Source organism: Pseudomonas sp. MOIL14HWK12:I1, assembly GCF_000510705.1.
In the GTDB taxonomy this organism is placed as follows: Bacteria; Pseudomonadota; Gammaproteobacteria; order Pseudomonadales; family Pseudomonadaceae; genus Chryseomonas; species Chryseomonas oryzihabitans.
Genome location: NZ_KI783309.1, coordinates 1 through 48440 on the forward strand (window position 1 = coordinate 1; position 48440 = coordinate 48440).

Genomic DNA, 48440 nt, shown 5'->3' on the forward strand with positions numbered 1-48440 from the left:
AACGGGCGCGTGGGTTCGCAAGACCCCAAAGACGATACGTCTACTTCGATCACAGACCCAATTGGGCCAGCCAGGCAGCTCCATCACCTGGCCAGCCAACCGAATTGCTTGACGAACATAGAGCATTGGAACCACCTGATCCCTTCCCGAACTCAGAAGTGAAACGATGCATCGCCGATGGTAGTGTGGGGCTTCCCCATGTGAGAGTAGGTCATCGTCAAGCGCCTAACACCCAGCACCCCCGCTCAGTTCATTCTGGCGGGGGTGTTGTCTTTGGGGCGGGAAAAGTTTGGCCGGACGTCAGCATGCCTAGGCGCTGGGGGCAGATGATCGGCCAGCGAAAGCCTGGGGCTAGGTCGCTGAGGTGGCCCTCACCCTAGCCCTCTCCCGGGGGGAGAGGGGACTAGAAGCGGTGCGGCGAGGGCTTGAGGATGCTTCCCGGATTTCAGGGACTGCTTTGTGTCTGCAAGAGCACAAGAGCTACAACCGCCCGGCTGCGCCGGGCTGTTGTGGCCATGGTGGTCCGTCGATGCGGCCGCTCCTACAAGGAGGCATGCTGTAGGAGCGGCCCATGGCCGCGATCAGCTGGATGTTGGGCTTCGCTGCGCTCAACTAACCTATCGCAGCGTTACAAGAGCAAGAAAAAGCCCGGCAGATGCCGGGCTTTTTGCGTTCTGGCAGGGGCTCACGCAGGTTCGGGCAGGGCCAGGTCGCGTTTGGCGATGTATTTCCAGTCGGCTTCGTCGATGTAGATGCCGCCGGGGCCGCTGCCGCCTTCGAGGTCGATGGCGACCTGGGCGCTGACCTGGGGTTTGACGCTTGCCAGGATGGGCACGAAGCCCAGTTGCTGGCTGGTCTCGATCAGCGCCTGCTGGTTGCGTTCGTCGATGTCGGCGGCTTCGTCCAGGTAGTAGGGCAGGCGGATCTTGGCGGCCTGCTCCCGGTCCATCAGGTGCAGCAACAGGTACATGTTGGTGAGCGCCTTGATGGTCATGGTGGTGCCGTTGGAGGCGGCGCCGTCGATGTCGGTGTGCAGGATCGGCTGGCCGCCCTGCTTGGTGATCTCGAAGGCCAGTTCGAAGAGGTCCTTGAGGCCGAGCTGGTTGCCGTTGGCGGCCACCAGGCGTGCCAGGTATTCCTTGGCGTCCTCGTTCTTCTGGTCCTGGCTGCTGTCCTGGGTGAGATCGAAGACCGACAGGGTTTCGCCTTCCTCGTACTGACCGGCGCTGTGGATGATCTGGTCGATGTGCTTGAGCGCCTCCTTGTTCGGCGCCAGGACGATGCGGAAGCTCTCCAGGTTGGAGACCTGCTTGCGATTGATCTCGCGGTTGAACAGCTGCAGCTGGTGTTCGAGGTTGTCGTAGTCGCTACGGATGTTTCTCAGGGTCCGGGCGATGTCGGTGACGGCGGCGCGGCGGGCCTTGGCCAGGGTCAGGGCTTCGTCCTGGCGATGGGCATAGGCGTTGACCAGCAGCTGCAGGCGGCGCTCGGGATCTTCCTCGTTGTCGAACTTGGCGACGCCCTTGAGGCGGACCTGGGCATAGAGCGCCTCGATCTGGGTGTCGGCGCGCTGCAGGGCCTGCCAGGTGTCCTGGTAGTCGTTGAGCAGCGGCAGCAGGTTTTCCAGGGAATCGTCGACCGCCTCCATGAAGGGCGTGCCCTGGGGCAGGTCGGTGGGCAGCAGCTGGCGGCGGCGCAGGGCGTCGGCCAGGGTGCGGTCCTTGGCTTCCAGGTCGGCCAGCTGGCGACCGATCAGCTGCAGCTTGGCGGAGAGTTGCTGGACGCGTTCGGTGAAGGCGTCGCCGGCGCGTCTCAGTTCGTCCTGGGCGGCTTCCAGCTGGGCCAGCTGTTCGAGCTTTTCGTTTTCCTCGGCACCGAGGGTCTGGCAGCGACGGAAGTCTTCCAGGGCCTTCTGGGCATCCAGGACCTGTTGGTAGAGGGCTTCGGCCTGGGCCTTGCTGGCCTGGCGGTCGAGACTGACACCCTGCTGCGCCTTGAGCTGCTTGAGTTCGCGCTCCAGGCGGTCCTTCTGGTCACGCAGGGCGGCGCGATCGGCGAGGGCCTGCAGGGTGGGTGGCTCAATGCCCGACAGGTCGAGGGACAGGCCCGGCAATTCGAGGCGATCGCCCTGGAAGCGCGCCAGGATGCTTTCGAAGGTCTTTACCCAGTTGCCGTCCTCGCTCAGTTCGACGCCCTTGGGGCCGAGTGGCAGGCTGAACAGCTGGCCATTGAACAGCCGCATTAGGCGGTCGACGTCGGCCTGGCTGAATTCCTCGCGCAGGCGGGCGTAGCTGTTGTTGTCGGCGTGGTCGAGTTGCTGGCGAATAGCCTTGAGGCGCTGCTCCAGTTCGCGGACGCGCTGGTCGAGGTCTTCGCTGCTGAACTGGCGGGCCTGGGACAGGGCGCCGGCCAGTTCGTCGTGGGCGTCCTTGGCGGCCAGCAACTGGGCTTCCAGGGGCGCGGTGGAGTCCACCAGGGCAAAGCGGTGCTTGAGCTGGGCCAGCTCGGCGAGCCAGCGCTGCAGGCTGCTGATCTCGCGCTCGCGGCGCATCAGTTCGCTGGTGCCGTCGCGCTGGCTCTGCTGCAGACCGTCCTGTTCCTGGCGGTAGTGTTCGGTCTGGGCCAGGAGTTCGTCACGGCGGTCCAGGGCGTAGTGCTGCCAGGTGCCGAGCAGACTGTCGAGCAGCGGCGAGAGGCGATGCAGCTTGCCCCTCAGGCGGTCGCGTTGCTCGACGCCATTGGCCAGGGCTTCGACCAGCGGGCCGGCGGCGACCAGCGACTGGTAGTCCTGCTCCATGCGACGCACGTCGCGGAAGGCTTCCTCGCAGGCGGCGATGTAGTCGACGCTGCCGGATCTCAGGCTGTGCTCGAAGGCATCGAGAAACAGCTGCTTGAGCTTGGCCGCGGTGATCTCGCGCATGTGCAGCAGGTTGATGAACAGGGCGCGGAAGGTCTTGAGACTCTGTTCGCTGGTGGATCGCAGCGGGATCAGGGTCAGGTCCAGCGGGATGCTGGTATGGCCGCCAACCAGCAGGCGACGCAATTCCTCGGGTTTGACTTCATAGGCCTTGAGGCCGGCGCGCTCCAGACTGGCGAAGAGTTCGCGCTGGCGCAGGCAGGCGCCGTCGCGCTGGTAGTGGGCCAGGTCCAGTTCGCCGGCATAGGCGAAGAACTGGTGGCCGAAGCCACCGCCCGGGCCACGACCGGCCACACCGATGACGTGGGGGCCGTGGGCCAGGCGCAATTCGATGAGGATGTAGCTGGTGTCGGTGGCGAAGTAGAACTTGCGCGACTGCTCGTTGCTGTACTTGCCGAAGCTCATGTCGGAGAGCCGCGCCAGGATGGGGAATTGCAGGGCGTTGATGGAGGCGCTCTTGCCCAGGTTGTTGGCGCCGTAGACCGACAGCGGCTGTTCCAGCGGGAAGAGGCCGAGGCTGTAGCCGGCGGTGTTGAGCAGGGCGAAGCGGCTGATGCCGTAGCGGATCATAGGTCGAACTCCCGTTCTGCGGCGATGGCGCGGGCCAGGGCAGCCTCTTCGTCATCCTCGTCGGCGCCTTCCTGCTCGCTGCCGTCTTCGTCGCTGGCGAGGGTCGGGGCCGGCAGCGGTAGGTCGCTGGCATGCAGACCGGCGGCCAGGTCGCGATCCTGCTGCACGGTCAGGCAGACATCGAGAAAGCGGTGCATGGGCGGCAGGAAGCGGTAGGTGCCGTTGCTGTCCAGGGCGAAGCCGAGCTGGGTCAGGCGGCGCAGGATCTTTTCCTCCAGCTCTTCCTGGGTGGTGACCTCGGCCTGCAGGAAGAGGTCGCGGTACTTGTCCAGCAGCGCCGGCAATTCGTGCCGGCCCAGGGTGCCGCCGTCGAGCACGGCCAGGGGGTCGCGGCCCTGGTCGGCCAGGTGCTCGACCAGTATGAAGGTGAACAGCGCCAGGCGCTGGGCGGTCTTGTTGACCTGGGCGCCCATCTGCTCGGGCACGAAGTAGTAGAAGCCGCGCGGATCGCAGACCAGTTCGAAGCCGAGGGCGCGGAACAGGGCGCGGTACTGGTCCTGCTGCTGGCTGAGCTGGGCGTAGCTCTCGGGCTCGCTGCGGGACAGGTGATAGCCCTTGAACAGCTCGCGAAAGATGGGCGCGAGCTGGGTCATTTCGTTGAGATCAAGTTGCATGGGCGTCGCTCGCGAGGGATCGGGCGGTCAGGGCGTAGGAGCACAGGCTGACGCGGTGTTCGAGGGTGTCGTAGTGGCGGCGATCCAGGCGCTGGCGCTGGAAGCGCGTATCGCGGGACAGGCGCGAGAACCAGTAGAGCAGCTCGTCGGTGTCGCCGGCCGGCTCCTGCTCCAGCAGCCAGGCCATGAGATCCGGCAGCGGCAGGGCGTCCTGGCAGAGATCGAGCATCTCGCGGGCGGTACGGGGCGCGGCCGGGCGTTCGCTGTCCCGCGGGCGACCGCTCTGGCTGGGAAAGCGCGCCGGTTTGGGCTCGAAGCGCGCCAGGGCGTAGACATAGCTTTCCACCTGGGCGGTGGTGCCGAGAAAGACGCTCTGCGGCCGGCTGAACAGGGGCAGGGCGGCCTGGGGCACGGCGTCGAGGCCCTTGCGGCGGATGGTGGCCAGGGCCAGGGCGGCGCCGCGGGTCACGGCATTGTGCCGACGCGCTTCCTCGCGCAGCGGCAGCAGCAATTCGCGGGCACGTCTGAGCGCCAGCTGGGCGGCGTTGTGCATCTCCAGGATGCGCGCCTGGGTGCGCAGCAGCAGGTCATCGTCGACCAGCTGGCCGAGGCGCTGCTGTTCGCCCAGCAGGTGCAGGAGCACCTGCTCGACGCGGTGGACGCCGCGCTCGAAAGCGCCGTTGGCGGCCACCAGCTGGATCATCGGCTCGACGTATTCGTCCCAGGTGGCCAGTACCTCGGCATAGCGCTGGCGCAGGGGGATCTGGCGATCGCTGGTCTTGGCCCGCTCGGCGACGCCCTCCAGGGCATGGCCGTCGTTGGCCAGCTTCTTGAGGACATCGCGCACGCGCATGTCCAGCAGGCGCAGCTGGCGGACGAGGTCGGGGCCGTCGCGGTTGTCGAAGGCTTCGCGGATGTGGCCGGCGAGGCGCTCCAGGTGGCGCAGGTAGGCTTCGATCTCCAGGCACAGGCCCAGGCGGTGTTCGCGCCTGAGATAGCCGAGGAAGTCGTGGATCTGGCCATTGAGTTCGAAGCGATTGGGGCTCTTGGCCACCGGCACCAGGATGTCCAGACGGATCCAGGTGTCGAGCAGGGCGGTGAGGTCGGCCGGCGTGCGCTCGGGCAGCTGTTCGGCCAGGCGGGCACGCAACTCGGCCAGGCCCAGGGTGCCGCTGTCGAAGTGGGCGCACAGCGGGTCGATGAGGTGCCAGTGTTCGGCGAGGGTACGCAGGACGCGTTTGGGGTCGATCATGGCGGGGACCGCACCAGACAAAAGCGCCATTGTACTCCAGACGCCAGAGCCTTCGATGTGACCGCGGTGGGACCGATGGGCAGGGCGGCCTTTCGATCCGCGGCGATCCGCGCGACAATGCCGCCCCGCATAATCCTGCCGCGTGTCCGAAGGATCCGCCCATGTCCGACCCCGCCCCCTCCATCAGCCCCTCGCTTACCGCCGAGGCGCGTCGTCGCGCCTATCTGCAGGCGTTGCAGCTGGATGTCTGGGTGCCGCGCACGGTGTTGCCCTTCGCCGCGCCTTCGCGGCCGGAAGCCCTGTGGGTCGAGGAGCCGGAAGAGGCGCCCGTCGCCGCCCGGGTGGTCCGCCCGGAGCCGGTGGCCAAGGCCGTGCCGGTCGCTGCGGCAGCCGAGGCACCGGCGGCGCATCGGCCGCGTATCGAGATCCCGCGACCCGCGGCGCTGAAGCCCGTTGCTACTCCGATGGCCGAGCCGGAACCGGAGCGGGCGCCGCTGCCACCGCGGGAGCCGGCGCCGCGCTTTGCCCTGCAGCTGCTCCAGGCCGGGCGTTGCCTGCTGCTGCTGGAGTTGCCCACCGGCGACACCCTGGGTTCGCGCGATCCCGCCTATCTGCTGCTGCGGGATCTGCTGCGCGCTGCCGGCCTGCCGGATACGCCGCGGATCGTCAGTGAAGAACCCATTCGCTGGCCGCTGCTCAACAGCGGCCAACTCGACCAGGGCCCGGCGGCGGCGGCCGAATTCGTGCAGAGCTTCGTCTCGGGGCACCAGGAGCGCCTGGGCGAAGGCCTGGGCCTCTGGCTGATCGGCGGCGCCGCGCGGCGCTGCAGTGGCGTCGCGGACGCGCAGCTCACGGGGGTGGAGCAGGACACCGCCCTGGGACCGGCCTGGCTGGTGCCGGGACTGGATATCTTGATGGAAGAGCCGGCCGCCAAGGCCGCGCTCTGGCAAGCCATGCGCCCGTTGCGGCGCCGCTGGATGGAACAGCAATGAACGATGCGGTGAGCTTTCGGCGGATGACCGAAGCCGATCTGAACACGGTATTGAAGATCGAATATCAGGCCTTCAGCCATCCCTGGACCCGCGGCATCTTCAGCGATGCGCTGAAGTCCTACGACTGCTGGGTGATGACGGCCGGCGAGCAGCAGGTGGGGCACGGGGTGATCAACGTCATCCTCGACGAGGCCCATCTGCTCAACATCACCATCAAGCCGGAAAGCCAGGGGCGTGGTCTCGGCCTGCGGCTGCTGGAACACCTGCTGCAGGAAGCACGCAAGGCCAAGGCCAACGAGTGCTTTCTGGAGGTGCGCGCCAGCAACCAGGCGGCCTACCGGTTGTATGAACGCTATGGCTTCAACGAGATCGGCCGCCGGCGGGACTATTATCCCGCGGTCGGCGGCCGGGAAGATGCGCTGGTGATGGCCTGTACGCTGCTCGACTAGGCCTTCAGCGGCCTCAGTGATCGGCGCGCTTTTCGTCCAGGTCCAGACCGGTGTCCCCGGCGAGGTCTTCGTCGTTCGCATCCAGATCGGCGTAGCGGGCGTCTCTCTGGGTCTCGGCTTCGTTGGGTTCGTCGGCTTCGCCGTCCCAGGCCTGGCCGTCCAGGGGATGACTGCGACCGAGTTCGGCTTCGTCCTGGCCGGAGCCGCCGCCGATGTCGCTGTCCTCGACCACGCTCAGCTCCTTGTCGTTGGGCCAGGCATCGCCGTAGTCGGTTGGCGAGCGGGCACCCGTCTCGTCCAGCAAGGTCTCCGGACTGGCGTCGTCCATGGTCGGTTGATGATCCAGGGTCTCGCCACCGGTCATGCCGGCCTGGCGCACGCGCTCTTCGGGAAACTGGCCTTCGTAGTCGCGTTCATCCATCTCGTCGCCGGCACGGCCCTGACGCTCGTCCTTGCGATCGCTGAAGTCGAGTTCGCGCATGTCGCCCATGCGGTCCTGGATGTCGTCGATCTCTTCGGGGGTCTTGGTGATATCGGGCTTGTTCATGGTGGTCTCCAAAGGCAGGGCTGCTAGAGCATCTCCCTGAATCCGACTACGAGCCGGCAAGGGGAATTCCTCGGCACTGCCGGAAGGTGTGAACGAACCATACGGTGACCCGGCAGTCGTACCTTCCATGATCGACCTCGACAGCCTCACCTCATCGGGCCAGCCGCTGGCCTTCTTCTTCGATCTGGATGGCACCCTGGCAGAACTGCAGCCACGTCCGGAACAGGTTTTCATTCCCGCCGAAACTCTCGCTGCGCTCGAGCAGCTGGCGCGCCACCATGGCGTCGCCGTGGTCTCCGGGCGACCGCTGGCGGAGATCGACGGATTCACCAGGCCGCTGCAACTGCCGGCGGCTGGCGTACATGGTGCCGAATGGCGCGATCCCCAAGGCGAGATCCATCGGGTGACCCTGGACGCCGCGGTGCTGGCGCAGGTCGGCGCCCGCCTGGAAGCGGCCCTGGCCGACCATCCGGACCTGCTGCTGGAGCGCAAGAGCGTGGCCTTCGCCCTGCACTATCGCCAGGCGCCGGACAAGGAAGCCCTGGTGCGCGAACTGGCCGAAGGCATCGCCGCCGACCATCCCGAATTCAAGTTGCAACCGGGCAAGTGCGTCTTCGAACTCAAGCCCGCTGCGGCGAGCAAGGGCGAGGCCATCGCCCGTTTTCTCGAACTGGAACCCTTTGCCGGCTGCCTGCCGGTGTTTCTCGGCGACGATCGTACCGATGAAGAGGGGTTCACTGTCGTCAATGCGCGAGGCGGTCTGACCGTCAAGGTAGGAGAGGGGGAGACGGTCGCCAAGACCCGCCTACCTTCGGTGGAAGCGGTAGCCCTCTGGCTGCAGCAGCTGAGCCGTGACCTCGCGCCACATTATAAGCAAGGAGATTAGGATGAGCCGTTTAGTGGTGGTATCGAATCGGGTGGCCCCGATCGAAGAAGGCAAGGCGACCGCGGGTGGTCTGGCAGTGGGCGTACTGGATGCGCTGCGCAAGTCGGGCGGCATCTGGTTCGGCTGGAACGGCGAGACGGTCAAGGAAAACGGGCCGGCCAAGACCCAGACCAAGGACAACATCGACTACGTGACCTTTGGCCTGACCAAGCGCGACTACGACCACTACTACCGCGGTTTCTCCAACGCCACCCTCTGGCCGATCTTCCACTACCGGATCGATCTGGCGCGCTATAACCGGGAAGAGTACGACGGCTATCGGCGTGTCAACATGGCCATGGCCGAGCGCCTGAAGCCCCTGCTCAAGCCCGATGACATCATCTGGGTGCACGACTATCACCTGATTCCCTTCGCCGAAGCCTGCCGCATGCTGGGTATCCGCAATCGCATCGGCTTCTTCCTGCACATTCCCTTTCCGGCGCCGGAGATCCTCACCGCGATCCCGCCACACAACGAATTGCTCAAGACCCTGTGCTTCTATGACCTGATCGGCTTCCAGACCGACACCGACCAGCTGGCCTTCCAGGACTACATCACCCGCGAGGTACGCGGCGTGCTGGAGAAGGACGGCAGCCTGACCGCCTACGGGCATAACTTCCGGGTGGGCGTCTATCCCATCGGCGTGATGCCGGACGTCATCCAGAAGCAGGCCGAGTCCTATCGCACGCGGCGCCAGTTCATCTCGCGCAGCATCGAGGGCGTGCCCTACAAGACCATCGTCAGCGTCGACCGACTCGACTACTCGAAAGGGCTGGTGGAGCGCTTCCAGGCGTTCGAGAAGCTGCTGGAGCATTTCCCCGAGCATCACCGGGCGGTGCAGTTCGTGCAGATCGCGCCTTCGTCGCGGGCAGACGTGGTCTCCTATCAGAACATCCGCCGTCAGCTGGAGAGCCATGCCGGCCATATCAACGGGCATTTCTCCGAGCTGGACTGGACGCCGATCCGCTACCTGAACAAGAGCTATGACCGGCGCACGGTGATGGGGCTGTTCCGCTCCTCCGACGTGGGTCTGGTGACGCCGCTGCGCGATGGCATGAACCTGGTGGCCAAGGAGTACGTGGCGGCCCAGGACCCGGAAAATCCGGGCGTGCTGGTGCTGTCGCGCTTCGCCGGAGCGGCGCGCGAACTCAACTCCGCGCTGATCGTGAATCCCTATGACCATGTCGGCATGGCCGAGGCGCTGGACCGGGCGCTGCGCATGCCGCTGGAAGAGCGCAAGTCGCGCTATGAGGACATGATGCGGGTGATCCGCCAGGCCGACCTGGCCTCCTGGCGCGACAACTTCCTGCGCGACCTGCGGGCCTTCAGCTCCAAGGCGCTGGTGCAGTCCATCGACACCCAGGACGCAGCGGCTGTGGAAGAGGTGGAGAGCAAGCAGAAGGTCGCGCTGTAAGCTGCTTGCGCGGTGATCGAGCCCGGCCTAGGCCGGGCTTTTTCATGGGCGGGGCTGAGGTCTGGCGTGAAGAGGGCCCTCACCCTAGCCCTCTCCCGGGGGGAGAGGGGACGAAGAGCGGCGCTACCTGCGGCTTGGGTCTGCTTCTGCAGGACTTATCCGTGGGGCGGGCAGGCTGTTCAGGAGAGGGAGCGGCGGTGCCCTCACCCTGGCCCTCTCCCGGAGGGAGAGGGGACTAAGAGCGGTGCCACGGTGGACTTTTTCGTGGGCAATAAAAAAGGGCCAGCTTACGCTGACCCTTGAAAATAGGTGGTGGCTACGCAGGGACTTGAACCCCGGACCCCAGCATTATGAATGCTATGCTCTAACCAGCTGAGCTACGTAGCCATCCGAGGCGCGCATTATTGGCAAGGCGCCGGTGGCTGTCAAGCCTTCTGCTCAAGAAATTTCTGTTTGTCGATCAAGCGTTTGCGCAGCCCTGCCGGGGCCTGGCCGGCTGCTGCGTCCGGCCGCTCCCGGCTAGTCGTCCTCGTCCAGCGGCAACTGGATCTCGTCCATCTTCAGCTCCAGGCGATAGCCCAGGGCCAGGAACAGCGCCTGGCACAGGCAGAGGGTGGCGCTCAGGGAGCGGAAGGCGAAGGCGCTGCCCTCGTTGACCAGCAGCAGCGAATCGGCACGCTTGGCCAGGGGCGAGAGGTTGCTGTCGGTGATGATCAGCGTCTTGGCCTTGTGGTGCTGGGCGATGCGCACGCACTGCTGACTTTCCTTGCCATAGGGGCTGAAGCTGATGGCGATCAGCAGGTCGCCCTGGGCTATGCTGCGCATCTGCTCGCGATAGCCGCCGCCCAGGCCGGTGATGAGGTGGATGCGCTTGTTGGTGTGCTGCAGGTTGTAGACCAGGTAGTCGGCCACGGCGAAGGAGCGGCGCACCCCCACCACATAGATGTTCTCGGCGTTCACCAGCAGGTCGACGGCCTTGTCGAAGGCGGCGTCGTCCAGTTCCTCGGCCAGTCGATCCAGACCCGAGCGGGTGGCGTTGATGCATTCGCGGGCCAGATCGCCGCTGCTGGCGCGCTGGCTCTTGTTGGCGATCATGCTGCGGATGCGCTGCTGGTAGTTCTGCACCGGCGTGGTCTTGTGGGTGTAGGCCTCGCGAAACAGCGCCTGCATCTCGCTGAAGCCCTTGAAGCCGAAGCGCTGGGAGAAGCGCACGATGGCCGAGGGGTGCACCTCGCACTGCCCGGCGATATCGCTGATGCGATCCACCATGACCCTGTCGCTCTGCTGGCTGACATAGGCGGCCACCCGTTTCAGCTGGCGCGGCAGGGCCTCGTAGTCACGGGCGATGCAGGCCAGCAACTGCTCGACGTTGCCGGGCGGATCGGCCAGCGGCGCGCTGCTGAGGGGGTCGTCGGCCGGGGAGTCGGAGGACATGGGCTATCTCACGGTAGGGATTCTTGTGCCGGCAACTTAACCCATTCGCCGGGCGGCGTCGAAGTGGGGCGGCAGGAGCAGTGTACGCCAGTTATGGAAATTAAATTCCATAAAATCTCATGTGGAAAATTTGTTGATTTGTCCGCGGCGTCGTTCTAGCCTGAGCTCACTCACACGTTCGGCCCCTCGGGTCCGCGCGGTTGGCCGATAACAATAAGCAGGAGCCACCCATGGGTGATCATTTCTTCGCCAGCGGGCGCCAGTTGGATGTCATCTGCCTGGGGCGACTGGGCGTCGACCTCTATGCGCAGCAGATCGGGGCGCCGCTGGAAGACGTCAGCAGCTTCGCCAAGTACCTGGGGGGATCCTCCGCCAACATCGCCTTCGGCACCGCGCGCCTGGGATTGAACTCGGCGATGCTGACCCGGGTCGGCGACGACCACATGGGGCGCTTCCTGACCCGGACGCTGGCGCAGGAAGGCTGCGACATCCGCGGCATCCAGGTGGATCGCGAGCGCCTTACTGCCCTGGTGCTGTTGGGCATCAAGGACCGCGAGACCTTTCCCCTGGTGTTCTATCGCGAGAGTTGCGCCGACATGGCGCTGGGCGCGGACGACATCGACGAGGCCTTCATCGCCAGCGCCAAGGCGCTGTTGATCACCGGTACCCACTTCTCCACCGAGGGGGTGTTCCAGGCCAGCAGCCGGGCCCTGGACTATGCCGAGCGCAATGGCGTGAAGCGGGTGCTGGACATCGATTACCGCCCGGTGCTCTGGGGGCTGACCGGCAAGGCCGATGGCGAGACCCGTTTCATCGCCAGTGCCGAGGTCAGCGCCCATGTGCAGCGCATCCTGCCGCGCTTCGACCTGGTGGTGGGCACCGAGGAGGAATTCCAGATCGCCGGGGGCAGCGAAGACCTGCTCACCGCCCTGCGCCGGGTGCGCGAGGTGACCGCGGCGACTCTGGTGGTCAAGCTCGGCGCCCAGGGCTGCACGGTGCTCCACGGTGCCATTCCGGCGCGTCTCGAGGAAGGCGAGATCCATCGCGGCATCCGCGTCGAGGTACTCAATGTGCTGGGCGCGGGCGATGCCTTCATGTCCGGCTTCCTGCGCGGCTGGCTGACCGGTGGCGACGATGCCGAATGCTGCCGGCTGGCCAATGCCTGCGGCGGGCTGGTGGTGTCGCGCCATGGCTGCGCCCCGGCCATGCCGACCCTGGCCGAACTGGACTACCTCCACCACAGCCCGGTGCCCATTACCCGGCCCGACCTCGATCCCGTGCTCACCCGGCTGCACCGGGTCAGCGTCCGTCGCCGCGCCTGGCAACAGCTGTTCATCTTCGCCTTCGATCACCGCTACCAGCTGGTGGAAAGCGCCCAGCAGGTGGGCGCCGATCCGGCGCGGATTCCGGCGCTCAAGCAATTGTTCGTCCAGGCCATCGCCGAGGTCGAGCAGGCGCTGGCGGGTCAGGGCGTGGCGGCGGACGTCGGGCTGCTGGCCGACGAGCGCTTCGGCCAGGACGCCCTGAATGCCGCCAGCGGCCGTGGCTGGTGGATCGCCCGGCCGGTGGAGCTGCAGAATTCGCGACCCCTGGCCTTCGAGCATGGTCGCTCGGTGGGCAGCACCCTGCTGAGCTGGCCGAACGAGCAGATCATCAAGTGCCTGGTGCAATTCCACCCCGATGACGAGCCGCTGCTGCGCCTGGAGCAGGAGGCCCAGCTCAAGGGGCTGTACCAGGCGGCCCAGGCCAGCGGTCATGAACTCCTGCTGGAGGTCATCCCGCCGAAGAACCATGCGTCCAGCCGGCCGGACGTGCTCTATCGCGCCATCAAGCGGCTGTACAACCTGGGCATCTATCCCGAGTGGTGGAAGATCGAGGCGCAGCCGGCCGCCGTCTGGAGGCAACTCGACCAGTTGATCGCCGAGCGCGATCCCCATTGCCAGGGCGTGGTGCTGCTGGGCCTCAACGCCCCGGCCGAGGAGCTGGCCGAAGGCTTTCGGCAGGCCAGTGCCAGCCAGCGCTGCCAGGGCTTCGCCGTGGGCCGGACCATCTTCGCCCAGCCGAGTCGGGCCTGGCTGGCCGGCGAGATCGACGACCGCGCGCTGATCGCGCAGATCCGCAGCAACTTCGAATTCCTGATCCAGGCCTGGCGCGACGCCCGCGCCTGATCGCCTCCTGACGAGCAAGGCTGACATGACCGCACAACAACAACTCAAGATCGGCATCAACCCCATCTCCTGGGCCAACGACGACCTGCCGGCCCTGGGCGGCGACACCCCGCTGGAAACCATCCTGCGCGAGGGCAAGGAAATCGGCTTCCAGGGCTTCGAGCTGGGCGGCAAGTTTCCCAGCGAGCCGAAGGCGCTGGGCGAGGTGCTCGGCGAGCATGACCTGGAGCTGGTGTCCGGCTGGTATTCCAGCGGTCTGGCGCACCGTGACGTCGAGGCCGAGATCGAGGCGATCCGTCCCCATTGCCGGCTGCTGGCCGAGAACGGCGCCAGGGTGCTGGTCTATGGCGAGGTGGCCGGCTCCATCCAGGGCCAGCGGATTCCCCTGATCGAGCGGCCGCGCTTCCACAGCGACGCCGCGTGGCAGGCCTATGCCGAGAAGCTCGATCGGCTGGCCGCCTTCACCCTGAGCCAGGGCTTGCGCCTGGCCTATCACCACCACATGGGCGCCTATGTGGAAGCGCCCGAGGACATCGCCCGGCTGATGGCGCTGACCTCCCCGGACGTCGGCCTGCTGTTCGATGCCGGTCACTGCTACATGGGCGGTGGCGATCCCCTGAGCGTGCTGCAGCAACATATCGACCGGGTCTGCCATGTGCACTTCAAGGACGTGCGCAAGGCCGTGGTACAGCTGGCGCGCAACAATCAGTGGAGCTTTCCGGATTGCATCCTCAACGGCACCTTCACCGTGCCGGGGGATGGCGACATCGACTTCTCGGCGCTGCTCAAGGTGCTGGTGGCCGCCGGCTACGAGGGCTGGCTGGTGGTGGAAGCCGAGCAGGACCCGGCGGTGGCGCCGGCCTACGAATACGCCAAGAAGGGCTACGACCATCTGCGCCAGCTGGTGGCGCAGGCCACTGCCTGAGGAGACCTGTGATGAATCTGCTCGTCAAAGCCGACCAGAGCGCCCGCGACATCGTCAGTGTCCCGGCCGGTGCCCTGGACTATGTCGGCTTCGCCGCCCATCGCCTGCAAGCGGGCGAGTCCCTGCCGGTGCTGGCGGGTGACCTGGAGGTCTGCATCGTGCTGCTCAGCGGCGGCGCCAGTATCGAAGGCGGGCATCCGCAACTGGGTGACTTCGCCTGGCGCGGACTGGCCGGTCGCCAGAGCGTCTTCGAGGACGTCTCGCCCTATGCCGCCTACCTGCCGCCCGGCAGCGAGGCGCGGGTGACCGCCGACAGCACCGCCGAAGTCGCCATCTGCACCTCGCCGGGCAATCCGGTGGCGGAGGATCGGCTGCCGCCGCGGCTGATCGAGCCGGCGAGCATGCAGCGATCCACCCGCGGCAAGGGCGCCAATACCCGTTATGTCTGCGACATCCTGCCGGACACGGCGGCCGCCCATTCGCTGCTGGTGGTGGAGGTGCGCACCCCGTCCGGGCATTCCTCCAGCTATCCGCCCCATCGCCACGACCGCGACAACCTGCCGGCGGAGAGTCTGCTGGAGGAGTCCTACTACCACCGCATCGATCCGGGACAGGGCTTCGTCTTCCAGCGCGTCTACACCGACGAGCGCGACCTGGACCAGGCCATGGCGGTGGAGGACCACGACGTGGTGCTGGTGCCGCGCGGCTATCACCCGGTCAGCGTGCCCTATGGCTACGAGTCCTATTACCTCAACGTGATGGCCGGCCCCCGGCGCGTCTGGAAGTTCCACAACGATCCGCAGCACGAGTGGCTGCTGACGCGCTAATCCCTTTCGCTCGCGCCGCAGCGGCGACCCCCAGGACACCAGGAGCCAGAACATGAGCGACACCCCCGTCATCGGGCACTACATCAACGGCGCGGTCTCGACCCAGGCCGAGCGTTTCAGCGACGTCTTCAACCCGGCCGAGGGAGTGGTCCAGGCGCGGGTCGCCCAGGCCACGGTGCAGACCGTGGACCAGGCCGTCGCCGCGGCCAAGGCGGCCTTTCCCGAGTGGTCCGAGCAATCGGCGCTGCGGCGGGCGCGCATCCTGTTCCGCTTCAAGGAGCTGCTCGACCAGCACCACAGGGAACTGGCGGCGCTGATCACCCGCGAGCACGGCAAGGTGCTGTCCGACGCCATGGGCGAGGTGACCCGCGGCATCGAGGTGGTGGAATTCGCCTGCGGCGCGCCGCACCTGGCCAAGACCGGCTACAGCGACAACATCGGCGGCGGCATCGACAACTGGAACCTGCGCCAGCCGCTGGGCGTGTGCGCCGGCATTACCCCCTTCAATTTTCCGGTGATGGTGCCGCTGTGGATGATTCCCATGGCGCTGGCCACCGGCAACACCTTCATCCTCAAGCCTTCCGAACGCGATCCTTCCGCCAGCCTGTTGCTCGCTGAGCTGCTCAAGCAGGCGGGGCTGCCGGATGGCGTGTTCAACGTGGTCCAGGGTGACAAGGTGGCGGTGGACGCCCTCCTGCAGCACCCGGACGTGGAGGCCATCTCCTTCGTCGGCTCCACGCCCATCGCCGAATACATCCACCAGGAAGGTACCCGTCGCGGCAAGCGCGTCCAGGCCCTGGGTGGCGCCAAGAACCACATGATCGTAATGCCCGACGCCGACCTGGACCAGGCCGCCGACGCCCTGATCGGTGCCGGTTTCGGTTCGGCCGGCGAGCGCTGCATGGCCATCTCCATCGCCGTGGCGGTGGGCGAGGTGGGCGATGCCCTGATCGAAAAACTGCTGCCGCGCATCGACGCCCTGCGGGTACGCAATGGCGTGGAAGCCGATGCCGACATGGGCCCGCTGGTGACCGGTCAGCACAAGGCCAAGGTCGAGGGCTACATCACCAAGGGGGTGGAGGAGGGCGCCAGGCTGCTGGTCGATGGCCGTAACTTCAAGGTGCCCGGCGCCGAGAATGGCTTCTTCGTTGGCGCCACCCTGTTCGACGGCGTGACCCCGGAGATGACCATCTACAAGGAAGAGATCTTCGGCCCGGTGCTGGGCATCGTGCGGGTGCCGGACTTCGCCAGTGCGGTGGCGCTGATCAACGCCCACGAATTCGGCAACGGCGTCTCCTGCTTCACCAGCGACGGCGGCATCGCCCGCGCCTTCGCCCGCACCATCAAGGTGGGCATGGTCGGCATCAACGTGCCCATCCCGGTGCCCATGGCCTGGCATTCCTTCGGCGGCTGGAAGAGATCGCTGTTCGGCGATCACCACGCCTATGGCGAGGAAGGCTGGCGCTTCTACACCCGCTACAAGAGCGTGATGCAGCGCTGGCCCGACAGCATCGCCAAGGGCGCCGAATTCAGCATGCCCACCGCCAAGTGACCGGGGAGAAGCCATGAGCACCCAACGTCTGACCATGGCCCAGGCCCTGGTGAAATTTCTCGACAACCAGTACCTCAGCGTCGATGGCGTCGAGACCAAGTTCGTCGCCGGCGTCTTCACCATCTTCGGCCACGGCAACGTGCTCGGTCTGGGCCAGGCGCTGGAGCAGGAAGCCGGTGACCTGGTGGTGCACCAGGGCCGTAACGAGCAGGGCATGGCCCATGCCGCCACCGGTTTCGCCAAGCAGAAGCTGCGCCGGCAGATCTATGCCTGCACCTCCTCGGTGGGCCCGGGCGCGGCCAACATGCTGACCGCCGCGGCCACCGCCACCGCCAACCGCATTCCGCTGCTGCTGTTGCCCGGTGATGTCTATGCCAGTCGCCAGCCCGATCCGGTGTTGCAGCAGATCGAGCAATTCCACGACCTGTCGATCAGCACCAACGATGCCTTTCGCGCGGTGAGCAAATACTGGGATCGCATCAACCGCCCCGAGCAGCTGATGAGCGCGGCGATCAACGCCATGCGCGTGCTGACCGATCCGGCCGAGACCGGCGCCGTGACCCTGGCGCTGCCCCAGGATGTCCAGGGCGAGGCCTACGACTATCCCGACTACTTCTTCGCCAAGCGGGTGCATCGCCTGGATCGCCGGCCGCCGGTGGCTGCCGCCATCGAGGAGGCGGTGCAACTGCTCAGGCGCAAGCGCAAGCCGCTGCTGATCTGCGGCGGTGGGGTGAAGTATTCCGGCGCCGCCGAGGCCCTGCAGCGCTTCGCCGAGCGCTTCGAGATCCCCTTCGCCGAGACCCAGGCCGGCAAGAGCGCGGTCGTCTCCAGTCACGAACTCAATGTCGGCGGCATCGGCGAGACCGGCTGCCTGGCCGCCAACCTGCTGGCCCTGGAAGCGGATCTGATCATTGGCGTGGGCACCCGCTACACCGATTTCACCACCTCCTCGAAGTGGCTCTACCAGCATCCCGAGGTGGAATTCCTCAATCTCAACGTGGCCGCCTTCGACGCCGGCAAGCTCGACGGCCTGGCCATGGTGGCCGATGCCCGCGAAGCCCTCCTGGCCCTGACCGAGGCGCTAGGGGCTACCGACTACCGCGCCGGCTGGGGCGGTCAGGTCGGAGAGGCGCGCGAGCGCTATCGCCAGGAGGTGGAACGGGTCTATGCGGTTGGCTACACCGGCGCCGACTTCGTACCGGAGATCGACGACGACCTGCCGCGCGCGGTGCTGGAGGAATTCGTCCGCCTGACCGGTTCGTCCCTGACCCAGAGCCAGGTGCTCGGCCGCCTCAACGAGCGGCTGGACGACGACGCCATCATCGTCGCCGCCGCCGGCAGTCTGCCCGGTGACCTGCAGCGCGCCTGGCAGAGCAAGGGCGTCAACACCTACCACCTGGAATACGGCTATTCCTGCATGGGCTACGAGATCAACGCCGCCCTGGGGGTGAAGCTGGCCGAGCCCGAGCGCGAGGTCTATGCGCTGGTGGGTGATGGTTCCTACCAGATGCTGCACTCGGAGCTGGCCACCTCCATCCAGGAGCGGCGCAAGATCAACGTGGTGCTGCTCGACAACATGACCTTCGGTTGCATCAACAACCTGCAGGTCGGCCATGGCATGGGCAGCTTCGGCACCGAATTCCGCTACCGCAATCCGGAGACCGGCCGGCTCGACGGCGACTTCGTGCCGGTGGACTTCGCCATGAGCGCCGCCGCCTACGGCTGCAAGACCTACAGCGTGCGCACCCTGGAAGAGCTGGAAGCGGCCCTGACCGATGCCCGGCGGCAAACGGTTTCCACCCTGATCGACATCAAGGTGCTGCCCAAGACCATGCTGCACGGCTACCTGTCCTGGTGGCGGGTCGGCGGCGCGGAGGTCTCCACCAGCGAAAAGATCGCCACCGTCGCCCGGGTGCTCAGGGAAAAAGCCGCCCAGGCCCGCCAGTACTGATCGCCGCTCACTCCACAACAAGTCCAAATCGGAGAATGAAGTCATGACCTTGAACATCGGTGTCATCGGGACCGGCGCCATCGGCCGCGAACACATCCGCCGCCTGAGCCACACCCTGCTGGGCAGCCGCGTGGTGGCGGTGACCGACATCAACGCCGAGCAGGCCGCCCGGGTGGTCCAGGAGCTGGGCATCGCCGCGGAGGTCTATGCCGACGGCCATGCGCTGATCGCCGCCGCGGACGTCCAGGCGGTGCTAGTCGCCTCCTGGGGCCCGACCCACGAGGAATACGTGCTGGCCGCCATCGCCGCCGGCAAGCCGGTGTTCTGCGAAAAGCCCCTGGCGACCACCGCCGAGGGCTGCCGGCGCATCGTCGAGGCCGAGCAGGCCCACGGCAAGCGGCTGGTGCAGGTGGGTTTCATGCGGCCCTACGACGCCGGCTATCGCCAGCTCAAGGCAGTGGTCGACGCCGATCGCATCGGCGCGCCGCTGATGATCCACGCCGCTCACCGCAATCCCACGGTAAGCGAGCACTACAGCACCGACATGGCCATCACCGACACCCTGATCCACGAGATCAACGTGCTGGCCTGGCTGCTGGACGATCACTATGTGTCCGCCCAGGTGGTGTTCCCGCGCAAGGCGCCGGCGGCGCGCGAGCACCTGCGCGATCCCCAGGTGGTGCTGCTGGAGACCGCCAAGGGCGTGCGCATCGACGTCGAGGTGTTCGTCAATTGCCAGTACGGCTACGACATCCAGTGCGAGATCGTCGGCGAGCGCGGCATCGCCCGCCTGCCGGAGCCGACCTCGGTGCAGTTGCGCAGCGAGGCGCGGCTGTCCAACGAGATCCTCATGGACTGGAAGGACAGGTTCATCGCCGCCTACGACGTGGAGCTGCAGGCCTTCATCGACGACCTCGCCGCCGGCCAGCTGACCGGGCCATCGTCCTGGGACGGCTATATCGCCGCGGTTACCGCCGACGCCTGCATCAAGGCGCAGGACAGCGGCGCCATCGAGCCGGTGACCCTGCCCAGCCGGCCGGCCTTCTACGACTAGGTCGCCCGCGGGGATGAGCTGCCTGCAGGGGAGGCTCCGCACGTGAGAATCGGACTGGTCGGCTACGACGGCCCCGGGCGCCTGCTGCAGGCGCCGCTGATCGCCAGCACCCCGGGCGCCCAGCTGGTGGGGGTGGTGACCAGCTCGCCGGCGCCCTGCGCCGAGCTGAGCAGGGCGTATCCCGGCGTCACCTGCCATGCCGACATGGCCGGTCTGATCGCCGCCGGGGTGGACAGCCTGGTGATCGCCACGCCCCTCGGCGAACGGGCGGCGCAGGTGCGGGAGGCGTTGCTGCGGGGCCTGCCGGTGGTCTGCGCGTCGCCGCTGGCGAGGACACTGGCAGAGGCCGAGGAGCTGCTGGCGCTGGCCGAACGGCTCGGCGTCCCGCTCTGCATCCATCAACCGCGCCGCTGGGATTCGGATCTGCTTACCCTGGCCCGCCTGCTGCGCGAGAAGCGCCTGGGCCGGGTACGCCTCTTCGAGTCGCGCCTGCAACTGACGGACCTGACCGCGGCGGGCCTGGGCACCGAGGCGGGCCTGCTCCTCGAACTGGGCAGCCATCTGGTGGACCAGGCGCTGCTGCTGTTCGGGCCGGTCGAACGGGTCTATGCCGAGGCGCAGTTCCCCCGTGGCGATCCCGCGCGGGAGCGGGAATTCTTTCTGTCCCTGCGTCATCGCTCGGGGGTGGTCTCGCACCTTTCGGGCAGCGGCTTGCAGCGCTGTCCGCAGCGGTTGCGGGTGGTCGGCGAGCGGGGCGTCTATAGCGTCGATGGCCTGGACGGCCAGGCCGAGGCTTTACGGCAGGGCCGTACCCCACGCAGCGAAAAGGCCAGCTGGGGCGCCGAGGAGCATCAGCGCTGGGGCTGGTTGAGCATGGGCGAGGAGCGCTCGCGGGTGCCGAGCGAACGGGGCCGCTGGGACCTGTTCTACGAGAGCTGGCTGGCCGCCCTGACCCAGGGCGCGCCCTTGCCGGTCACGCCGCGGGAAACCCTGGCCTGCCAGGCGATCCTGGAGGCGGCGCGGCAGAGTGCCCGAACGGGCGAAAGTCTTGCGGTAGAGAGCCTCGCAGAGACGGCGGAGCGGCCGCGGGCAGGTGCCCAGGGCCGCGCGCAGTGGTCGTCCGCGAATGTCGAATGAAATTTCTATTTTGCTCTTGTTGTGGAATTAAATTTCCAATAGAGTCGAGAGCAGTTGCACACACGAGTCACCAGGGCCGTGCGCCCCGACAACAATAATAGGTGCCGTCACATGAACCACTCCACGCATTCCTTCCGTCTTGCCCTCTCTACCGTGCACCGCCTCGAGGTGCAGCGTCCCTCCCGGCTGCTCGCCCTGCTGGGCCGGCTGTTCTGCCACGAGCGCAGCGGCGCCGTGCTCTGCGCCTCGCCCGGCGCCGCGGTGTTCTACCGCCCCCACTGATCCCCACCTGTCCGGCGTCCGCCCAGGCTCCGCCCGGTTCAAGACCGCGTGGCGCCCGAGGTGCGCCTGGCCGTTGCGCCTGCCTGATCCCCTTGCTGATCGTCACCCCACGAATGGAGCCTGAACCATGCAGAAAAAAACTCGCTTTGCCACCCTGGCGCTGTCGCTGCTGCTGGGCAGCAGCGCGGCCCTGGCGGACCTCAAGGTCGGGGTGACCATGTCGTCGTTCGACGACAACTACCTCACCTATGTGCGCGAATACATGACCAAGAAGGCCAAGACCGACGGCGTGCAGCTGCAATTCGAGGACGCCCGCAACGACGTGGTCAAGCAGCTCAGCCAGGTGCAGAGCTTCATCAGCCAGAAGGTCGATGCGGTCATCGTCAATCCGGTGGACACCGCCGCCACCCGGACCCTGACCGAGGCCGCCACCAAGGCCGGCGTGCCCATCGTCTACATCAACCGCCGCCCCGACGATCCCAAGTTGCCGGCGGGCGTGGTGGCGGTGACCTCCGACGACAAGGAAGCCGGCCGCCTGCAGGCCCAGTACGTGGCGGACAAGCTCGGCGGCAAGGGCCAGGTGGCCATCCTGCTGGGCGATCTGGCCAACAACTCCACCCATAACCGCACCGCCGGGGTGAAGGAAGTCCTGGCCAAGTACCCGGACATCAAGATCGTCGAGGAGCAGACCGCGGCCTGGCAGCGCGACAAGTCCATGGACCTGACCAGCAACTGGCTGCTGGCCGGCAAGGAGCTCAACGCCATCTTCGCCAACAACGACGAGATGGCCATCGGCGCGGCCATGGCCCTGCGCCAGGCCGGCAAGAAGGACGTACTGGTCACCGGCGTCGACGGTACGCCGGATGGTCTCGCCGCCATCAAGCGGGGCCTGGTGACGGTCTCGGTGTTCCAGGACGCCAAGGGCCAGGCCGAAGGGGCCCTCGATGCGGCGCTCAAGATGATCAACAAGACCCCGGGCGAGCAGAACGTGCTGATTCCCTTCCGCCTGATCACCCCGGAAAACGTCGCCGAATTCCAGGCCATGACCAAATGACCTGAGGCGCCGGCGTCGCCCTGAAAGGAGGGCAGGGCGCCGCGCCAGCACGGCTTTCCACACGAAACGGGCAGTCCGGCAGCGGACTGCCCGTTTCGTCTATTCAGGGTCTTTCCACCCGGCGCCGGCCGGGCTGGAGACCGGTAAGCGTTATCACCTAAAAATTCCAAAAAGATATTGACTGGAATTTATTTTCCAATAGAGTCGAGAACAAGCCAAGACGTACAGCGGCACGCTTGCCTCGGCGAGCGCGCCCTTCAACAAGAATAAAAGGTGCCGTCATGCCATCCCGCTTCCTGTCCCTGCATGGGTCTCCGATCTCCTGTCCGCCGGGCACCTGCCCGCACCTGGCGAATGCCGTCACGGCCAGCCCTGCGCCCCGCACCCCTCACTGACCAGCGGCCCGCGCCGCCCGGTCGGCGCCCGCGAGGAGATCGTGATCATGCTCAGTTCCGCCACCCCTGCCACAGCTCCCGCCCCTGCGGCCACGGCCGCACCCAGCGAATACCTGCTGGAAATCGTCGACGTCACCAAGGAGTTTCCCGGCGTCAAGGCGTTGTCCCACGTGCAGCTGCGGGTGCGTCCCGGCACCGTACTGGCGCTGATGGGCGAGAACGGCGCGGGCAAGTCGACGCTGATGAAGATCATCGCCGGCATCTACCAGCCCGATGCCGGCGAGGTGCGGCTGCGCGGCGTGCCGGTGCGCTTCGAGACGCCGCTGCAGGCGCTGCAGTCGGGGATCGCCATGATCCACCAGGAACTCAACCTGATGCCCTTCATGACCATCGCCGAGAACATCTGGCTGGGTCGCGAACCGCTCAATGCCCTGCACCTGGTGGACCACGGCAAGATGCGTCGCCAGACCCAGGCCCTGCTGGACCGGCTGCGCATCGCCCTGGATCCGGAAGACAGCGTGGGCAGCCTGTCCATCGCCGGGCGGCAGATGGTGGAAATCGCCAAGGCGGTGTCCTACGACAGCGACGTGCTGATCATGGACGAACCCACCTCGGCCATCACCGAGACCGAGGTGGCGCACCTGTTTTCCATCATTGCCGACCTCAAGGCCCAGGGTAAGGGCATCGTCTACATCACCCACAAGATGGACGAGGTGTTCCAGATCGCCGACGAGGTCGCGGTGTTCCGCGATGGCCAGTACATCGGCCTGCAGCGCGCCGACAGCATGAACGGCGATGGCCTGATCGCCATGATGGTGGGGCGCGAACTGACCCAGCTGTTCCCGGAGCGCACCGCGCCGCGTGACGAGGTGCTGCTGTCGGTGCGCGACCTGGGACTGGACGGGGTGTTTTCCGGCGTCTCCTTCGACCTGCGCGCCGGCGAGGTGCTGGGCATCGCCGGGCTGATGGGCTCGGGGCGCACCAACGTCGCCGAGACGCTGTTCGGGGTGACCCCGGCCACCGCCGGCGAGATCCGCATCGACGGCCAGCCGGTGCGCATGAACGATCCCTGCCTCGCCATCCAGAAAGGCCTGGCGCTGCTCACCGAGGATCGCAAGGACACCGGCATCTTTCCCTGCCTGTCGGTGGGGGAAAACATGGAGGTGGCGGTGCTGAACGGCTTCGCCAGCGGCGGCTTCGTGCAGCAGCAGCGCCTCGATCAGCTCTGCGAGGAGATGCGCCAGCAACTGCGGGTGAAGACCCCCTCGCTGGACCAGTGCATCGCCAACCTCTCCGGCGGCAACCAGCAGAAGGCGCTGATCGCCCGCTGGCTCATGACCCGCCCGCGCATCCTCATCCTCGACGAGCCCACCCGTGGCATCGACGTCGGTGCCAAGGCCGAGATCTACCGGCTGATCGCCAAGCTGGCCGCCGAGGGCCTGGCGGTGATCATGATTTCTTCCGAACTGCCCGAGGTCCTGGGCATGAGCGACCGGGTGATGGTGATGCACGAAGGCACCGTCACCGGCTTTCTCGATCGCGGCGAAGCCACCCAGGAGCGGGTCATGCACCTGGCCTCGGGCAATCCCGTACTGCACTAGCACGCGTCACGCGCGGCGGGTGCCTGCCCGCCGCCTCCGGCCTATAACGAGGTAGAACAAGATGAGTGCCCTCCTGGACAAGAAAACCGCCGAGCTACCCACCGCGCGCCCGCGGCGCCGCATCCCCACCGAACTGGGCATCCTGCTGGTGCTGCTGGGCATCGGCCTGGCCTTCGAGGCCTTCGGCTGGGTGCTGCGCGACCAGAGTTTCCTGATGAACTCCCAGCGCCTGGTGCTGATGATCCTGCAGGTCTCGATCATCGGCCTGCTGGCCATCGCCGTGACCCAGGTGATCATCACCACCGGCATCGACCTCTCCTCCGGCTCGGTGCTGGCGCTGTCGGCCATGGTGGCGGCGAGTCTGGCCCAGACCTCGGACTTCGGCCGCGCGGTGTTTCCCTCGCTGACCGACCTGCCGGTCTGGGTGCCGGTCATGGCCGGCCTCGGGGTCGGGCTGCTGGCCGGCGCCATCAACGGCAGCATCATCGCCGTCACCGGCATCCCGCCCTTCATCGCCACCCTCGGCATGATGGTCTCGGCTCGCGGCCTGGCGCGCTACTACACCGAAGGCCAGCCGATCAGCATGCTGTCCGACAACTACACCGCCATTGGCGCCGGGGCCATGCCGGTGATCATCTTCCTGGTGGTGGCGGTGATCTTCCACATCGCCCTGCGCTACACCAAGTACGGCAAGTACACCTATGCCATCGGCGGCAACATGCAGGCCGCGCGCATCTCCGGCATCAACGTCAAGAAGCACCTGATCATCGTCTACAGCATCGCCGGCCTGCTGGCAGGCCTGGCCGGGGTCGTGGCCTCGGCCCGCGCCGCCACCGGCCAGGCCGGCATGGGCATGTCCTACGAACTGGACGCCATCGCCGCGGCGGTGATCGGCGGCACCAGCCTGGCGGGCGGGGTAGGGCGCATCACCGGCACCGTGATCGGCGCCCTGATCCTCGGCACCATGGCCAGCGGCTTCACCTTTCTCGGAGTGGACGCCTACGTCCAGGACATCATCAAGGGGCTGATCATCGTGGTCGCCGTGGTCATCGACCAGTACCGCAACAAGCGCAAGGCCAAGCGCTAGGGCTGGCGCTTGCCCCTCTCCCCTGAGAGAGGGCTACGCTTGCACCCGACCGCTTTTCCCCCTCTCCCTGGGAGAGGACCGCGCCTGCACCCGACCGCTTTCCCCCTCTCCCTCCGGGAGAGGGCCGGGGTGAGGGCAAGCCTGCACCCACCCTTCCTGTTACCCGGCCGGCTACTGGCTTGGCCGGCCGGGTCTTTCCATACCTCTGACGGAGAACGACATGCGCGACATCGGCATCGGTCTGATCGGCACCGGCTTCATGGGTCATGCCCACGCCCAGGCCTTCCATCACGCGGCGAGCAGCTTCAGCTTGCCGGTCCGTCCGCGGCTGGTGGCCCTGGCCGACGCCGATCCGGAACGCGCCGCCCGCTGCGCCGACGCCTGGGGTTTCGTCCGCAGCTGCGACTGGGAGCGCCTGATCGCCGATCCCCAGGTCGAGCTGGTGGCCATCACCACCCCCAACCTGCTGCACGCGCCCATGGCCCTGGCGGCCCTGGCGGCCGGCAAGGCGGTCTATTGCGAAAAACCCCTGGCGGTCAGCCTGGAGGAGGCGACGCGGATGCGCGACGCCGCGCGCCAGGCCGGGGTGGTCAACCGGGTCGGCTACAACTACCTGCAGAATCCCATGCTCAAGCAGGCGCGCGAGTTGATCCAGAGCGGCGAGCTGGGCGAGATCGTCAGCTTTAGCGGCGAATTCAGCGAAGACTTCATGGGCGATCCCCAGGGGCCCTTCACCTGGCGCTGCGAGACCCGCCAGGCCGGCGGCGCCCTGGCCGACCTGGGCAGCCATATCCTGTCGCTGGCGCGCTTTCTGCTCGGCCCGGTGGCGGCGCTGTGCGCCGATCTGCACACCGCCCATGGCCAGCGGCCCCACCAGGGCGGCACCCGCACGGTGGAGATCGACGACCAGGCCCATCTGCTGCTGCGCTTCGCCAATGGCGCCCGCGGCACCCTGACCACCAGCTGGCTCAAGCACGGGCGCAAGAATCGCCTGGCCTTCGAGGTCTGCGGCACCCGCGGCACCCTCAGCTTCGACCAGGAGCGCCTCAACGAACTGCGCCTCTACCAGGTGGGCGACCGTCCGGGCCTGGCCGGTTTCCGTACCCTGCTGGCCGGTCCGCACCTGCCGGACTACGCCGCCTTCTGCCCGGCCCCCGGCCACCAGCTCGGCTACAACGAACTCAAGACCCTGGAGGTCCGCTCGCTGCTGGAGGCCCTGGGCGGCAACCCCGGCCATACCGGCGTCGACTTCCAGGAGGCCTGGGAGGTGGAACGCCTGGCCCAGGCCGCGCGGCAATCGGCGCAGGAGGAGCGCTGGGTCAGACTCTAGTCTGGGGTAGGATGCGGGGATCATCCCGCGCGAGGATTGTCCCCTTTCCATGACCACACTCTCCGGCGACGGCCTCACCCCGGTCCGGCGCATGAAGCTCATCGCGCTGCTGCTGCTGTTCCTGGCGGCGGCGCTCTACTGCTTGGCCACCGCCCTCGAAGCCCGCCATCCGGCCTGGGGCTACGCCGCCGCCTTCGCCGAGGCGGCCATGGTCGGCGCCATCGCCGACTGGTTCGCGGTGACCGCGCTGTTCCGCCATCCGCTGGGCCTGCCGATTCCCCACACCGCCATCATCCCGCGCAACAAGGCCGGGGTCGGGCGCAAGCTGTCGGACTTCATCTGCCTGCACTTCCTCGCCACGCCTCAGGTGCTGGCCAAGCTGGAGGAACTGGACGCCGCCGGGCGCCTGGCCGGCTGGCTGCGTCAGCCGGACAACGCCGCTGCGGTGGCCAGCCAGGCCACCGGCGTCGCCCGCTATTCCCTGGAAGCCCTGCGCGAGGTGCGGGTGCAGGCCTTCATCCGGCGGGTGGCGGTGGAGCGGCTGCAGCGCCTGGACGTGGCGGCGCTGTCCGGCGAACTGCTCGACATGCTGACCGCCGACGGCCGCCACCAGGCGGTGCTCGACGAGGTGCTGCAGGAGATCGATCGCCTGCTGCAGGACGAAGACACCCAGGCGCTGATCGCCCGCACCATTGGCGGCGAACTGCGCACCCTCAAATACCTGGGGCTGGACGAGCGGGTCGGGCGCTGGTCGGCGATCAAGGTGGTGCAGGCGGTGTCGCGGCTGATCGGCGAGATCAGCCATGACCGCGAGCACGAGTTGCGGCGGCATTTCGATGGCTATCTGGTCGGCTTCATCGAGCGTCTCAAGGAAGACCCGGCCTTTCGCCTGCGCGGCGAACAGTTGCGCGACCGGCTGCTGGAGCACCCGGCGCTGGCGGGTTATCTGCAGGAACTGTGGGACGAACTGGTGAACTGGCTGCAGGCGGATCTCGCCGCGCCGGATTCGCGCATCCGCCGCCGCCTGGGCCGGCTACTGGCCGAACTGGGCGAGACGCTCAGTCGCGACGAAGCCATGAGACGCTGGATCAACGAGCAGCTGATGGCGGTGGCGCCGCCCTTCATCGACCGCAACCGCCAGCGCATCGGCGACTATATCGCCGAGCGGGTAGCCGCCTGGGACACCGACGAACTGGTCCAGCAACTGGAGCAGAGCGTCGGCAAGGACCTGCAATTCATCCGCATCAACGGCACCCTGGTGGGCGGCCTGGTGGGGTTGGTGCTGCATGCCCTGACACAGTGGTTCGGGCCGGGGTAGGGCAGCCCGAGCACGCGTGGAAAAGGCTGCGCCGTTTTCCACCCTACCGCTGCCTGCTTTAACGATGGGTTAGGGTTGGGGTAGGGACTCGATCGCGGCCATGGGCCGCTCCTACAGCGGATGAGGCTCTTGTAGGAGCGGCCGCATCGGCGGACCGCCATGGCCGCGATAGTCTCGATTCCCGTAGCGTGGAAAACCGCGCAGCGTTTTCCACTGGCTGCCGCCGCTCAAGCTGATACATCGAGAACGTCACCCCCCTTGCCATACCACCCCCTCTCCCCCTGGGAGAGGGCCGGGGTGAGGGTACGCCCAGGCACCACATTTCCAGGTGACACCCCTCCACCCATCACCCCACCCGCACCCAAGCGGCGCCGCGCGGACTAATCCCTATAGTCATCGACCCGAGCGTCCCATGTATCGAATCGGCTTTGCCTGCATGTACCGTCACCCCGAGCGCAGCCTGTCGCTCAAGGAACTGGAGCAGGTCGAGCGGGCCTTCAATACCCGCACCACCACCCTGCGCTGGCTGGGCAGCGTCGAGCGCGCCGCCGCCGAGGCCAAGTTGCTGGACGTGGTCACCCACAACCTCGATGCCCAGCTGAGATTCGTCGAGCATGTCGCCGACCTGCCGGACAATCTGCGCATGCTGCGCCTGAGCAGCGACCTGCTGCCCTTCTACAGCCACGCCGAATTCGCCTACTTCTATCGCTCCCAGGAATTGCAGGCGCTGCTGGAGGATCGCTTCGGCCGGCTGGGCGAGCTGGCCCGCCGCCGCGATGTGCGGCTGTCGCTGCACCCCGGGCAATTCTGCGTGCTGGGCTCGGATCGCCCGGAGGTGGTGGAGAACAGCCTGAAGGAATTCGAATACCACGCCGACATGATCCGCCTGATGGGCTACGGCCAGACATTCCAGGACTTCAAGTGCAACGTGCACATCGCCGGTCGCCTGGGCGTGCCGGGCATCCGCGCGGTCTGGCCACGTCTTTCCAGCGAGGCGCGCAACTGCATCACCTTCGAGAACGACGAAAAGACCTATGGCGTCGACGACTGCCTGCAACTGGCCGACCTCGCCCCGGTGGTGCTGGACATCCACCACTGCTGGATCCACGAGGAGGCCTACATCGATCCCTGGGAGCCACGGGTAGCGCGCATCATCGACAGCTGGCGCGGGGTGCGTCCGGCCATGCATTACTCCCAGCCGCCGGAGGCGCTGATGGAAATGGGCGTCTCGCCCAGCGAGCGCATCGACATCAAGTTCCTGTTGCAGCAGATCAGCAAGCGGCTGCTCTATGCCCACAGCGACATGATGTGGAACGACTGGTGCAACCGCTACGCCTGCCAGTTCCTCGACCGCTTCGACATCATGTTCGAAGCCAAGCACAAGAACGTCACGGTGCGGGATTTCTACGACCGCTACCTGGGCGGCGACGGCAGCCTGCCACCAGCGGATCACGACATCCTTGCGGGCCAGGATGCCGCCAATCCGTAGCGTGGAAAACCGCGTAGCGTTTTCCGCTGGGCAGTCAGAGCTAACCAGTGGACAAGGCTTCGCCGTTGTCCACGCTACGGGAGCCAGTACGTACGTTGGGTTGAGACGGCTCCTCTGTCGAAGTCCAACAGGGATGTCCAATCTTGGGCGGTGTTGGGCTTCGCTGCGCTCAACTCAACCTGCGAGAGCGCCGCAACATGCCGCAATGAGCCGGGCGGGCGATCGGCTGGAAGAACCGCTTAACTCAAGGGTCACCTTTCCGAATCCGATCGTCGCGAGGCCCGCCATGCCGACCCGTCGCCATTTCCTGCAGACCACCACCGCCCTGGCTGCGGCCGTGACCGCCGCGCCCTGGCTGTGGCAGAGCGCCCAGGCCGCCGAGCCGCTGCTGACCCGCAAGATCCCGCGCACCGGCGAGGCGCTGCCGGTCATCGGCCTGGGCACCTCGGGCAATCTCGATGTCGACCTGAACGACGCCGCCCTGGCGCCGCTGCAGGAGGTGCTCAAGGCGTTGCTCGACGGCGGCGGCACCCTCATCGATACCGCGCCCAGCTACGGCAATTCCGAACGGGTGGCCGGCGAGCTGGTCAGGCGGGCCCAGGCCCGCGACAAGGTCTTTCTCGCCACCAAGATTTCCTCTACCGGCCGCGAACGCGGCGCGACGCAACTGGCCGCCAGCTTCAAGGCCCTGCAGACCGAACGCCTGGATCTGGTCCAGGTGCACAACCTGCAGGACACCGCCAACCAGCTGGCCCTGCTGCGCGAACAGCAGCAGGCCGGCAAGGTGCGCTACGTGGGCGTCACCCATTATCGCGAGGCGGCGCTGGACGATCTGCTGGCTACCCTGAAAAAGGAAAAGGTCGACTTCGTGCAGTTCAACTATTCCGTGGGCGAGCGCGAAGCCGAGAAGCGCCTGCTGCCCTATTGCCGCGACCAGGGCATCGCCGTGCTGATCAATAGACCCTTCCAGCGCGGCAACCTGCTCTCCGGCACCCGTGGCAAGCCACTGCCGCCGCTGGCGGCCGAACTGGGCGCCACCAGCTGGGCGCAGCTGCTGCTCAAGTTCATCCTCGCCGACCCGGCGGTGACCGCGGTGATCCCCGCCACCAGCAATCCGCGCTACATGGTCGACAACCTCCAGGCCGGACGCGGGCGGCTGCCCGATGCGCGCCAGCGCGAGGCCATCGCCGGGCTGTTCGCCTAGATGAAGGACTGGCTCGGTCGCGTCCTCGACGCCCGCGCCGGTGAGTCGTCCGCGGCCCTGGCGGGCTTTACGCTGTTTCTCTGCCTGTTCGCCGGCTACTTCATGCTGCGGCCGATCCGCGAGGCCATGGGCATCGCCGGCGGCGTGGAGAATCTGCAGTGGCTGTTCACCGCCACCTTTGTGGTGATGCTGCTCGCCGTGCCGCTGTTCGCCTGGCTCAATTCGCGGGTGGCGCGGATTCGCTTCGTCGACTGGGTCTATGGCTTCTTCGCGCTCAACCTCCTGGCCTTCGCCGCCTGCTTCGCCAGCCTGGGCGACAGCGTCTGGCTGGCACGCACCTTCTATGTCTGGATCTCGGTCTACAACCTCTTCGTGGTCTCGGTGGCCTGGAGTCTGATGGCCGATGTCTTCGACGGCGCCCAGGCGCGGCGGCTGTTCGCCTTCATCGCCGCCGGGGCCAGTGTCGGCGGGCTGCTCGGGCCGGTGCTGGCCGCCGCCCTGGCGCCCCTGATCGGTGAAGCGGGCCTGGCGCTGCTGGCCGCCGCGCTGCTGCTCCTGGCGCTCAGGCTCAAGGCCTATCTGATGGGCTGGCGCGAGACCCGCGGTGCCGGACGCCCGGGTGCGCCGCCGACCGAAAGCCCACGTCGCCCGGTGGCCGGCAATCCCTTCAGCGGCCTGACCCGGGTGCTGGCCTCGCCCTATCTGCTGGCGGTGAGCGCCTTCGTCATCCTGCTGGCCACGGTCAGCACCTTTCTCTACTTCGAGCAGGCGCGACTGGTGGCCGAGCTGTTTCCCGATCGCGCTCGCCAGGTGCAGGTGTTCGGCCTGCTGGACTTCGTGGTCCAGGCCGGTGCCCTGGCCAGCCAGGTGCTGATCACCGGTCGCCTGGCCCAGCGCCTCGGGGTGCGGGTGCTGCTGGCCGGGGTGCCGCTGCTGATGTGCATCGGCTTCCTGGGCCTCGCGCTGCTGCCCACCTTCGCCATGCTGGCGGGGCTGATGATCGTCAGGCGGATCGGCGAATACGCCTTCATCCGCCCGGGTCGCGAGATGCTCTTCGCGCCGCTGGACGCCGAGACCCAGTACAAGGCCAAGAACTTCATCGACACCGTGGTCTATCGCGCCGGTGACGCCGCCAGCGGCTGGGCCAAGAGTCTGCTGGATCTGCTCGGCCACGGCGCCTGGCTGCCGGCGCTGGTGGGTGCCGGCTGCGCGGCGCTCTGGGCCTGGCTCGGCTTCTACCTGGGCCGGCGCGCGGATCAGGCGGCCCAGGCCGGCGAGGCGGAGCAGCGCTGAATGCCGGCTGAATCGTTGTAGCCGGAAACACACCGGGGCTCCGAGGGGCGACCGGCGGGGTGCTAAGGTAAGACCTCTTCCTCGCCTCAGGGCCCTCCATGTTCCGCTCCCGCGCCATGATGTATCTGGTTCTCTTCGCCCTGCACCTGTTCATCGGCCTCAGCGTCATCGGTGACCTCGGGCTGACACCGGCCGCCCAGCTACCCTTCTGGGCCCTGCTGCTGCTGTCCTTCGTCCTGGTGCCCCTGGGCTTTCGTTCGCGGGACATGCAGTCGCGCCTGCTGGCCTGGGCGGCGCTGATCGCCATGGGCGTGTTCTCCAGCCTGGCGGTGTTCAGCCTGCTGCGCGGTCTGGTGGTGGCCCTGGCCAGCCTCATCGGTCAGCCGCTGGACGCCGCCTGGCGCGTCGGCAGTGCCTGGGCGGTGCTGGGACTGGTGCTGCTGGTGGCCCTGCGCAGCGTCTACAACGCCCGCCGCACGGCCAGGGTCAAGGAAGTGGAAGTGGCCTTGCCGAGCCTGCCCTCCGGCCTGGACGGACTGCGCATCGTGCAACTGAGCGACCTGCACATCGGCCCGACCATCAAGGCCGGCTATCTGCAGCGCATCGTCGACCGGGTCAACGGCCTGGACGCCGATCTGGTGGCCATCACCGGTGACCTGGTGGACGGCAGCGTGGCCGAACTGCAGCACGAATTCCTGCCGTTGCAGGGGCTCAAGGCGCGCCTGGGCACCTACGCCATCACCGGCAACCACGAATACTATTCCGGCGCCGAAGCCTGGGTGCGCACCTGGCGCGACCAGGGCCTGACCGTGCTGCTCGACGAGCATCGGGTGCTGCAGCACCAGGGCACGCCCTTCGTGCTGGCCGGCATCACCGACTACTCGGCGCCGCTCTATGTACCCAGCCACCGCAGCGACGCCGCGGCCGCCTTCGCCGGCACCCCGGAAGGCCTGTTCCGCCTGCTGCTGGCCCACCAGCCGCGCTCGGCGCCCAAGGCCGAAGCCGCCGGCGCCGACCTGCAGCTCTCCGGCCACACCCACGGCGGCCAGTTCTGGCCCTGGATGCACTTCGTGCGCCTGCAGCAACCCTGGGTGGCCGGCATCCACCGCCTGGGTCGACTGACCGTCTACATCAGCCGCGGCACCGGCTACTGGGGCCCGCCACTGCGTTTCGGCGCGTCGAGCGAGATCACGCTGATCAGGTTGCGGCGGGGGTAGCGCCAATAGCAGGTCCACAAGAACCCTGAGCCAGAGGCCTTCCTTTCGTTGGCCCCTGATCGCGCGTGGCAAAAGGTAGATAGATGGCCTTTTGCTACTGCTTGTCCTCGGGGGACAGATCCTTATCCTCGTCCCTACCGTCACCCGGACGCTCCAGCGTCCAAGGACAAACTGCAACACGGATAAGGATGTATCGCCATGACGAGGACAGTGGCTTTCTTGCTGGTCCCCGAGGTGCTGATGCTGGATTTCGCCGGGCCGGTGGAGGTGTTCTCCATCGCCAATCGCTATCTGCCGGCGGCCGACCACTATCGCATCGTGACCATCGCCGCGGGGCGGCGGCGGACCCTGCGTTGTTCGAATGGCATGACGATACGCACGGAGCTCACCACCCAGCAGCCGCCGGGGGCCTACGACCTGCTGCTGGTGCCCGGCGGGCCGGGTGCCTATCTGGAGCCCCATCCCGACGTCGCGGCCTGGCTACGGCAGGTGCCCGCGCAGTGCCCGCGCTACGGGGCGGTCTGCACCGGCACCTTTCTGCTCGGCAGCGCCGGTCTGCTCGATGGCCGGCGGGTGACCACCCACTGGAATTATCGCGAACGCCTGGCGCGCCGTTTTCCCCGCGCCCAGGTGACCGCCGACGAGATCTACCTGAGCGACGGCCCGCTGCTCACCTCGGCCGGAGTCACCGCCGGCATCGACCTGGCGCTGGCGCTGGTGGCCGAAGACCACGGCAAGGCCATCGCCCGGGAGGTGGCCAAGGTGCTGGTGGTGGTGACCCAGCGGCAGGGCAAGCAGGCCCAGTTCAGTCCGCTGTTCGACGAGCCGGAGGCGACCACCGCCATCACCCGGGTGCAGCAGCATGTCGTGGCGAACATCGACCAGGCGTATTCGATCAGCCGGCTCGCCGAACTCGCCACCATGGGCACCCGCAACTTCGCCCGGGTGTTCAAGCGCGACACCGGCATGACGCCCCTGGAGTTCGTGCTCAGGGCGCGCATCGATCATGCGCGCGAATTGCTGGAGACCTCCGAGCTGCCGCTGAAGACTGTGGCCTTTCGCAGCGGCTTCGCCAGCGATCGCTGCATGCGCGCCGCCTTCCAGAGCCATCTGGGGCTGACCCCGGCGCAGTACCGCTACCAGTTCAGCTGAACGCAGCTGCGGATGGCGGTATCACGCCCATCGATGGCAGCTTCTGGCCGTAGATCGTCATACGCCTTGCCTGGGCAGCGGCCAGAATGGTCATACCTATCGGCAAGGAGAGGCGCCTACCGGTGAGGGGCTGCGGAGCCAGGTGTCCGCAGTACCCGCAGCGAGGGGGCGCGACATGGTCATGCAAGAGCCCAAGTCCCTGGAAGACGCCAGTGCCTTCCGCTTCTGCGGCCTGGTCCTGGATGCGCGCCGGCGCCTGCTGCTGGATGGCGAGCGGCCGCTGCCCCTGAGTGGGCGCGCACTGGATATCCTGCGGGTGCTGCTGGAGCACCCCGGCGAGCTGGTCGGCAAGCAAACCCTGATGGCCCGGGTCTGGCCCGGCGCCGTCGTCGAGGACATCAATCTGCGGGTGCACATCTCGGCCCTGCGCCGGGTGCTGCGGCCCTACAGCGATCGGGATCCCATTCTCAGCGCCCGGCAGCGCGGCTACGGCTTCGCCCTGGCGGTGGAGCGCTTGAACGAAGCGGACCTCACGCCGCTGGCCGAGACGCCGCTGCCCCTGACGCCCCTGGAGGGGCGCGACACCAGCCTGGTCGAATTGCGCCGTCTGCTCGCGCAACGTCGCCTGGTGTCGGTGGTGGGCACCGGAGGGGTCGGCAAGTCGCTGCTGGTCCAGCACCTGCTGCCCACGCTGGAAGACTTCGCCGACGGGATCCAGAGTCTCGATCTTGCGGCGCTGGGCCACATGATGGCGCTGGTGGACCGTCTCGCCAGTGACCTGGGCCTGGCCAGCGGTAGTGGCTTGCCGGCGCTGCAGGAGGCGCTGGCCACGCGGCGCATGCTGCTGGTGCTGGACAACGCCGAGCGCCTGGTCGAACCCGCGGCCTGGCTGGTGGAAAACCTGCTGCAGGGCTGTCCGCAACTCAGGGTGCTGGTCACCAGTCGCGAAGCCCTGCGGGTGGAAGGCGAGGCCGTGTTGCGCCTGGCGCCGCTGCCGGTCGCGCAACCACCCGCGCGGCAACTGCGCGACGCCATGCGCGAGCCGGCCTTTCGCCTGTTCGTCCGACGTGCCCGGGCGCGCCTGCCGGGGCTGCAACTGCGGCCGGCCGACGTGCAGCTGGTGGGCGAGATCTGCCGCCGCAGCGAAGGCGTGCCCCTGGCGCTGGAGATCCTGGCCGAGCAGGTGGCGGCGCTGGGCCTGGCGGGGGTACTGGCGCAACTCGACGGCGGCTATTACCTGAGCGTGGCCGGACGGCGCACGGCGGCGCAACGCCAGCGCAGCCTTGGCGCCATGCTCGACTGGAGTCTGCACAGCCTGAGCGAGTCGGAATTCGCCGTGCTGGCGACCCTGGCCGAGGCCGGCGAGCGCTTCAGTCGTCAGCAGGCCCTGCGCCTGGCGGCGCAGCGCGGGCTGGAGGAGGCCTTGTTCATCCCCCTGCTGGGGCAACTGGTGGACAAGTCGCTGATCCTGGTCGAAGGCAGCGGGGCGGCCCTAGGCTACCGCCTGCTGGCCATGCTGCGGCTGCACCTGCGCCAGTTCCGTCAGCAACCGCCGCTCCAGGGCCTGCTGTTGCCAGGCCAGCGGCGGGACCCCGACGGCGCGGGTGAACACCCGGCTCAGATGCGCCTGATCGAAGAAGCCGCACTCCAGGGCGATCGCCGCCAGGGGTAGTCGGTGCTCGGCGAGCAGGTGCCGGGCCCGGTCGATGCGTTGCTGACGCAACCATTCCAGGGGGGCGAGTCCGGCGCTGAGCTTGAACTGGCGGGTGAAGTGACTGCGCGACAGGCCGCAGACGGAGGCGACCTGGCTGACGCTGATGCCGCGCTCCAGATGCTGCAGCAGGACTTCCTTGGCCAGCCGTTCCTGCCAGGCTGCCAAACCGACCAGTCGGGTACTGGATAGAGCCAGGGTGCTATCGACGGTCATGGACATGGCGCTCTCCCTATCAAACCAGCCGCGTGGCGCGACCGCCTGGATGAGAATGATTCCGTGCAGTTGTCTGACGTGCGAGTTGGCTATCGTTAATTAGCGTTAAGACGGCAACCGTCTAGGCGCAATACTGTCGCGACGGACTTGGCCGAGCGTGCCGGCGGGCCAGCAGGTGCCAGCCCAGCAGGGCGAGACCGAGCAGTCCGGCGAGCAGCAGGGGCGCCGGGCCATAGGCCTGGAGTCCGTCGAGCAGGGCCAGGATGTGCGCCTCGAACAGCCGACCCAGGGCCAGACCGGAGCCGATCCACAGGGTGGCGCCGCCCAGGTCGTAGGCCAGGAAGCGCCGCAGGGGCATGGCACTGGCCCCGGCGCTGAGGGTGGCGAGGGCCGCGGCGCCGGGAATGAACTTGGCCACCAGCAGCAGGCCGGGCAAGCGGGTGGCGGCCGGGACATGCCCCGGCAGATGGCGCAGCAGCCAGGCACCATGCCGCCGACCGGCCCAGTACCAGAGCAGATCGGCCACCCCGGTGACCGCCACGGTAGCCAGAAGCGCCAGGAGCAACTCGGCCTCATCGGCCGCCGCGCCCATCACCACCAGCGAGGGATAGGCCGGTACCGGCAGGCCCAGCTGTTCGCCAAAGACGTTCAGCGTCAGCCAGAGGGTGGCGTTACCGGCCACCAGGGAGGTCAGGGCTTGGGTGCTCATGGCGCGTTCTCGGCACGGGGAGGCCGACTGAGCGGCCTCCGGGCTTGGCGCCTGCTACTACCTAGGCGCAGACAGGGTCAGGGCATTTGCGGCAGTTCGTTGGGCCGCAGATCGAACACCAGCACCTCGGCGTCGGTGCCGTGGGCCAGTTGCAGCTCGCGCTCGCCGCGCAGCCTTGCGCCGTCACCGGCCTGCAGCAGGACGCCGTTCAGCTCCAGGCTGCCGCGGGCGACGTGCACATAGGCATGGCGCTCGGGGGCCAGTTGCAGGCGGGCGCTCTCGCTGCCGTCGAACAGCCCGGCGTAGACGCGGGCGTCCTGGCGCACTTCCAGCGAACCCTCGGCGCCGTCCGGCGAGATGATCAGGGCCAGGCGACCACGCTTGGCCTCGGCGCTGAAGTGCTGCTGCTGGTAGCGCGGTTCGGCGCGGCGCACGTTGGGCACGATCCAGATCTGCAGAAAGTGCACCCGCTCGCTTGCGGAGTGGTTGTACTCGCTGTGGCTGACGCCGCTGCCGGCGCTCATCAGCTGGACGTCACCGGGGCGGATCACCGAGCCGGTGCCCAGGCTGTCCTGGTGCTCCAGGGCGCCTTCGAGCACATAGGAGAAGATCTCCATGTCGCGATGCGGGTGCTCGCCGAAGCCCTGGCCCCCGGTCACGGTGTCGTCGTTGATCACCAGCAGGTCGGAAAAGCCCTGTTCCGCCGGATTGCGGTAGCTGGCGAAGGAAAAGGTGTGGAAGGACTTGAGCCAGCCGTGGTTGGCGGCGCCGCGATCGGAAGCTTTACGAATGGCCAGCATGATGAGGCTCCTTGTCTGAAGGGGGCGCGGTCTGTACCGACGCCATGGAAGTCATCCTACTGTGGCGCTGCGGTTTGATTAACGGGCTGGGAGGAGAATGGTCGTCCTATCCTGGTTGACGATGTCTCGGGCTGGGTGGCGTCAGATCCTGGTCCGCGATCACCGAACCGGGCGCGGACGGCCAGGCCAGAGCCGTACCGCCAGGGCCAGCAGGGCGGTGGCCAGCGCCAGGCCGGCGACGCCATTCCAGCCCAGCCGGGCCAGCAGCAGACTGCCCAGGGCCGCACCGCTGGCCATGCCGATGAACATGCCGGTGAAGAGCACCGCGTTGAGTCGGCTGCGCGCCTCGGGTTCCAGGCCGTAGACCTGGGCCTGGTGGGCGATCAGGGTGGCCTGGACGCCCAGGTCGAAGACCACCGTCGCCAGCGCCAGCAGCACCAGACCGGTCACGCCTGGTAGCCAGGGCAGCAGGAGCAGGCTGGCGAAGGCCAGGGCCGCCAGGCCGATGCCCAGCCGCGTTACCCACTCCGAGCCATGGCGATCCGTCAGGCGGCCGGCCCAGGGCGCGGCCAGGGCACCGGCGGCACCGGCCAGGCCGAAGGCGCCGGCGGCGGCGCTGCCCAGCTGGAAGGGCCCGGCGTGCAGATAGAGGGCGAGGGTCGACCAGAAGGCGCTGAAGCCGACCGACAGCAGGCCTTGCGCCAGGGTCGCCCGGCGCAGGGCGGCATGGCGGCGCCAGAGCGCGCCCAGGGAGCCGAGCAGGGCCGGATAGCTGAGTTGGGTGGTGGCGGCGAAGGCGGGCAGGCCGCGCCAGACCGCCACGCCGATGGCGGCGATGCTCAGGGCGGCGAACAGATAGACCGCCCGCCAGCCAAGCCATTCGCCCACCAGGCCGCTGACCACCCGGGACAGCAGGATGCCCAGCAGCAGGCCGGTCATCACCGTGCCGACGATGCGCCCGCGCTCGGCCGGCGGCGCCAGGGTCGCGGCGGCGGGCACCAGGTCCTGGGCCACGGTGGCGGCCAGACCGGTCACCAGGCTGGCCAGCAGCAGCCCATGCAGGCCCGGCGCCAGGCTGGCGCCCAGCAGCGCCAGCAGCAGTACGGCCAGCTTGGCCAGGATGATGCGGCGGCGGTCGAAGCGATCACCCAGAGGTGCGAGCAGCAGCAGACCCAGGGCATAGCCGAGCTGGGTGAGGGTGGGGATCAGCCCGACATCGGCGGCGGGCGCGGGCAGGGCACTGGCCAGGGTGCCCAGCAGGGGTTGGCTGTAATAGAGGTTGGCCACGCTAAGGCCGGCGCCGGTGGCCAGCAGGCCGAGCAGGGCAGGGGACAGGCCGGTACGGTGCGCTGAGTTCTGGCTATGCGGGAGTGGAATATCGGTCATGGCGGTTCATCCGGTGGGAAGACGATGAGCGCATTCTCGACCAGAGCCGTCGCGACCTGTAGCCGAACGTCCAGTACAGGGGGTATACGTAGGCCGTATGAACAGTACCTTTTCCCACGACCGTCTCGACCTGCTGGAGACCTTCGTCCGCATCGTCGAGGCCGGCAGTCTGTCGGCGGCCGCGCGCCAGCTCGGCACCACCCAGCCCACCGTCAGCCGGCGCCTGCAGGCACTGGAAGCAGCGCTGCAGGTGCGTCTGGTGCAGCGTTCTACCCATGCCCTGCGCCTGACCGAGGATGGCCAGCGCTGCTATCGCCAGGCCCAGCAATTGCTCGGCGACTGGCAGGCCTTCGCCGCCGCCCTGCACGGCGCCCATGCCGAGCCCGAGGGACGGCTGCGGGTGGTGATGCCCCATGCCTTCGGCCAGGAGCAGTTGCTCGATCCCCTGGAGACCTATCTGCGCCGCTATCCGGGCATGCAGGTGGACTGGGTGCTCAGCGACCGGGCACCGAATTTCGTCGCCGATGGCGTCGACTGCGCGATTCGGGTGGGGGCGGTGGAGGATCCGGACACCGTGGCGGTGCGCCTGGGCGATGTCCAGCGCATCCTGGTGGCGGCGCCGGACCTGGCAGGCACGCTGAGGGCACCCGAGGAGCTGACGGCGCTGCCCTGGATCGCCATGACCCAGTTCTACCAGACCGAATTGCGCCTGCAGCTGGGTTCTTCTGGCGAAAGCCGGCTGATCCCCTTGCGGGCGCGGCTGGCCACCGAGAGTCTCTTCGTCGCCCGCCATGCGGTGGTGCGGGGGCTGGGCTGCGCGGCGCTGTCGCACTGGATGGTACGCGAGGACGTCGCCACGGGGCGCCTGGTGCATCTGCTCCCCGAATGGCAGGCCGCGCCCCTGCCGATCTATCTCATCTATCCCTACGCCCGGGTCTACCCGGCGCGACTGCGCCTGTTCCTCGAGCTGGTGCGCGAGGCCTGCGCCAGGATGCTGGATGTGACAGCGCCCGCCTGAACCCAAGGATCCAGGCGGGCGCAACGAGCGAGGGCGATCAGGCCAGCCGGGCCGCCCGCAGCGGTCGCCGGCCATCCAGGCTCAGGGCCCCGGCGCCGAAGGCCGCCACCTGCAGCAGGCCCCCGGCGATGGCGACGTTCTTGAGGAAGTGGATCAGCTGATTCTGGTCGGCGAAGTGGCTGTGGAACACCAGGGCGGTGACCAGGGTGAAGGCGGCCATGGCCAGGGCCACCGGCCGGGTGCGATAGCCGATCAGCAGTAGGCTGGCGAGGCCCAGCTCCACCACCAGGGCGCCCAGGTAGGCGAGGTCCGGGAAAGGCAGCCCTATGGCGGCGATGTAGCCCTTGGTGGCGGCCGGGGCGAGCAGTTTGCCCACGCCACTGAACAGGAAGAGGCTGGCGAGCAGCAGGCGGCCGGTGGTGGCGGTAAGGGCTTGGGTGGTGTTCATCGTCAGCTGTCCTTTAAAGGTCTGGCATCCGGCTTGGATGCGATGGGCGCAGATTACTGTCCACCTTGAAATCGATTAAGTAGCTGGTCGGCGTTTTACCGTCACGCATGAGTTGACTGTTCAGCACGTTCAGGCCGCTGTTGTGACCTGAATCCTTTCACCTGCACGCCACAGCACAGGCGTACAAAAACCAGCACAGACGTCCAAGGCCGCTCCCCAGCGTCCGGGCGAAAGTCCGCCCCATCGACGGCGCGGGGCTTTTCTCGCAGCCGACTCTCTCATCAGGAGGATGGGCCATGCGCGAGACGCGACTGGATCTGGGACTCTTGTTCCTGCGCCTGGGTGGCGCCGGACTGCTCCTGGCGGTGCACGGCCTGCCCAAGGCGCTGCATTTCCGCCAGCAGCTCGGGCTGATCGAGGACCCGCTGCACCTGGGCGCCTGGCCGACCCTGGGTTTCGCCGTCTTCGCCGAGGTGCTCTGCCCGCTGTTGATCGCCCTCGGCTGGGCGACGCGCCTGGCCTGCCTGCCGATCCTGGGGCTGCTGCTGATCGCCCTGCTGGTGGTGCATCCGCAGTGGTCGCTGGAAGAGGGCCAGTTCGGCTGGCTGCTGCTGGTGCTGTTCGGCACCCTGGCACTCACCGGACCGGGTCGCTACTCGCTGGAGGCGCGGCTGGCCAGGCGTCACGCCGCCCAGGGCGGATTCGCCAGGGCCCTGTCATGAGCGCCGCACTTGGGCAGGACCTGCACCAGGCGCACGGCCGCATCGTCACCCTGGTGATCCGCCACCAGCCCCTGGCCGGCCAGCACGAGGCCTATCAGCGCTGGCTGCAGCGCGCGGTCACCGCCGCCCGCGCGGCCTGCGGTCACCTCGGCGTGGACGTCATCCCGCCGGCCGAGGAGGGCGCCGCCTTCACCACCCTGGTGCGCTTCGCCGACGTCGAACAACTGCAGGCCTGGCTGGCCTCGCCGGAGCGCCAGGCGCTGATCGCCGAGGTGGCGCCGCTGCTGCGCGAGGCCGATGCGCCCGAGGTGCATGCCGACGCCGAATTCTGGTTCACCCCGCCACGCCCCGGCGTGCGCCAGCCACCGGCCTGGAAGCAGGCGGTGCTCACCTACCTGGTCATCGCGCCCCTGACGATGCTGATCCCGCCGCTGTGGCAGCCGCTGTTCGCGCGCTATCCGCTGCTGGCCGGCCCGGTGCCCAGCAACCTGCTGATCACCCTGTGCATCGTGCCACTGGTGGTGTTCCTGATCATGCCGAGGGTGAGCCGCCTGTGCGCGCCCTGGCTCAACGCCCGCTCGGGCGCCTTTTCCACTCCCCCCACCGCTAGAGGCGAACAACCATGAGCACCTTTACCACCCGCGACGGCGTCGAGATCTATTTCAAGGACTGGGGCAGCGGCAAGCCCGTGCTGTTCAGCCACGGCTGGCCGCTTGACGCCGATATGTGGGACTACCAGATGCACCATCTGGCCGCCAACGGCTATCGCGCCATCGCCTTCGACCGCCGCGGTTTCGGGCGTTCCGGCCAGCCGTGGAACGGCTACGACTACGACACCTTCGCCGACGACATCAAGGAGCTGATCGAGCACCTGGACCTGCGCGACGTCACCCTGGTGGGCTTCTCCATGGGCGGTGGCGACGTCAGCCGCTACCTGGCGCGCCACGGTTCGGCGCGGGTCGCCAAGCTGGCGCTGCTCGGCGCCGTCACCCCGCTGTTCGGGCAGAAGCCGGATTTCCCCCAGGGCGTCGACCAGGGCGTCTTCGACGGTATCCGTGGTGGTCTGCTCAAGGACCGCGCCCAGTTCCTCGCCGACTTCGCCCCGGTCTTCTATGGCACCAACAAGGGCCAGGAGGTCTCCGCGGGCGTCTTCACCCAGACCCTCAACATCGCCCTGCTGGCGTCGCTGAAGGGCACCCTGGACTGCGTCACCGCCTTCTCGGAAACCGACTTCCGCCCGGACATGGCCAAGGTCGACGTACCCACCCTGGTGATCCACGGCGACGCCGACCAGGTGGTGCCCTTCGAAACCACCGGCAAGCTCGCCGCCCAGCTGATCCGCGGCGCCGAACTCAAGGTGTACGCCGGCGCGCCCCACGGCTTCGCGGTGACCCACGCCGAGCAACTGAACCGCGACCTGCTGGCCTTCGTCGCCCGCTGAACCTTCCCGGGCGCCCTGCGCCCGGGCTTCTGACCCTGGTCCCGGAGGCCACATGCAACACGCCGATCTGATCCTGCACAACGGCAAGCTCCACACCGTCGATCCCGAGCGCCCCGAAGCGACCGCGGTCGCCATCAGGGACGGCGTCTTTATCGCCGTGGGCAGCGACAGCGACGTCATGGCCTATCGCGGCCCGGCCACCCAGGTGGTCGACCTGCGCGGGCGCCGCGCCATCCCCGGCCTCAATGATTCCCACCTGCACCTGATCCGTGGCGGCCTCAACTACAACCTGGAGCTGCGCTGGGAGGGAGTGCCCTCGCTGGCGGATGCCCTGCGCATGCTCAAGGACCAGGCCGAGCGCACCCCGGCGCCCCAGTGGGTGCGGGTGGTGGGCGGCTGGAACGAATTCCAGTTCGCCGAGCGGCGCCTGCCGACCCTGGACGAACTCAACCATGCGGCGCCGGACACCCCGGTGTTCATTCTCCACCTCTACGACCGGGCGCTGCTCAACCGCGCCGCCCTGCGGGTCGTGGGCTACACCCGGGACACGCCCAATCCGCCAGGCGGCGAGATCCAGCGCGATGCCCGTGGCGAGCCCACCGGCATGCTCATCGCCCGGCCGAACGCCATGATCCTCTACGCCACCTTGGCCAAGGGGCCCAAGCTGCCGCTGGAATACCAGGTCAATTCCACCCGCCAGTTCATGCGCGAACTCAATCGCCTGGGGCTGACCAGCGCCATCGACGCCGGCGGCGGCTTCCAGAACTACCCGGACGACTATCAGGTGATCCAGGAACTGGCCGACGCCGACCAGCTCACCGTGCGCATCGCCTACAACCTCTTCACCCAGAGGCCCAAGGAAGAGCTGACCGACTTCAAGAACTGGACCAGTAGCGTCACCCTGCACCAGGGCACCGACTTCCTCCGCCACAACGGCGCCGGCGAGATGCTGGCCTTCTCGGCGGCCGACTTCGAGGACTTCCTCGAACCGCGTCCGGACCTGCCGCCCACCATGGAAGCCGATCTGGAACCCGTGGTGCGCCACCTGGTGGAGCAGCGCTGGCCGTTCCGCCTGCACGCCACCTACGACGAATCCATCTCGCGGATGCTCGACGTCTTCGAGAGGGTCAACCGCGACGTGCCCTTCAACGGCCTGCCCTGGTTCTTCGACCACGCCGAGACCATCAGCCCGCACAACATCGAGCGGGTCAAGGCGCTCGGCGGCGGCATCGCCATCCAGGACCGCATGGCCTTCCAGGGCGAATACTTCGTCGACCGCTACGGCGCCCAGGCCGCCGAACAGACCCCGCCGATCCAGCGGATGCTGGCCGAAGGCGTGCCGGTGGGCGCGGGGACCGACGCCACCCGGGTGTCCAGCTACAACCCCTGGACCTCGCTGTACTGGCTGGTGAGTGGCCGCACCGTCGGCGGTCTTGCGCTCTATCAGGAAGGCCTGCCACGGGCCACTGCCCTGCAACTCTTCACCCAGGGCAGTGCCTGGTTCTCCTCGGAACAGGGCAAGAAGGGCCAGCTGCGGGTGGGCCAGCTGGCCGACGTGGCGGTGCTCTCGGCAGACTTCTTCACGGTCGAGGAAGAGGCCATCAAGCACCTGGAGTCGGTGCTCACCGTGGTTGGTGGCCGCATCGTCCATGGCGCCGAGGAATTCGATCGCCTGGGGCCGGCGCCCCTGCCGGTCACGCCGGACTGGTCGCCGGTGGTCAAGGTGCCCGGTCACTGGAAACCCGGTGCGCCCTTGCAAGCCGCCGTGCACCAGTGCGCCGGTGCCTGTGCCGTGCATGGCCACGGCCATGAGCGGGCGCGCCAGAGCCGGGTGCCGGTGAGCGACTTCAGTGGCTTCTGGGGCGCCTTCGGCTGCTCCTGCTTCAGCTTTTGAGGAGCGCCGCCATGACCGCCGCCGCCGTGACTCCCAACGCCGCCTCGCCCTGGCAGCCGCTGCGCCAGCGCACCTTTCGCTGGCTGTGGCTGGCCAGCATCGCCTCCAACATCGGTACCTGGATGCACGAGGTGGGCGCCGGCTGGCTGATGACCTCGCTGTCCGCCAGCCCCCTGGCGGTGGCCCTGGTGCAGGTGGCGGGGGCGCTGCCGATGTTCCTGCTGGCGCTGCCGGCCGGCGCCCTGGCCGACATCGTCGACCGGCGCCGCTATCTGCTCGGCGTGCAGCTGTGGATGGCCGCGGTGGCCCTGGCCCTGGCCGGCCTGACCCTGGCCGGCTGGATGACCGTACCGCTGCTGCTGGGCCTGACCCTGGCCATGGGCGTGGGCACCGCGCTGATGCTGCCGGCCTGGTCGGCGCTGACCCCCGAGCTGGTCGACAAGAGCGAGTTGCCGGCGGCCATCGCCCTGTCCAGCCTGGGCATGAACGTGGCCCGCGCCCTCGGCCCGGCCCTGGCCGGGGTGCTGGTCAGCCTGGCCGGTCCCTGGCTGACCTTCGCCCTCAACGCCGTTTCCTTTTTTGCCGTGATCGTCGCGCTCCTGACCTGGCGACGCCAACCTGCAGCCGCCGTGCTGCCCGCGGAGCGCCTGCTGGGCGCCGTCCGGGTCGGCTTCCGCTATGCCCGCAGCTCGCTCCAGCTGCAGGTGGTGCTAGCCCGGACCGCCGCGTTTTTCCTCGGCGCCAGTGCCGGCATGGCCCTGCTGCCCCTGCTGGTACGCCAGGCCCTGCAGGGCACCGCCCTGGATTTCGGCATCCTGCTCGGCTGTGTCGGCCTGGGCGCCATCGGCGGCGCCATGCTCCTGCCGCGCCTGCGTGAAAGACTCTCCAGCGACCTGCTGGTGGCCGGCGCCAGTGCCCTCTATGCGCTGGTCCTGCTCGGCCTGGCCTGGATCCGCGACTTCGCCTGGCTGTTGCCGGTGATGCTGGCCAGCGGCCTGGCCTGGATCGCCGTGCTCTCCAGCCTGCAGGTGGCCGCCCAGACCGCCGTACCCGCCTGGGTGCGCGCCCGCGCCCTGGCCGTCTATATCCTGGTGTTCTTTGGCACCAGCGCCCTGGGCGGCTTCCTCTGGGGCGCCCTGGCCAGTCATTTCTCCCTGAGCGTGGCGCTGAGCGCGGCGGCCGGGGTGCTGCTGGTTGGCATCGGGCTGACCTGGCGCCTGCGCCTGCCGGTCACCCCGGCGGCGGACATCGCGCCTTCGCTGCACTGGCCGGCGCCCATCCTCGACGACTCCCTGGACCGCGAGCGCGGCCCGGTGATGGTCACCCTGGAATACGACATCGCCCCCGAGCACGGCCCGGCCTTTCGCCAGGCCATGCAGGCGGTGGGCGCCATGCGCCGGCGCAACGGCGCCTTCTCCTGGGCGCTGCTGCAGGACAGCGCCGAGCCGCGCCGCTGGCAGGAATTCTTCTGCGACGAATCCTGGCTGGAGCACCTGCGCCACCACCACCGCGTCACCCAGGGCGAACAGCGCCTGGAAGCGGCGGCGCGGCAATACCAGACCCCCGGCGTACCCATCGCCATCCGCCATCTCCTGGGCGGCGCCTAGCACAGCCCGTTACCTCATCAACCACCACCCCCGAGGACTCCACCATGAGCAAGCCCTACAACCGTCTCGACAAGAACGATGCCGTCGTCCTGCTGATCGACCACCAGGCCGGTCTGATCTCCCTGGTGCAGGATTTCACCCCCAGCGACTTCAAGAACAACGTCCTGGCCCTGGCCAACAGCGCCAAGTTCTTTGGTCTGCCCACCATCCTCACCACCAGCTTCGAGCAGGGCCCCAACGGACCGCTGGTGCCCGAGCTGATCGAGCTGTTCCCCGAGGCGCCGTACATCGCCCGTCCCGGCCAGATCAACGCCTGGGACAACCAGGACTTCGTCGCCGCCATCAAGGCCACCGGCCGCAAGCAGCTGATCATTGCCGGTGTGGTGACCGACGTCTGCGTGGCCTTCCCGGCGCTGGCCGCCATCGCCGAAGGCTTCGACGTCTTCGTGGTGACCGATGCCTCCGGCACCTTCGACAAGACCGTGCAGCAGGCCGCCTGGGCACGCATGAGCGCCGCCGGCGTGCAGCTGATGAACTGGTTCAGCGTGGCCTGCGAACTGCACCGCGACTGGCGCAACGACATCGAGGGCCTGGGCGCCCTGCTGTCCAACCACATCCCCAACTACCGCAACCTGATGACCAGCTACGCCAAGCTGGCCGCCAAGTAAGGTAAACGAAGTCAGGCGCCTCTCCCGGCGCCTGACCTTCGCGGAGGGATGCCGTGAACCGCAACGACCTGCGCCGCATCGACCTGCACCTGCTGGTGGTGTTCGAAAGCCTGATGCACGAGCGCAACCTCACCCGCACCGCGGAAAAGCTCTTTCTTGGCCAGCCGGCCATCAGCGCCGCCCTGGTGCGCCTGCGACAGTTCTTCGACGATCCCCTGCTGGTGCGCAGCGGTCGCGCCATGGAGCCCACGCCGCGCGCCCTGGCCATTCTCGAACGGTTGCGTCCGGCCCTGGACGGCCTGTCCAATGCCTTGAGCGAGGTCGACGACTTCGACCCCGGCGCCAGTCGCGCGGTGTTTCGCCTGGGCATGTCCGACGACGTCGAGTGCGGCCTGCTGCCGCCGCTGCTGGCCCATCTGCGCGAGGTGGCGCCGCACTGCGTGCTGGTGGTGCGCAACGCCAACTTCCTGCTCCTGCCCGGGCTGCTGGCCAGTGGCGAGGTGTCCCTGGGCATCAGCTACACCACCCAGCTGCCGGCCAACGCCAAGTGCCGCACCCTGAGGCACATCCGCGCCCTGGTGGTCCGCGCCGACCGCGATCCCGCGCCCCTGACGCTGGACGACTACTGCGCCCGGCCCCATGTGCTGGTGTCCATGTCCGGCGATCTCTGCGGCAACATCGACGACGACCTGGCGCGCCTCGGCCGCAGTCGCAAGGTGGCCCTGGGCGTCCCCCACTTCAACGGCCTCGGCGCCCTGCTGGCCGGTAGCGAATTGCTCGCCACCGTGCCCGACTACGCCGCCCGGGCGCTGGCCGCCGGTGGCAGTCTGCGCCTCGAGGAACCGCCGTTTCCCATCGTCCCGGCCAAGCTGTCGTTGGTCTGGCGCGCGGCCCAGGACCAGGACCCGGGCGAGCGCTGGCTGCGCGGCGAGATCATCAGATTCATGGGCGAGAACCCCTAGCGCCGCGGCCATCAGCGTCGTCGATAAGCGCTATCCGCCGGTACGATTTATGGGGGAGGGGGTTGGCTTCTTAGGATGGCTCCATATTGTTTGGAGCCACTCCCATGAACCTCGCCGCCCTTCGCCATACCCTCCGCCTGCTGGCCTGCGCCGGCTTCCTCGCCCTGCTGGCCGGCTGCGCCAGCTCCCACAACGCCTACCTCAGGGATGGCAGCACGGCCTACCTGGTGCAGTGCAACGGGGTCTTCGGTAGCTGGTCCGGCTGCGCGGGCGAAGCGGCGGCACGCTGCCCCACCGGCAGCTATCAGGTTCTCGCCCGCAACCACCTGGACGGCGCCAGCGAAGCCCAGGCCGAAGCCAGCGTCGCCGGCCAGTCCTACCCGGTGCGCAACCTGCTGGTGCAGTGCCAGGGAGAACAACTGGCCTGGCGGGTGGGCAACTTCGTGCGCCGACTGCCGGTCAGCGAGGGCTGAGGGTAGCTCCACAGGCCGTCGAGCTTTCTGCCGCGGCTGAACACCGGCTCGGTTAGCCCCCTCTTCCTCCGGGAGAGGGTTGGGGTGAGGGCACCCCTGCGCAACGACCTCACCCCTGGAAAAGGCTGCGCCGTTTTCCAGGCTACGTTTCCGATGGAGCTGCACGCCTGCTCGA

41 protein-coding genes, 1 tRNA gene, 1 rRNA gene and 1 pseudogene are annotated in these 48440 nt (G+C 67.8%); 33 read left to right on the forward strand and 11 right to left on the reverse strand.

The genetic code is table 11. The features are described from left to right. Nucleotides 1–107: 107 nt before the first annotated feature. Nucleotides 108–223: ribosomal RNA gene (gene rrf / locus PSEK12I1_RS0121100) — 5S ribosomal RNA — on the forward strand. Between the two features lie 462 nt (nucleotides 224–685). Here rrf and mksF read toward each other — a convergent pair. The 3 genes from mksF to mksB are packed head-to-tail and all read right to left on the reverse strand — an operon-like array spanning nucleotide 686 to nucleotide 5413. Continuing rightward, a complete protein-coding gene (mksF, locus tag PSEK12I1_RS0121105) occupies nucleotides 686–3487 on the reverse strand; it encodes an Mks condensin complex protein MksF (RefSeq protein WP_027602833.1) in 2802 nt (933 codons plus the stop codon). Further along, the gene (gene mksE / locus PSEK12I1_RS0121110; RefSeq protein ID WP_007161498.1) at nucleotides 3484–4161 is read right to left on the reverse strand and encodes an Mks condensin complex protein MksE; all 678 of its coding nucleotides are present in this window, start codon (nucleotides 4159–4161) and stop codon (nucleotides 3484–3486) included. Before mksE ends, mksF begins: the two co-directional genes overlap by 4 nt. After that, the gene (mksB, locus tag PSEK12I1_RS0121115; RefSeq protein ID WP_027602834.1) at nucleotides 4151–5413 is read right to left on the reverse strand and encodes an Mks condensin complex protein MksB; all 1263 of its coding nucleotides are present in this window, start codon (nucleotides 5411–5413) and stop codon (nucleotides 4151–4153) included. The genes mksE and mksB overlap by 11 nt, the downstream gene beginning before the upstream one ends. Nucleotides 5414–5574: 161 nt before the next feature. Here mksB and PSEK12I1_RS0121120 point away from each other — a divergent pair, with 161 nt between their 5' ends. Continuing rightward, nucleotides 5575–6405, forward strand: a complete 831-nt coding sequence (locus PSEK12I1_RS0121120; RefSeq protein WP_037007291.1) for a hypothetical protein — start codon at nucleotides 5575–5577, stop codon at nucleotides 6403–6405. Then, nucleotides 6402–6854 (forward strand): ribosomal protein S18-alanine N-acetyltransferase, encoded by a 453-nt coding sequence (rimI, locus tag PSEK12I1_RS0121125; RefSeq protein WP_007161501.1) that lies wholly within the window; start codon nucleotides 6402–6404, stop codon nucleotides 6852–6854. Before PSEK12I1_RS0121120 ends, rimI begins: the two co-directional genes overlap by 4 nt. 13 nt (nucleotides 6855–6867) lie before the next feature. Here rimI and PSEK12I1_RS0121130 read toward each other — a convergent pair whose 3' ends face one another. Next, a complete protein-coding gene (locus tag PSEK12I1_RS0121130; RefSeq protein WP_027602836.1) occupies nucleotides 6868–7401 on the reverse strand; it encodes a hypothetical protein in 534 nt (177 codons plus the stop codon). 127 nt (nucleotides 7402–7528) lie between these two features. Between PSEK12I1_RS0121130 and otsB the strand changes: the two genes are divergently transcribed. Continuing rightward, nucleotides 7529–8287: a trehalose-phosphatase gene (gene otsB / locus PSEK12I1_RS0121135; RefSeq protein ID WP_027599132.1), complete on the forward strand. Its 759-nt coding sequence runs from the start codon at nucleotides 7529–7531 to the stop codon at nucleotides 8285–8287. Nucleotide 8288: 1 nt separating this feature from the next. Further along, nucleotides 8289–9740 (forward strand): alpha,alpha-trehalose-phosphate synthase (UDP-forming), encoded by a 1452-nt coding sequence (gene otsA, locus PSEK12I1_RS0121140; RefSeq protein ID WP_027599133.1) that lies wholly within the window; start codon nucleotides 8289–8291, stop codon nucleotides 9738–9740. Between the two features lie 310 nt (nucleotides 9741–10050). Here the strand turns inward: otsA and PSEK12I1_RS0121145 are convergent. Then, nucleotides 10051–10127: transfer RNA gene (locus PSEK12I1_RS0121145), tRNA-Met, on the reverse strand. A 132-nt stretch (nucleotides 10128–10259) separates the two neighbouring features. Next, nucleotides 10260–11174, reverse strand: coding sequence for a MurR/RpiR family transcriptional regulator (locus PSEK12I1_RS0121150; protein WP_027599134.1), 915 nt, complete (start codon nucleotides 11172–11174; stop codon nucleotides 10260–10262). A gap of 230 nt (nucleotides 11175–11404) precedes the next feature. On the opposite strand from PSEK12I1_RS0121150, the gene iolC reads away from it, so the two are divergent. The 19 genes and pseudogenes from iolC to PSEK12I1_RS25425 all read left to right on the forward strand — a co-directional run. Continuing rightward, nucleotides 11405–13342 carry a 5-dehydro-2-deoxygluconokinase gene (iolC, locus tag PSEK12I1_RS0121155; protein WP_027602837.1) on the forward strand — a complete coding sequence of 646 codons (1938 nt, stop codon included), beginning with the start codon at nucleotides 11405–11407 and terminating at the stop codon, nucleotides 13340–13342. A gap of 25 nt (nucleotides 13343–13367) precedes the next feature. Further along, on the forward strand, nucleotides 13368–14267 hold the full coding sequence (gene iolE / locus PSEK12I1_RS0121160; RefSeq protein WP_027602838.1) for a myo-inosose-2 dehydratase: 900 nt from the start codon (nucleotides 13368–13370) through the stop codon (nucleotides 14265–14267). A gap of 11 nt (nucleotides 14268–14278) precedes the next feature. Next, nucleotides 14279–15094: a 5-deoxy-glucuronate isomerase gene (gene iolB / locus PSEK12I1_RS0121165; protein WP_027602839.1), complete on the forward strand. Its 816-nt coding sequence runs from the start codon at nucleotides 14279–14281 to the stop codon at nucleotides 15092–15094. A gap of 52 nt (nucleotides 15095–15146) precedes the next feature. Beyond that, entirely contained in the window at nucleotides 15147–16646 is a 1500-nt protein-coding gene (locus tag PSEK12I1_RS0121170) for a CoA-acylating methylmalonate-semialdehyde dehydrogenase (RefSeq protein WP_027602840.1), read from the forward strand. 13 nt (nucleotides 16647–16659) lie between these two features. Further along, nucleotides 16660–18597, forward strand: a complete 1938-nt coding sequence (gene iolD, locus PSEK12I1_RS0121175; protein WP_027602841.1) for a 3D-(3,5/4)-trihydroxycyclohexane-1,2-dione acylhydrolase (decyclizing) — start codon at nucleotides 16660–16662, stop codon at nucleotides 18595–18597. A 43-nt stretch (nucleotides 18598–18640) separates the two neighbouring features. Beyond that, complete coding sequence (locus PSEK12I1_RS0121180; protein WP_027599140.1) at nucleotides 18641–19651, forward strand: Gfo/Idh/MocA family protein; 1011 nt, start codon at nucleotides 18641–18643, stop codon at nucleotides 19649–19651. Between the two features lie 42 nt (nucleotides 19652–19693). Next, nucleotides 19694–20788: a Gfo/Idh/MocA family protein gene (locus PSEK12I1_RS24040; protein WP_051399079.1), complete on the forward strand. Its 1095-nt coding sequence runs from the start codon at nucleotides 19694–19696 to the stop codon at nucleotides 20786–20788. 111 nt (nucleotides 20789–20899) lie between these two features. Then, complete coding sequence (locus PSEK12I1_RS24690; protein WP_155951353.1) at nucleotides 20900–21070, forward strand: hypothetical protein; 171 nt, start codon at nucleotides 20900–20902, stop codon at nucleotides 21068–21070. 127 nt (nucleotides 21071–21197) lie between these two features. After that, nucleotides 21198–22124, forward strand: a complete 927-nt coding sequence (locus tag PSEK12I1_RS0121195) for a sugar ABC transporter substrate-binding protein (protein ID WP_027599141.1) — start codon at nucleotides 21198–21200, stop codon at nucleotides 22122–22124. A gap of 442 nt (nucleotides 22125–22566) precedes the next feature. Then, nucleotides 22567–24120: a sugar ABC transporter ATP-binding protein gene (locus tag PSEK12I1_RS0121200; RefSeq protein WP_027602842.1), complete on the forward strand. Its 1554-nt coding sequence runs from the start codon at nucleotides 22567–22569 to the stop codon at nucleotides 24118–24120. A 61-nt stretch (nucleotides 24121–24181) separates the two neighbouring features. Then, entirely contained in the window at nucleotides 24182–25207 is a 1026-nt protein-coding gene (locus PSEK12I1_RS0121205) for an ABC transporter permease (protein ID WP_007161522.1), read from the forward strand. A 220-nt stretch (nucleotides 25208–25427) separates the two neighbouring features. After that, complete coding sequence (locus tag PSEK12I1_RS0121210) at nucleotides 25428–26537, forward strand: Gfo/Idh/MocA family protein (protein ID WP_027602843.1); 1110 nt, start codon at nucleotides 25428–25430, stop codon at nucleotides 26535–26537. 49 nt (nucleotides 26538–26586) lie between these two features. Further along, a complete protein-coding gene (locus PSEK12I1_RS0121215; protein WP_027599144.1) occupies nucleotides 26587–27855 on the forward strand; it encodes a DUF445 domain-containing protein in 1269 nt (422 codons plus the stop codon). Between the two features lie 412 nt (nucleotides 27856–28267). Next, nucleotides 28268–29344: a UV DNA damage repair endonuclease UvsE gene (uvsE, locus tag PSEK12I1_RS0121220; protein ID WP_027602844.1), complete on the forward strand. Its 1077-nt coding sequence runs from the start codon at nucleotides 28268–28270 to the stop codon at nucleotides 29342–29344. A 286-nt stretch (nucleotides 29345–29630) separates the two neighbouring features. Further along, a complete protein-coding gene (locus PSEK12I1_RS0121225; protein ID WP_027602845.1) occupies nucleotides 29631–30548 on the forward strand; it encodes an aldo/keto reductase in 918 nt (305 codons plus the stop codon). Then, nucleotides 30549–31841 (forward strand): NTP/NDP exchange transporter, encoded by a 1293-nt coding sequence (locus PSEK12I1_RS0121230; RefSeq protein WP_027602846.1) that lies wholly within the window; start codon nucleotides 30549–30551, stop codon nucleotides 31839–31841. Between the two features lie 98 nt (nucleotides 31842–31939). Then, nucleotides 31940–33058 (forward strand): metallophosphoesterase, encoded by a 1119-nt coding sequence (locus PSEK12I1_RS0121235; protein WP_027602847.1) that lies wholly within the window; start codon nucleotides 31940–31942, stop codon nucleotides 33056–33058. Nucleotides 33059–33256: 198 nt separating this feature from the next. Next, nucleotides 33257–34210 (forward strand): GlxA family transcriptional regulator, encoded by a 954-nt coding sequence (locus tag PSEK12I1_RS0121240; RefSeq protein WP_169853366.1) that lies wholly within the window; start codon nucleotides 33257–33259, stop codon nucleotides 34208–34210. A 181-nt stretch (nucleotides 34211–34391) separates the two neighbouring features. Continuing rightward, nucleotides 34392–35081, forward strand: a pseudogene (locus PSEK12I1_RS25425) (transcriptional regulator); the annotation flags it as partial. A 621-nt stretch (nucleotides 35082–35702) separates the two neighbouring features. Here the strand turns inward: PSEK12I1_RS25425 and PSEK12I1_RS24480 are convergent. From PSEK12I1_RS24480 to PSEK12I1_RS0121265, 4 genes are all read right to left on the reverse strand, one after another. Further along, on the reverse strand, nucleotides 35703–36143 hold the full coding sequence (locus tag PSEK12I1_RS24480) for a helix-turn-helix domain-containing protein (protein WP_044342902.1): 441 nt from the start codon (nucleotides 36141–36143) through the stop codon (nucleotides 35703–35705). Nucleotides 36144–36258: 115 nt separating this feature from the next. Further along, nucleotides 36259–36846: a DedA family protein gene (locus PSEK12I1_RS0121255; protein WP_007161531.1), complete on the reverse strand. Its 588-nt coding sequence runs from the start codon at nucleotides 36844–36846 to the stop codon at nucleotides 36259–36261. A 77-nt stretch (nucleotides 36847–36923) separates the two neighbouring features. Continuing rightward, the gene (locus PSEK12I1_RS0121260; protein ID WP_027602851.1) at nucleotides 36924–37646 is read right to left on the reverse strand and encodes a pirin family protein; all 723 of its coding nucleotides are present in this window, start codon (nucleotides 37644–37646) and stop codon (nucleotides 36924–36926) included. Between the two features lie 159 nt (nucleotides 37647–37805). Further along, nucleotides 37806–39032 (reverse strand): MFS transporter, encoded by a 1227-nt coding sequence (locus tag PSEK12I1_RS0121265; protein ID WP_027602852.1) that lies wholly within the window; start codon nucleotides 39030–39032, stop codon nucleotides 37806–37808. A gap of 97 nt (nucleotides 39033–39129) precedes the next feature. Here PSEK12I1_RS0121265 and PSEK12I1_RS0121270 point away from each other — a divergent pair, with 97 nt between their 5' ends. Further along, a complete protein-coding gene (locus PSEK12I1_RS0121270; protein ID WP_027602853.1) occupies nucleotides 39130–40050 on the forward strand; it encodes a LysR family transcriptional regulator in 921 nt (306 codons plus the stop codon). 37 nt (nucleotides 40051–40087) lie between these two features. Here the strand turns inward: PSEK12I1_RS0121270 and PSEK12I1_RS0121275 are convergent, their stop codons facing one another. Further along, nucleotides 40088–40498: a DoxX family protein gene (locus PSEK12I1_RS0121275; protein WP_027602854.1), complete on the reverse strand. Its 411-nt coding sequence runs from the start codon at nucleotides 40496–40498 to the stop codon at nucleotides 40088–40090. 296 nt (nucleotides 40499–40794) lie between these two features. On the opposite strand from PSEK12I1_RS0121275, the gene PSEK12I1_RS0121280 reads away from it, so the two are divergent. From PSEK12I1_RS0121280 to PSEK12I1_RS0121315, 8 genes are all read left to right on the forward strand, one after another. Next, entirely contained in the window at nucleotides 40795–41220 is a 426-nt protein-coding gene (locus PSEK12I1_RS0121280) for a DoxX family protein (protein WP_027599156.1), read from the forward strand. Continuing rightward, nucleotides 41217–41846 carry an antibiotic biosynthesis monooxygenase gene (locus PSEK12I1_RS0121285; protein WP_027602855.1) on the forward strand — a complete coding sequence of 210 codons (630 nt, stop codon included), beginning with the start codon at nucleotides 41217–41219 and terminating at the stop codon, nucleotides 41844–41846. Before PSEK12I1_RS0121280 ends, PSEK12I1_RS0121285 begins: the two co-directional genes overlap by 4 nt. After that, nucleotides 41843–42661 (forward strand): alpha/beta fold hydrolase, encoded by an 819-nt coding sequence (locus PSEK12I1_RS0121290; protein ID WP_027602856.1) that lies wholly within the window; start codon nucleotides 41843–41845, stop codon nucleotides 42659–42661. The genes PSEK12I1_RS0121285 and PSEK12I1_RS0121290 overlap by 4 nt, the downstream gene beginning before the upstream one ends. Nucleotides 42662–42713: 52 nt before the next feature. Next, a complete protein-coding gene (locus PSEK12I1_RS0121295) occupies nucleotides 42714–44555 on the forward strand; it encodes an amidohydrolase (RefSeq protein ID WP_027602857.1) in 1842 nt (613 codons plus the stop codon). 11 nt (nucleotides 44556–44566) lie between these two features. Next, nucleotides 44567–46162 carry an MFS transporter gene (locus PSEK12I1_RS0121300; protein WP_037007292.1) on the forward strand — a complete coding sequence of 532 codons (1596 nt, stop codon included), beginning with the start codon at nucleotides 44567–44569 and terminating at the stop codon, nucleotides 46160–46162. A gap of 44 nt (nucleotides 46163–46206) precedes the next feature. Continuing rightward, on the forward strand, nucleotides 46207–46830 hold the full coding sequence (gene ycaC, locus PSEK12I1_RS0121305) for an isochorismate family cysteine hydrolase YcaC (RefSeq protein ID WP_007161541.1): 624 nt from the start codon (nucleotides 46207–46209) through the stop codon (nucleotides 46828–46830). A 53-nt stretch (nucleotides 46831–46883) separates the two neighbouring features. Then, nucleotides 46884–47792, forward strand: a complete 909-nt coding sequence (locus tag PSEK12I1_RS0121310) for a LysR family transcriptional regulator (protein WP_027602859.1) — start codon at nucleotides 46884–46886, stop codon at nucleotides 47790–47792. A 104-nt stretch (nucleotides 47793–47896) separates the two neighbouring features. Further along, nucleotides 47897–48265: a hypothetical protein gene (locus tag PSEK12I1_RS0121315; RefSeq protein ID WP_027602860.1), complete on the forward strand. Its 369-nt coding sequence runs from the start codon at nucleotides 47897–47899 to the stop codon at nucleotides 48263–48265. The last annotated feature ends 175 nt before the right edge of the window (nucleotides 48266–48440 follow it).

What these genes read in the sequence shown, in the direction of transcription:
- PSEK12I1_RS0121205 (WP_007161522.1), top strand. Translation starts at nt 24,182, where the DNA reads ATGAGTGCCCTCCTGGACAAGAAAACCGCCGAGCTACCCACCGCGCGC.
- iolB (WP_027602839.1), top strand. Translation starts at nt 14,279, where the DNA reads ATGAATCTGCTCGTCAAAGCCGACCAGAGCGCCCGCGACATCGTCAGT.
- PSEK12I1_RS0121200 (WP_027602842.1), top strand. Translation starts at nt 22,567, where the DNA reads ATGCTCAGTTCCGCCACCCCTGCCACAGCTCCCGCCCCTGCGGCCACG.
- PSEK12I1_RS0121215 (WP_027599144.1), top strand. Translation starts at nt 26,587, where the DNA reads ATGACCACACTCTCCGGCGACGGCCTCACCCCGGTCCGGCGCATGAAG.
- mksE (WP_007161498.1), bottom strand. Translation starts at nt 4,161, where the DNA reads ATGCAACTTGATCTCAACGAAATGACCCAGCTCGCGCCCATCTTTCGC.
- PSEK12I1_RS0121315 (WP_027602860.1), top strand. Translation starts at nt 47,897, where the DNA reads ATGAACCTCGCCGCCCTTCGCCATACCCTCCGCCTGCTGGCCTGCGCC.
- iolD (WP_027602841.1), top strand. Translation starts at nt 16,660, where the DNA reads ATGAGCACCCAACGTCTGACCATGGCCCAGGCCCTGGTGAAATTTCTC.
- uvsE (WP_027602844.1), top strand. Translation starts at nt 28,268, where the DNA reads ATGTATCGAATCGGCTTTGCCTGCATGTACCGTCACCCCGAGCGCAGC.
- PSEK12I1_RS0121260 (WP_027602851.1), bottom strand. Translation starts at nt 37,646, where the DNA reads ATGCTGGCCATTCGTAAAGCTTCCGATCGCGGCGCCGCCAACCACGGC.
- PSEK12I1_RS0121225 (WP_027602845.1), top strand. Translation starts at nt 29,631, where the DNA reads ATGCCGACCCGTCGCCATTTCCTGCAGACCACCACCGCCCTGGCTGCG.
- PSEK12I1_RS0121280 (WP_027599156.1), top strand. Translation starts at nt 40,795, where the DNA reads ATGCGCGAGACGCGACTGGATCTGGGACTCTTGTTCCTGCGCCTGGGT.
- PSEK12I1_RS0121195 (WP_027599141.1), top strand. Translation starts at nt 21,198, where the DNA reads ATGCAGAAAAAAACTCGCTTTGCCACCCTGGCGCTGTCGCTGCTGCTG.
- PSEK12I1_RS0121265 (WP_027602852.1), bottom strand. Translation starts at nt 39,032, where the DNA reads ATGACCGATATTCCACTCCCGCATAGCCAGAACTCAGCGCACCGTACC.
- PSEK12I1_RS0121240 (WP_169853366.1), top strand. Translation starts at nt 33,257, where the DNA reads ATGACGAGGACAGTGGCTTTCTTGCTGGTCCCCGAGGTGCTGATGCTG.
- PSEK12I1_RS24480 (WP_044342902.1), bottom strand. Translation starts at nt 36,143, where the DNA reads ATGTCCATGACCGTCGATAGCACCCTGGCTCTATCCAGTACCCGACTG.
- mksB (WP_027602834.1), bottom strand. Translation starts at nt 5,413, where the DNA reads ATGATCGACCCCAAACGCGTCCTGCGTACCCTCGCCGAACACTGGCAC.
- PSEK12I1_RS0121130 (WP_027602836.1), bottom strand. Translation starts at nt 7,401, where the DNA reads ATGAACAAGCCCGATATCACCAAGACCCCCGAAGAGATCGACGACATC.
- PSEK12I1_RS0121210 (WP_027602843.1), top strand. Translation starts at nt 25,428, where the DNA reads ATGCGCGACATCGGCATCGGTCTGATCGGCACCGGCTTCATGGGTCAT.
- PSEK12I1_RS0121300 (WP_037007292.1), top strand. Translation starts at nt 44,567, where the DNA reads ATGACCGCCGCCGCCGTGACTCCCAACGCCGCCTCGCCCTGGCAGCCG.
- mksF (WP_027602833.1), bottom strand. Translation starts at nt 3,487, where the DNA reads ATGATCCGCTACGGCATCAGCCGCTTCGCCCTGCTCAACACCGCCGGC.
- PSEK12I1_RS0121290 (WP_027602856.1), top strand. Translation starts at nt 41,843, where the DNA reads ATGAGCACCTTTACCACCCGCGACGGCGTCGAGATCTATTTCAAGGAC.
- PSEK12I1_RS0121285 (WP_027602855.1), top strand. Translation starts at nt 41,217, where the DNA reads ATGAGCGCCGCACTTGGGCAGGACCTGCACCAGGCGCACGGCCGCATC.
- PSEK12I1_RS0121120 (WP_037007291.1), top strand. Translation starts at nt 5,575, where the DNA reads ATGTCCGACCCCGCCCCCTCCATCAGCCCCTCGCTTACCGCCGAGGCG.
- PSEK12I1_RS0121150 (WP_027599134.1), bottom strand. Translation starts at nt 11,174, where the DNA reads ATGTCCTCCGACTCCCCGGCCGACGACCCCCTCAGCAGCGCGCCGCTG.
- ycaC (WP_007161541.1), top strand. Translation starts at nt 46,207, where the DNA reads ATGAGCAAGCCCTACAACCGTCTCGACAAGAACGATGCCGTCGTCCTG.
- PSEK12I1_RS0121235 (WP_027602847.1), top strand. Translation starts at nt 31,940, where the DNA reads ATGTTCCGCTCCCGCGCCATGATGTATCTGGTTCTCTTCGCCCTGCAC.
- iolE (WP_027602838.1), top strand. Translation starts at nt 13,368, where the DNA reads ATGACCGCACAACAACAACTCAAGATCGGCATCAACCCCATCTCCTGG.
- PSEK12I1_RS0121230 (WP_027602846.1), top strand. Translation starts at nt 30,549, where the DNA reads ATGAAGGACTGGCTCGGTCGCGTCCTCGACGCCCGCGCCGGTGAGTCG.
- PSEK12I1_RS0121270 (WP_027602853.1), top strand. Translation starts at nt 39,130, where the DNA reads ATGAACAGTACCTTTTCCCACGACCGTCTCGACCTGCTGGAGACCTTC.
- iolC (WP_027602837.1), top strand. Translation starts at nt 11,405, where the DNA reads ATGGGTGATCATTTCTTCGCCAGCGGGCGCCAGTTGGATGTCATCTGC.
- otsA (WP_027599133.1), top strand. Translation starts at nt 8,289, where the DNA reads ATGAGCCGTTTAGTGGTGGTATCGAATCGGGTGGCCCCGATCGAAGAA.
- PSEK12I1_RS0121275 (WP_027602854.1), bottom strand. Translation starts at nt 40,498, where the DNA reads ATGAACACCACCCAAGCCCTTACCGCCACCACCGGCCGCCTGCTGCTC.
- rimI (WP_007161501.1), top strand. Translation starts at nt 6,402, where the DNA reads ATGAACGATGCGGTGAGCTTTCGGCGGATGACCGAAGCCGATCTGAAC.
- PSEK12I1_RS24690 (WP_155951353.1), top strand. Translation starts at nt 20,900, where the DNA reads ATGAACCACTCCACGCATTCCTTCCGTCTTGCCCTCTCTACCGTGCAC.
- PSEK12I1_RS0121295 (WP_027602857.1), top strand. Translation starts at nt 42,714, where the DNA reads ATGCAACACGCCGATCTGATCCTGCACAACGGCAAGCTCCACACCGTC.
- otsB (WP_027599132.1), top strand. Translation starts at nt 7,529, where the DNA reads ATGATCGACCTCGACAGCCTCACCTCATCGGGCCAGCCGCTGGCCTTC.
- PSEK12I1_RS0121170 (WP_027602840.1), top strand. Translation starts at nt 15,147, where the DNA reads ATGAGCGACACCCCCGTCATCGGGCACTACATCAACGGCGCGGTCTCG.
- PSEK12I1_RS0121255 (WP_007161531.1), bottom strand. Translation starts at nt 36,846, where the DNA reads ATGAGCACCCAAGCCCTGACCTCCCTGGTGGCCGGTAACGCCACCCTC.
- PSEK12I1_RS0121180 (WP_027599140.1), top strand. Translation starts at nt 18,641, where the DNA reads ATGACCTTGAACATCGGTGTCATCGGGACCGGCGCCATCGGCCGCGAA.